The 57,671-nt window shown below is 32.0% G+C and carries 55 protein-coding genes (1 of these 55 running past the window's edge); 27 read left to right on the top strand and 28 right to left on the bottom strand.

The genetic code is table 11. The features are described from left to right. From O9267_RS13500 to O9267_RS13480, 5 genes are all read left to right on the top strand, one after another. Positions 1 to 2,747: the 3' portion of a tetratricopeptide repeat protein gene (locus tag O9267_RS13500; protein WP_298180443.1), read on the top strand. It extends 268 nt beyond the left edge of the window; the window shows 2,747 of its 3,015 coding nt (coding positions 269-3,015); its start codon lies off the left edge, out of view; its stop codon occupies positions 2,745 to 2,747. A gap of 21 nt (positions 2,748 to 2,768) precedes the next feature. Next, positions 2,769 to 4,517, top strand: a complete 1,749-nt coding sequence (locus O9267_RS13495) for a TonB-dependent receptor (protein ID WP_298180441.1) — start codon at positions 2,769 to 2,771, stop codon at positions 4,515 to 4,517. A 253-nt stretch (positions 4,518 to 4,770) separates the two neighbouring features. Next, positions 4,771 to 6,075: an NAD(P)/FAD-dependent oxidoreductase gene (locus O9267_RS13490; RefSeq protein WP_298180439.1), complete on the top strand. Its 1,305-nt coding sequence runs from the start codon at positions 4,771 to 4,773 to the stop codon at positions 6,073 to 6,075. A 115-nt stretch (positions 6,076 to 6,190) separates the two neighbouring features. Continuing rightward, a complete protein-coding gene (locus O9267_RS13485) occupies positions 6,191 to 6,541 on the top strand; it encodes a type II toxin-antitoxin system RelE/ParE family toxin (protein ID WP_298180437.1) in 351 nt (116 codons plus the stop codon). Further along, positions 6,522 to 6,827 (top strand): helix-turn-helix transcriptional regulator, encoded by a 306-nt coding sequence (locus O9267_RS13480; RefSeq protein ID WP_298180435.1) that lies wholly within the window; start codon positions 6,522 to 6,524, stop codon positions 6,825 to 6,827. The genes O9267_RS13485 and O9267_RS13480 overlap by 20 nt, the downstream gene beginning before the upstream one ends. 21 nt (positions 6,828 to 6,848) lie before the next feature. Here O9267_RS13480 and O9267_RS13475 read toward each other — a convergent pair whose 3' ends face one another. Then, positions 6,849 to 7,910, bottom strand: a complete 1,062-nt coding sequence (locus O9267_RS13475) for a DUF3810 domain-containing protein (protein WP_298180434.1) — start codon at positions 7,908 to 7,910, stop codon at positions 6,849 to 6,851. Between the two features lie 83 nt (positions 7,911 to 7,993). On the opposite strand from O9267_RS13475, the gene O9267_RS13470 reads away from it, so the two are divergent. The 3 genes from O9267_RS13470 (at position 7,994) to O9267_RS13460 (ending at position 10,123) form a co-directional block, all read left to right on the top strand. Continuing rightward, on the top strand, positions 7,994 to 8,227 hold the full coding sequence (locus tag O9267_RS13470) for a DUF433 domain-containing protein (protein WP_298180432.1): 234 nt from the start codon (positions 7,994 to 7,996) through the stop codon (positions 8,225 to 8,227). Further along, the gene (locus O9267_RS13465; protein ID WP_298180430.1) at positions 8,228 to 8,569 is read left to right on the top strand and encodes a DUF5615 family PIN-like protein; all 342 of its coding nucleotides are present in this window, start codon (positions 8,228 to 8,230) and stop codon (positions 8,567 to 8,569) included. A gap of 90 nt (positions 8,570 to 8,659) precedes the next feature. Continuing rightward, positions 8,660 to 10,123: an aminoacyl-histidine dipeptidase gene (locus O9267_RS13460; RefSeq protein WP_298180428.1), complete on the top strand. Its 1,464-nt coding sequence runs from the start codon at positions 8,660 to 8,662 to the stop codon at positions 10,121 to 10,123. Positions 10,124 to 10,168: 45 nt separating this feature from the next. Here O9267_RS13460 and O9267_RS13455 read toward each other — a convergent pair whose 3' ends face one another. After that, entirely contained in the window at positions 10,169 to 11,032 is an 864-nt protein-coding gene (locus O9267_RS13455) for an AraC family transcriptional regulator (RefSeq protein WP_298180425.1), read from the bottom strand. 546 nt (positions 11,033 to 11,578) lie between these two features. Here O9267_RS13455 and O9267_RS13450 point away from each other — a divergent pair. Both O9267_RS13450 and O9267_RS13445 read left to right on the top strand, forming a co-directional pair. After that, the gene (locus O9267_RS13450; RefSeq protein WP_298180423.1) at positions 11,579 to 12,604 is read left to right on the top strand and encodes a hypothetical protein; all 1,026 of its coding nucleotides are present in this window, start codon (positions 11,579 to 11,581) and stop codon (positions 12,602 to 12,604) included. Next, positions 12,564 to 14,888 (top strand): hypothetical protein, encoded by a 2,325-nt coding sequence (locus tag O9267_RS13445; RefSeq protein WP_298180422.1) that lies wholly within the window; start codon positions 12,564 to 12,566, stop codon positions 14,886 to 14,888. The genes O9267_RS13450 and O9267_RS13445 overlap by 41 nt, the downstream gene beginning before the upstream one ends. A 35-nt stretch (positions 14,889 to 14,923) precedes the next feature. On the opposite strand, the gene O9267_RS13440 is transcribed toward O9267_RS13445, so the two are convergent. The 7 genes from O9267_RS13440 to O9267_RS13410 all read right to left on the bottom strand — a co-directional run bounded on the left by O9267_RS13440 (position 14,924) and on the right by O9267_RS13410 (position 22,769). Then, positions 14,924 to 15,472, bottom strand: coding sequence for a PepSY-associated TM helix domain-containing protein (locus tag O9267_RS13440; protein ID WP_298180420.1), 549 nt, complete (start codon positions 15,470 to 15,472; stop codon positions 14,924 to 14,926). A 4-nt stretch (positions 15,473 to 15,476) separates the two neighbouring features. After that, entirely contained in the window at positions 15,477 to 17,672 is a 2,196-nt protein-coding gene (locus tag O9267_RS13435; protein WP_298180418.1) for a TonB-dependent siderophore receptor, read from the bottom strand. Between the two features lie 196 nt (positions 17,673 to 17,868). Continuing rightward, the gene (locus O9267_RS13430) at positions 17,869 to 18,216 is read right to left on the bottom strand and encodes a DUF6686 family protein (protein WP_298180416.1); all 348 of its coding nucleotides are present in this window, start codon (positions 18,214 to 18,216) and stop codon (positions 17,869 to 17,871) included. An 18-nt stretch (positions 18,217 to 18,234) separates the two neighbouring features. Then, entirely contained in the window at positions 18,235 to 19,377 is a 1,143-nt protein-coding gene (locus O9267_RS13425) for a PepSY-associated TM helix domain-containing protein (RefSeq protein ID WP_298180414.1), read from the bottom strand. 63 nt (positions 19,378 to 19,440) lie between these two features. Next, the gene (locus tag O9267_RS13420; RefSeq protein ID WP_298180412.1) at positions 19,441 to 21,579 is read right to left on the bottom strand and encodes a TonB-dependent siderophore receptor; all 2,139 of its coding nucleotides are present in this window, start codon (positions 21,577 to 21,579) and stop codon (positions 19,441 to 19,443) included. A gap of 172 nt (positions 21,580 to 21,751) precedes the next feature. After that, positions 21,752 to 22,255, bottom strand: a complete 504-nt coding sequence (locus tag O9267_RS13415) for a DUF6265 family protein (protein ID WP_298180410.1) — start codon at positions 22,253 to 22,255, stop codon at positions 21,752 to 21,754. A 10-nt stretch (positions 22,256 to 22,265) separates the two neighbouring features. Then, positions 22,266 to 22,769 (bottom strand): DUF6265 family protein, encoded by a 504-nt coding sequence (locus O9267_RS13410; protein ID WP_298180409.1) that lies wholly within the window; start codon positions 22,767 to 22,769, stop codon positions 22,266 to 22,268. Between the two features lie 164 nt (positions 22,770 to 22,933). On the opposite strand from O9267_RS13410, the gene prfA reads away from it, so the two are divergent. Next, positions 22,934 to 24,007, top strand: coding sequence for a peptide chain release factor 1 (prfA, locus tag O9267_RS13405; RefSeq protein WP_298180407.1), 1,074 nt, complete (start codon positions 22,934 to 22,936; stop codon positions 24,005 to 24,007). Between the two features lie 161 nt (positions 24,008 to 24,168). On the opposite strand, the gene O9267_RS13400 is transcribed toward prfA, so the two are convergent. Together O9267_RS13400 and O9267_RS13395 are read right to left on the bottom strand one after the other, a co-directional pair. After that, positions 24,169 to 24,555 carry a hypothetical protein gene (locus tag O9267_RS13400; protein WP_298180405.1) on the bottom strand — a complete coding sequence of 129 codons (387 nt, stop codon included), beginning with the start codon at positions 24,553 to 24,555 and terminating at the stop codon, positions 24,169 to 24,171. Between the two features lie 46 nt (positions 24,556 to 24,601). Next, positions 24,602 to 25,729, bottom strand: a complete 1,128-nt coding sequence (locus tag O9267_RS13395) for an AI-2E family transporter (RefSeq protein WP_298180402.1) — start codon at positions 25,727 to 25,729, stop codon at positions 24,602 to 24,604. Positions 25,730 to 25,818: 89 nt separating this feature from the next. Here O9267_RS13395 and pyrF point away from each other — a divergent pair, with 89 nt between their 5' ends. Next, complete coding sequence (gene pyrF, locus O9267_RS13390) at positions 25,819 to 26,640, top strand: orotidine-5'-phosphate decarboxylase (protein ID WP_298180400.1); 822 nt, start codon at positions 25,819 to 25,821, stop codon at positions 26,638 to 26,640. Beyond that, positions 26,637 to 27,419: an alpha/beta hydrolase gene (locus tag O9267_RS13385; RefSeq protein WP_298180398.1), complete on the top strand. Its 783-nt coding sequence runs from the start codon at positions 26,637 to 26,639 to the stop codon at positions 27,417 to 27,419. Before pyrF ends, O9267_RS13385 begins: the two co-directional genes overlap by 4 nt. A 202-nt stretch (positions 27,420 to 27,621) precedes the next feature. On the opposite strand, the gene O9267_RS13380 is transcribed toward O9267_RS13385, so the two are convergent. Beyond that, on the bottom strand, positions 27,622 to 28,335 hold the full coding sequence (locus O9267_RS13380; protein ID WP_298180395.1) for a DUF4197 domain-containing protein: 714 nt from the start codon (positions 28,333 to 28,335) through the stop codon (positions 27,622 to 27,624). 123 nt (positions 28,336 to 28,458) lie between these two features. Here O9267_RS13380 and O9267_RS13375 point away from each other — a divergent pair, with 123 nt between their 5' ends. The 4 genes from O9267_RS13375 to O9267_RS13360 all read left to right on the top strand — a co-directional run bounded on the left by O9267_RS13375 (position 28,459) and on the right by O9267_RS13360 (position 34,098). Beyond that, a complete protein-coding gene (locus tag O9267_RS13375) occupies positions 28,459 to 31,887 on the top strand; it encodes a methylmalonyl-CoA mutase family protein (RefSeq protein WP_298180393.1) in 3,429 nt (1,142 codons plus the stop codon). Positions 31,888 to 32,006: 119 nt separating this feature from the next. Continuing rightward, positions 32,007 to 32,582 carry a transposase gene (locus tag O9267_RS13370; RefSeq protein ID WP_298180391.1) on the top strand — a complete coding sequence of 192 codons (576 nt, stop codon included), beginning with the start codon at positions 32,007 to 32,009 and terminating at the stop codon, positions 32,580 to 32,582. A 126-nt stretch (positions 32,583 to 32,708) separates the two neighbouring features. Continuing rightward, entirely contained in the window at positions 32,709 to 33,566 is an 858-nt protein-coding gene (locus O9267_RS13365) for an alpha/beta hydrolase family protein (protein ID WP_298180389.1), read from the top strand. 52 nt (positions 33,567 to 33,618) lie between these two features. Further along, the gene (locus O9267_RS13360) at positions 33,619 to 34,098 is read left to right on the top strand and encodes a GyrI-like domain-containing protein (protein WP_298180387.1); all 480 of its coding nucleotides are present in this window, start codon (positions 33,619 to 33,621) and stop codon (positions 34,096 to 34,098) included. Here O9267_RS13360 and O9267_RS13355 read toward each other — a convergent pair. From O9267_RS13355 to O9267_RS13340, 4 genes are all read right to left on the bottom strand, one after another. Beyond that, entirely contained in the window at positions 34,084 to 34,527 is a 444-nt protein-coding gene (locus O9267_RS13355; protein ID WP_298180385.1) for a hypothetical protein, read from the bottom strand. The two genes, O9267_RS13360 and O9267_RS13355, sit on opposite strands and share 15 nt — an antisense overlap. A gap of 111 nt (positions 34,528 to 34,638) precedes the next feature. Further along, on the bottom strand, positions 34,639 to 35,013 hold the full coding sequence (locus O9267_RS13350; protein WP_298180383.1) for a YchJ family metal-binding protein: 375 nt from the start codon (positions 35,011 to 35,013) through the stop codon (positions 34,639 to 34,641). Then, complete coding sequence (locus tag O9267_RS13345) at positions 35,013 to 35,153, bottom strand: hypothetical protein (protein WP_298180381.1); 141 nt, start codon at positions 35,151 to 35,153, stop codon at positions 35,013 to 35,015. Before O9267_RS13345 ends, O9267_RS13350 begins: the two co-directional genes overlap by 1 nt. Positions 35,154 to 35,164: 11 nt before the next feature. Further along, entirely contained in the window at positions 35,165 to 35,728 is a 564-nt protein-coding gene (locus tag O9267_RS13340) for a DUF1543 domain-containing protein (RefSeq protein ID WP_298180379.1), read from the bottom strand. Between the two features lie 89 nt (positions 35,729 to 35,817). Here O9267_RS13340 and O9267_RS13335 point away from each other — a divergent pair, with 89 nt between their 5' ends. Then, complete coding sequence (locus O9267_RS13335) at positions 35,818 to 36,336, top strand: hypothetical protein (RefSeq protein WP_298180377.1); 519 nt, start codon at positions 35,818 to 35,820, stop codon at positions 36,334 to 36,336. A gap of 66 nt (positions 36,337 to 36,402) precedes the next feature. Here O9267_RS13335 and O9267_RS13330 read toward each other — a convergent pair whose 3' ends face one another. Beyond that, complete coding sequence (locus O9267_RS13330) at positions 36,403 to 37,377, bottom strand: TerC family protein (RefSeq protein ID WP_298180375.1); 975 nt, start codon at positions 37,375 to 37,377, stop codon at positions 36,403 to 36,405. 205 nt (positions 37,378 to 37,582) lie between these two features. On the opposite strand from O9267_RS13330, the gene O9267_RS13325 reads away from it, so the two are divergent. Next, on the top strand, positions 37,583 to 39,772 hold the full coding sequence (locus tag O9267_RS13325; protein WP_298180373.1) for a glutamine synthetase III: 2,190 nt from the start codon (positions 37,583 to 37,585) through the stop codon (positions 39,770 to 39,772). 114 nt (positions 39,773 to 39,886) lie between these two features. Beyond that, positions 39,887 to 40,696 carry a GEVED domain-containing protein gene (locus tag O9267_RS13320; RefSeq protein WP_298180371.1) on the top strand — a complete coding sequence of 270 codons (810 nt, stop codon included), beginning with the start codon at positions 39,887 to 39,889 and terminating at the stop codon, positions 40,694 to 40,696. 87 nt (positions 40,697 to 40,783) lie between these two features. Here O9267_RS13320 and O9267_RS13315 read toward each other — a convergent pair whose 3' ends face one another. Continuing rightward, entirely contained in the window at positions 40,784 to 41,878 is a 1,095-nt protein-coding gene (locus O9267_RS13315; protein ID WP_298180369.1) for a hypothetical protein, read from the bottom strand. A gap of 54 nt (positions 41,879 to 41,932) precedes the next feature. Then, positions 41,933 to 42,379, bottom strand: coding sequence for a T9SS type A sorting domain-containing protein (locus tag O9267_RS13310; protein ID WP_298180367.1), 447 nt, complete (start codon positions 42,377 to 42,379; stop codon positions 41,933 to 41,935). A 275-nt stretch (positions 42,380 to 42,654) separates the two neighbouring features. Here O9267_RS13310 and O9267_RS13305 point away from each other — a divergent pair, with 275 nt between their 5' ends. The 3 genes from O9267_RS13305 to O9267_RS13295 all read left to right on the top strand — a co-directional run bounded on the left by O9267_RS13305 (position 42,655) and on the right by O9267_RS13295 (position 45,490). After that, on the top strand, positions 42,655 to 43,182 hold the full coding sequence (locus O9267_RS13305; protein WP_298180364.1) for a hypothetical protein: 528 nt from the start codon (positions 42,655 to 42,657) through the stop codon (positions 43,180 to 43,182). A 128-nt stretch (positions 43,183 to 43,310) separates the two neighbouring features. Beyond that, positions 43,311 to 44,198 (top strand): OmpA family protein, encoded by an 888-nt coding sequence (locus O9267_RS13300; protein WP_298180362.1) that lies wholly within the window; start codon positions 43,311 to 43,313, stop codon positions 44,196 to 44,198. A 113-nt stretch (positions 44,199 to 44,311) separates the two neighbouring features. After that, positions 44,312 to 45,490 carry an AIR synthase related protein gene (locus tag O9267_RS13295; RefSeq protein ID WP_298180360.1) on the top strand — a complete coding sequence of 393 codons (1,179 nt, stop codon included), beginning with the start codon at positions 44,312 to 44,314 and terminating at the stop codon, positions 45,488 to 45,490. A gap of 6 nt (positions 45,491 to 45,496) precedes the next feature. Here the strand turns inward: O9267_RS13295 and O9267_RS13290 are convergent, their stop codons facing one another. From O9267_RS13290 to clpB, 8 genes are all read right to left on the bottom strand, one after another. Continuing rightward, positions 45,497 to 45,889, bottom strand: a complete 393-nt coding sequence (locus tag O9267_RS13290) for a DUF1801 domain-containing protein (RefSeq protein ID WP_298180358.1) — start codon at positions 45,887 to 45,889, stop codon at positions 45,497 to 45,499. A gap of 112 nt (positions 45,890 to 46,001) precedes the next feature. Next, positions 46,002 to 46,205, bottom strand: a complete 204-nt coding sequence (locus tag O9267_RS13285; protein WP_298180356.1) for a helix-turn-helix transcriptional regulator — start codon at positions 46,203 to 46,205, stop codon at positions 46,002 to 46,004. Between the two features lie 2 nt (positions 46,206 to 46,207). Beyond that, positions 46,208 to 46,762 carry a DUF2975 domain-containing protein gene (locus O9267_RS13280; RefSeq protein ID WP_298180355.1) on the bottom strand — a complete coding sequence of 185 codons (555 nt, stop codon included), beginning with the start codon at positions 46,760 to 46,762 and terminating at the stop codon, positions 46,208 to 46,210. Positions 46,763 to 46,893: 131 nt separating this feature from the next. Beyond that, entirely contained in the window at positions 46,894 to 47,244 is a 351-nt protein-coding gene (locus O9267_RS13275; RefSeq protein WP_298180353.1) for a VOC family protein, read from the bottom strand. Positions 47,245 to 47,254: 10 nt separating this feature from the next. Beyond that, the gene (locus O9267_RS13270) at positions 47,255 to 48,259 is read right to left on the bottom strand and encodes a virulence RhuM family protein (RefSeq protein ID WP_298180350.1); all 1,005 of its coding nucleotides are present in this window, start codon (positions 48,257 to 48,259) and stop codon (positions 47,255 to 47,257) included. A gap of 59 nt (positions 48,260 to 48,318) precedes the next feature. Beyond that, the gene (locus O9267_RS13265; RefSeq protein ID WP_298180348.1) at positions 48,319 to 48,684 is read right to left on the bottom strand and encodes a DUF2200 domain-containing protein; all 366 of its coding nucleotides are present in this window, start codon (positions 48,682 to 48,684) and stop codon (positions 48,319 to 48,321) included. Positions 48,685 to 48,907: 223 nt separating this feature from the next. Continuing rightward, positions 48,908 to 49,318 (bottom strand): hypothetical protein, encoded by a 411-nt coding sequence (locus O9267_RS13260; RefSeq protein ID WP_298180346.1) that lies wholly within the window; start codon positions 49,316 to 49,318, stop codon positions 48,908 to 48,910. Positions 49,319 to 49,328: 10 nt separating this feature from the next. Next, entirely contained in the window at positions 49,329 to 51,938 is a 2,610-nt protein-coding gene (gene clpB / locus O9267_RS13255; protein WP_298180343.1) for an ATP-dependent chaperone ClpB, read from the bottom strand. A 238-nt stretch (positions 51,939 to 52,176) separates the two neighbouring features. Between clpB and O9267_RS13250 the strand changes: the two genes are divergently transcribed. After that, positions 52,177 to 53,031, top strand: a complete 855-nt coding sequence (locus O9267_RS13250; protein WP_298180341.1) for an archaemetzincin — start codon at positions 52,177 to 52,179, stop codon at positions 53,029 to 53,031. Between the two features lie 47 nt (positions 53,032 to 53,078). On the opposite strand, the gene O9267_RS13245 is transcribed toward O9267_RS13250, so the two are convergent. Beyond that, positions 53,079 to 54,245 (bottom strand): Gfo/Idh/MocA family oxidoreductase, encoded by a 1,167-nt coding sequence (locus O9267_RS13245; protein ID WP_298180339.1) that lies wholly within the window; start codon positions 54,243 to 54,245, stop codon positions 53,079 to 53,081. 245 nt (positions 54,246 to 54,490) lie between these two features. Between O9267_RS13245 and O9267_RS13240 the strand changes: the two genes are divergently transcribed. The 3 genes from O9267_RS13240 to O9267_RS13230 all read left to right on the top strand — a co-directional run. Then, a complete protein-coding gene (locus O9267_RS13240) occupies positions 54,491 to 55,705 on the top strand; it encodes a nucleoside permease (protein WP_298180337.1) in 1,215 nt (404 codons plus the stop codon). A 2-nt stretch (positions 55,706 to 55,707) separates the two neighbouring features. Further along, positions 55,708 to 56,586 (top strand): TIM barrel protein, encoded by an 879-nt coding sequence (locus O9267_RS13235; RefSeq protein WP_298180336.1) that lies wholly within the window; start codon positions 55,708 to 55,710, stop codon positions 56,584 to 56,586. A gap of 36 nt (positions 56,587 to 56,622) precedes the next feature. Continuing rightward, a partial coding sequence (locus tag O9267_RS13230) for a GMC family oxidoreductase (protein ID WP_298180334.1) occupies positions 56,623 to 57,671 on the top strand: 1,049 nt, incomplete at its 3' end.

Genomic DNA, 57,671 nt, shown 5'->3' with positions numbered 1-57,671 from the left:
AACGCTTCATTGCTGAATATCCAACAAGTCCAAAACAAAATCAAGCGTATACCGAAGTTTCTCAGTTTTATTTTGAACAAGGAAATTATCCGCAATCGCTTGCTTGGTCAGAACGAGTAGATGTCAATTCTTTAAGCTACGAAGAACTTGAAAAATACAACTTTCAAAGAGGTTATTGCTATTTTTCTGCTAATAAAAAGAAAGAAGCAACGCCTTATTTCAATAAAGTTATAAAATCTAAAGAATATGGTTCACAAGCTAAATATTATCTAGGTTTTATGGCGTATGAAGGCGACGATTATAAAAAAGCCAACGAGTTTTTTAATGAAGTAGCGGGCGAAGAAAAATACAAAGAAAAATTATCCTATTTTCAGGCTGATATGAGTTTCAAATCGGGTAATTTTCAAAAAGCTATCGAGTTGGGGCAAACCGCCATGGCAAAATCAACTGCGGCAGAAAAATCGGAATTGAACAAAATTATAGGTGAAAGTTATTTCAATTTGAAACAATACGACAAAGCCATTCCGTTTCTAAGAGAATACCGTGGAACCAAAGGGAAATGGAGTAATACAGATTACTACCAAATTGGTTACGCTTATTACAAACAAGAAGATTACAACAGTGCCATTGCGCAATTCAATAAAATCATTGGCGGAAAAGATGCCGTTGCTCAAAATGCTTACTATCACTTGGGTGAAAGCTACATGAAAATCAATAAAAAACAAGAAGCCTTAAACGCTTTCAAAAATGCTTCTGAAATGGAATTTGATTTGAAAATCCAAGAAGATGCTTATTTGAATTATGCCAAATTGAGTTACGAAATTGGAAATTCTTACCAAAGTGTACCCGATGTTTTGAATTCGTTTATGACTAAATATCCAAATTCGCCTAACAAAACGGAACTTCAAACCTTGCTTATCAATTCGTACATAACTTCTAAAAATTACAAAGAAGCTTTGAGCTTATTAGAAAAAAATAAATCATTCGGAAACAAATTAGCCTACCAAAAAGTAACTTTCTATCGCGGAATCGAATTATATACGGATGGCGATTACCAACAAGCATTAACGATGTTCAAAAAATCTATTGCGGAACAAAGCGATGCCAAGTTCACAGCGAGAGCAACTTTTTGGAAAGCTGAAACAGAATATGGTTTGGATAATTTCAACGATGCTTTATTGAGTTTCAAACAATTTGCAGGATTTCCTGAAGCCAAAACAACGCCAGAATATAAAAATATCAACTATAATATTGGATATGCATATTTCAAATTAAAAGAATATGAGCAAGCTGGAAATTCATTTCAAGCCTATGTTGAAGCTGTTAAAGACGATAAAGTTCGTTTGAATGATGCGTATTTAAGATTAGGCGACAGCCGATTTGTAACAGCAAAATATTGGCCTGCCATGGAAGCTTACAACAAATCGATGGAAATGAAAGGAATTGACGCCGATTATGCTGCTTTCCAAAAAGCTATCAGTTACGGATTTGTGACAAAAAATGATAGAAAAATTCAAGATTTCAATTCGTTTTTACAAGTTTATCCGAAATCGCAATATCGTGATGATGCGTTGTTTGAATTAGGAAATACGTATGTAACTGAAAATAAAACCGATTTGGCAATCAAAACCTACGATCAGTTAATCGCTGAATTCAAAAAAGGTTCGTTTACATCAAAAGCAATGTTACGTCAAGGTTTAATTTATTACAATGCTGAAAAGGATGATTTAGCAATCGCAAAATTCAAAAAAATCGCTGCCGAATATCCAAATTCTCCTGAAGCATTAGAAGCTGTTGCCACCGCAAGATTAATTTATGTTGACAACGGAAAAGTTTCTGAATACGGTGATTGGGTAAAAACGTTAGGATATATTCAAGTTTCTGATGCTGAATTGGATAATGACACCTATGAAGGTGCCGAAAAACAATATTTGCAAAATAATGTAAAACAAGCTATTTCTTCGTTGAGTAATTATTTAGCAAAATTTCCAAACGGAAATCACGCTTTGAAAGCTAATTTCTATTTGGCTCAATCCTATTATGCGGATGATTTGGCCAACAATTCAATTCCGAATTATGAATACGTAATTTCTAAATCGCGAAATGAGTTTACCGAACAAGCATTGGCAAGACTATGTGAAATTTACTTGAAAAAAGAAGATGCAACAAAAGCAATTATAGTTTTAAAACGTTTAGAAACCGAAGCCGATTTTCCTCAAAACGTAACTTTTGCACAATCTAATTTGATGAAGACATATTATGAAAGCAAAGATTATCCAAATGCTGTAATTTATGCCGAAAAAGTTTTAGCCAATCCAAAAGTAGATGATAAAGTGAAGTCTGATGCACAAATTATCGTGGCTCGTTCTGCTATAAAATCAAATGATGAAGCTAAAGCCAGAATTGCTTATGCCAAATTACAAACTATTGCAAAAGGTGAATTAGCTGCTGAAGCGTTGTATTATGATGCTTATTTCAAAAATAAAGATTCAAAATTTGAAGAATCTAATAAAGTGGTTCAAAAAATAGCCAAAGAATATTCAGGTTACAAATATTTTGGTGCCAAAGGTTTGGTGGTAATGGCCAAAAACTTCTACGGATTAAAAGATAGTTTTCAAGCGACTTATATTCTAGAAAGTGTAATCAAAAATTTCGCTAATTACACCGATGTTGTAGAAGAAGCCCAAAAAGAATTGAACACAATTAAAGCGTTAGAATCTAAGACAAATTCCTCAATTGGTAATTAATTCATAGTAAAAAGTAAAAAAATGAAATTCAAAATTCAATATATAGCATTTAGTTTAGTATTTCTTGCAACACAATTCGCTTTCTCTCAAAAGAAAGACGAAAACATTGGAACAGAAGTTGTAAATGTTGTAAAGCCATACACACCAACGATTTCTGATGCTTTCAAAGTAAAAGAAACGCCAAGTCTAAACGATGAGGAAACCAGCAAAAAAGAGGAAATTAAATATTCTATTTTCTCCTTTCCAGTAGCATCAACTTTTGCACCAGCCAAAGGAAAAGCAGCTGGGGTTGACAAAGAAGCACAAGAAGAATTATTCAACAGTTACGCAACACTTGGACTCGGAAATTACATCAACGCTTTGGGCGAATTGTATGTAACCAAAAACATTGGCGATACTGATTATTTTGGCGGAATGTTCAAACATTTTTCGTCTCAAGGCGGCATCAAAGATTTAGTTTTAGATGATAAATTCAGTACAACTTCTTTCGATTTGACTTATGGAAGCAAAAAGCAAGCTTATTCTTGGACAGCCGATTTGGGTTATGAACTAAAAAACAATTTCTGGTATGGTTTGCCATCTGATTTTGGTAACTTGTTTACCGAAGACGAAAAAGCTAAAGTGATAAATACCATCAACGAAGCCAATTCTTTCAGTAATATTTCAGCTGGTGGAAACATCAATTTTACTAATAGCATGTTCAATGATGTGAGCGTAAAATTCAATCATTTTTCAGATAAATTCAAATCGTCAGAAAATAGATTTTTGGTAAAACCAACTTTCGAGTTTGATGCCGCAGGAACTACTATCAAAACCAAATTAATAGTCGATTATCTTGGTGGAAGTTTCAAAAAAGACTACTCCGATTTAACTTCAATAAATTACGGTTACACCAATCTCGGAATCCATCCAAGTATTGCCATGAGCCGAAATGACTGGTCGTTCAACCTTGGTGCAGCTGCTTTTTATAGTATTGACAATGAAAACAAGAAAAATAAATTTTTCGTTTATCCACAAATCAACGCTTCTATCGCTTTGGTCGAAAATATCATGATTTTTTACGCTGGAGCAGAAGGAACTTTGCAACAAAACACTTATCGTGATTTTGTAAATGAAAACCAATTTGTTTCACCAACATTATTGGTTGCGCCAACCGACAAACAATTTGACGTTTTTGGAGGTTTAAAAGGAAAAGTCTCTAACAATTTAAGTTACAACGTTCGCGGTTCTGTAGTGAGCGAAAAAAGTAAAGCATTTTTTGTAAGCAATTATTATGATGATACTATTGTTGAACAACAAAATTACCAATACGGAAACTCGTTTGATGTGACTTATGATGATATGAAAACCATCAGTTTTTTTGGTGAGTTAAAAGCCGATTTTACCAAAAATTTCTCAATTGGTGTAAACGGAACTTTCAACAACTACAATATGAAAAATGAAGAAGAAGCATGGAATTTACCAAGTATAAAATTAGGTGCTAATCTCGATGTAAATATCACTCCAAAATGGTATGCAGGTGCCAACGTATTTTTTGTAGGCGATAGAAAAGATGCAATTGATAAAATAAATAATCCATTAGTACCTAATATCGTTACACTAAAAAGCTATTTCGATGCCAATGCACACTTGGGTTTCAAATACACCAATCGTTTGACAGCTTTCTTGAAACTCAACAATATTGCCAATCAAGGTTATCAAAAATGGTTAAATTATCCTGTTCAATCCTTCCAGTTCATGTTAGGTGCTAGTTATAAGTTCAATTTATAGAAGCTATTTCCAGCTATACGTTACAATCTTTTTATTTTTAAAGAAAAAATAAAAAGGATTTTCACTTCTATCTGGGCTAGGCATATCAGTAAACATTTGGTATAATCTTAATCTTAAGGATTTCTTTTGTGCCTTTTGTGTTAAAAAATAATCTTTGCGACTTTGCGAGAAATTGATATTAGGAAACATTGTGCCTTTATTGTGTCTTCGTGGTTAAAAATCTTCGTAAATTTGTCACAAACAAAATAGAAACATGAATATTCCACAATCGTCAAATCCCAGAATTGTCATCATAGGTGGCGGATTTGCAGGTATAGCGCTGGCCAAAAAATTAAGAAATCAAAACGTACAAGTTGTACTTTTAGACAAACATAATTACCATAATTTCCAACCGCTTTTGTACCAAGTTGCTACTGGCGGACTCGAAGCTGGTTCGATTGCGTATCCTATTCGTAAAATATTTCAAAACACACCCGATTTCTATTTCAGACTAACATCGGTAAAAGAAATTGATACCGTGAACCAAAAAGTGATGGCCGAAATTGGCGATTTGCATTACGATTATCTGGTTATTGCTACGGGTTCCAAAACCAATTATTTCGGTAATAAAGAAATCGAGCGCAATGTAATGTCAATGAAAACCATTCCGCAATCATTGAATATTCGTAGTTTGATTCTCGAAAACTTTGAGCAAGCCGTTCTAACCAAAGATGAAGCCGATAAAAATGCTTTAATCAACTTTGTGCTAGTAGGAGCAGGACCAACAGGAGTAGAGTTGGCTGGTGCATTAGCCGAAATGAAAAGAGCCATTCTTCAAAAAGATTATCCCGATTTAGATATCGATAAAATGGGAATTAACTTGATACAAAGTGGCGATAGAGTGCTGAACACAATGTCTGAGAAATCATCAGCTGCAGCCGAAAAATTTCTTTTAAATCTAGGTGTCAAAATCTGGAAAAATGTGCGTGTAACTAATTACGACGGAAGAACCATCACTACTAATTCCGATTTGACTTTTGAAACGGCAACTGTAATCTGGACAGCAGGTGTACAAGGTGCCGCGATACACGGATTAGATGCCAAATCATTGGTAGAAAGAGTCGAGAGAATTCGCGTCAATCAATACAACCAAGTTGTTGGTTACGACAATATTTTTGCAATAGTAGACATCGCTTCTATTGAAAGCGAAACTTTTCCTCAAGGTCATCCTATGATGGCGCAACCTGCTATGCAACAAGGCGCATTGTTAGGTGAAAATTTAATCAAATTACTAAACAAAAAAACATTAAAACCTTTTGAATACAATGACAAAGGTTCAATGGCAACGATTGGTAGAAACCTAGCCGTTGTTGATTTACCACATTATCACTTCAACGGAGTTTTTGCTTGGTTTGTTTGGATGTTTGTGCATTTGTTTTCACTAATTGGTTTCAAAAACAGAGCCGTTGTTTTCCTAAATTGGGTCTACAATTACATCCGTTTTGACCGCGAAGGACGATTAATAGTTAGACCGTTTAAGAAAAGAAGTTTTACAACTTTTACTAGTGATGAGTTTTAGATTACAGTTGATATATTTATTGGTAAATAGTAGATTATAATTTTTAAAAATCTTTTTTATTAATAAAATTCAAAAAAAATATTGTCCTTTAGTACAACTTTAGTATTTTTGTATTGTGGAAGGAGAAAAGAAAATAAGAACGGTAACATTTTACAAAGATTATTTTGTAGCTTTTTTTGTAAAGCAACGGGAAAAGGTTCAAGATAAAATAACTTGGACTTTGGAATTGATAGAACATTTAGAAAAAATTCCAGAAACGTATTTGAAACATATTGAAAATACAGATGGTCTATATGAAATCAGAGTAAAACAAGGAAGTGATATTTTTAGAATATTTTGCTTTTTTGATAAAGGAAAGTTAATTGTTCTAGCAAATGGATTCCAAAAGAAAGAGCAGAAAACACCCAAAAAAGAAATTGAAAAAGCATTAAAAATTAAAAAGGAATATGAAAACGAAAACAAATAATTTAAAAACACTCGCCGAATTCAAAGATGAATTTTATGGTAAAACTGGAACCGAAAAGCGTGATAAATTAGAAAAAGGTTATGAGCAATTTAAACTTGGTGCTTTAATTCATGATGCTAGAATAGAAAAAGGATTAACTCAAGAAGAACTTGCATTCAAAAGTGGAACGACAAAATCATATATCTCAAGAATAGAAAATAACGTAAAAGAAGTTAGATTTTCTACACTTCAAAAAATTGTGGAGTTAGGCTTAGGCGGAAAATTAGAGCTTGCAATAAAGTTGTAAAAACAACAACAAGAGAAGTTTTTAAAAAGATTTGTCTTTGTAGAAACCAACCAACAAATTCACATATTTGCTATAACTTTCCATACCATCTTTTTGTTGATTTAGTTTTAAAAACTGATCATAAAAAGCATGAAAACCTTTGTCAATTATAGTGTCGTATTGTTTCCAAAAAGCTTCACTTTCTTTAAAGTTTTCTAGAATTCCAGGATTTAGTTTCTTTAAAAATACTTCTGTTTTGGTTTCGTTCAATGCATTTATATTTCGCAAACAATAGCGTAAAGCTGCTGTATAGGCTGAATATTGAAAATATAAATCATCATTTTTTGTACAAGCCAAAAAGCCAATAAAATTGCATTCACTTTCGCTTCCAAAGCCTATTTGATGCGCCATTTCGTGACAAATCACATTAGGAAAACCATACATCGGGATTTTAGCATTGACTTGTGCTTCATTCGTAAACGGATTTAAATAACCTCCAAATCCCATGTAGGTTAATGGCAAACTAAACAAAGATTTTTTTCGACTCGGAATTTCATATTCAAAAAAAGGATATTGTTTTGCCAAATTGGAATAACCATTTTCAGTCATTTTATAAATCACTTCTTGCGAATAAGGATTAGTAACTTTTAGGTTTTTATCTTTCGTAATTTGAAATTGAATTTCATTCGTTTTTGCAATCAATTTATTGGTAAATGCGTGTAAATCTTCTTGAGTATAATCGCGTTCAATTTTCATTTTTTCAAATAATGGAACACGATAATAATTCAATGCCCAAAGCAAATGAAACAGAAAATAAACAACCGAAAGAACGCTTGTAATTTTCAACAAATTGGTTTTCCAATCCAATCGCCAAGATTTTCTAGTTTTCCAAATTTTGAATAGCAGAAAAACAATCAAAATTCCATAAATAACATCACCAACCGAAAACGGAATTTGACCCAAAGTAGTTCTCAAAATTTTAGAAATAAAAACATATAAACCATTGCTATAAAAGCGTTCAACAACTTCTGGGAAAAAAGCAATTATCTTCAGAAAAATAATCTGAACAATTAGAAATAGTGGAAGAATGTATTTTCGTTTCACGTCTTAAATTTGCTATAAAAATACTTATAAATCAGTAACTCGTAATTCTTTTTTTGTAAATTTGTAATGTAAATTATTATATTATGGAATATATTGCTGATAGAATAACAATTGATGCTGATCTTTGTAACGGTAAACCAACGATAAGAGGTAAAAGAATTACTGTAAATACAATTCTGGGTTTTTTGAGTGCTGGCGAAACTAGAGAGGAAATCTTGTTACAATATCCTAGTATTGAAAATGAAGATATAGATGCTTGTTTGAAGTTTGCATCAGATTTAATGAATAGAAACTTTACAATTAGAACAGTTGCATAGATGTTGAAATTTTTAATAGATGCTAATTTGCCAGTTTATTTGTCAACTTGGAATACTAATGAGTTTATTCATCAAAAGACTATAAATGATGAATGGAAGGATTCTCAAATATGGCAGTATGCGATGGAAAATAATTTGACTATTATTACTAAAGATATTGACTTTTCCAATAGAATATTGTTTCATAATCCTCCTCCAAAAGTAATTCACATTCGATATGGCAATATGAAAATGAAACCTTTTTATGAAAATATTTCATTAGTTTGGGATAAAATTATCGAAATGAATTCTAATCATAAATTAGTAAATGTTTTTACAGATAGAATTGAAGGAATTGAATAAATATATAAATTAATAAAATCACAATTTAGTGAAATTTCACAATACAATTAATTTGTGAAAATTCGTGAAATTGGTGTCTAAAAAACAACAATGAGTCAAGAAATCAGAAACCTCGAGCCAAAAGTGCTTTGGAATAAATTTGCCGATTTAAACGCTGTTCCGCGTCCGTCCAAAAAAGAAGAACGTGTAATTGAGTTTATGAAAAACTTCGGAAACAGTCTAGGATTAGAAACGTTTGAAGACGAAATCCGAAACGTAATCATTCGCAAACCTGCAACTGCCGGAATGGAAAACCGCAAACCAATTGTCTTACAAGGGCATTTGGATATGGTGCACCAAAAAAATAACGATACCAATTTCGATTTCTTAACACAAGGAATCGATATGTTTGTTGATGGTGACTGGGTAAAAGCTCGCGGAACAACACTTGGTGCTGACAACGGACTTGGAGTTGCTGCTATTATGGCCATTTTGGAAAGTAAAGACATTCCACATCCTGCTATTGACGCACTTTTTACCATTGATGAAGAAACCGGAATGACAGGTGCTTTAAACCTAAAAGGTGGCGTTTTGAAAGGTGAAATTCTTTTAAATTTAGATACCGAAGAAGACGATGAAATCGACATTGGTTGCGCTGGTGGAGTAGATGTTACTGCTACAAGAACCTACCACGAAGAAGAAACACCGGAAGCTTCTGTTGGTTACACGATTACCGTAAAAGGATTGAATGGTGGTCATTCAGGAATGGATATTCACAAAGGTTTGGGAAATGCTAACAAAATCATGAACCGTTTATTGTTTGACGGATTTGAGAATTTTGGACTTCAAATTGCCGAAATATCAGGTGGAAGTTTGCGTAATGCAATTCCGCGTGAAAGTGTTGCCAAAGTGATTATTGCGTCTATGTATGACGAAGCTTTTGTATTCGATATGCAAGAAGTGATTACTGATATCAAAGCCGAATTTAAAACAACAGAACCAAATCTTACAATTGAAATTGTAAAAGCTGATTTACCTTCCAAAGTAATGGAATTGGGCGTTCAAGAAGGTTTGCTTCGTGGAATTTATGCTGCTCATAACGGTGTTTACAGAATGAGTGCCGATATGGAAGATTTAGTAGAAACATCAAATAATATCGCTAGAGTAGTGGTAAAAGATGGTGAAATTTCGATTCAAAATTTAACGCGTTCATCTGTTGAAAGTTCTAAATTTGATTTGGCAAATGCCTTGCGTTCGGCTTATGAATTGTTTGGTTGCGAAGTTGAATTTGGCGGAAGCTATCCAGGTTGGACACCAAATCCTAAATCGGAAATATTGGATGTTTTGGTATCGATTTACGAAAAACAAAACGGAACAAAACCAAACGTTGTAGCCTGTCACGCAGGATTAGAATGTGGAATTCTAGGAACCAATTACCCAGGAATGGACATGATTTCATTTGGACCAACCATTCACGGAGCACACAGTCCAGATGAAAGAGCGAATATTGCTTCTTCTCAAAAATTCTGGAAGTTCTTGTTGGAGATTTTAGCTTCGATTCCTGAAAAAAAATAGAGAAAAGAAAATAGAAACCTCGTTTAGAAATAGACGAGGTTTTTTTTAATTCAAATTTTTTCTAAAAACATTTGGTGTAATTCCGGTTTTCTTTTTAAACAATCGAGTAAAATAGGAGTAATCATCAAAACCTAATTCATCAGCAATTTGATTGACGGATTGTGTTGGGTTTGTTAAAAGGCGTTTGCTTTCAAGAACAATCCGATTAGTAATAATTTCAGTAACGGTTTGATTTAAAGTCTCTTTGCAAATCCGATTTAAATGTTTTAAAGTGATATTCATAGCATCAGCATAAAAAGAGGGTGATTTTTCTAGTTTATAATACTGTTCCAAAAGCTGTTCTAATTGATGGATTTTATAATTATACGAATGCGAAATATGTTTGGAAACTAAAAGATATTTTCTTGATATTTCTATGTGAATACAATCCAAAAGATTTAATAGTTTGTCTGTTTTCTTTGGAAGATTAATTTGACTTTCAACAATCATTAAATCAAAAAGAGGTTTAATTTTATTTACTTCATTTTCATCCAAAACAATTTCGGGTTGGTTCATCACCGATTGATAAAATGGATAATCTTCCACTTTTTTATTGCCAAAATATAAATTATAAATTTCTTGTGAATAGAAGAAAATATACCCGTCAATATCTTCTGATAATTGCCAATTGTGGATTTGTCCTGGTTGCAACACAAATAAACTTCCAGGTTTAATGTTGTATCGGGTAAAATCAATTTCGTGTTTTCCAGTTCCTCGGGTAAACAAGACTAATAAATAAAAGTTGTGACGATGAGGTTTTTCGATAAAGCTATGTGCTTTTAGATGATTGGTAAATGTGTTGATATACAGTTCGTTTTTACCTAAATCAGTTTTAAAGTTATCAATGCTGTAAACTGGGTGCTGTTTCAAAATGTCTTTTTTGTGCTATTATTTGCGAATATACAAAACAAAACAATTCAATATCTATATTAACTTTGTCAAAAAAAATGTTGAATAGTTTATATCATATTTTTCGAAACGAATGTCCCAATTGCCTTAAAGGAAAAGTTTTTGCCGATAAAAGTTTTTTTTTCAGTATCGGTTTCCCAAAAATGCACATCCATTGCAAAGAATGTAATTTTAAATTTGAAAAAGAACCAGGTTATTTTTTCGGTTCAATGTTTGTGAGTTATGGCGTATCTGTTCTAGAAGGGTTGGTAACTTACTTATGTATTCGTCCTTTTTTTGACAGTAATTTTGATTTTTGGATGTTCATAATTATTGCTGTTGTTTTGCTGAGTCTAACCTTTTTTAACATTCGATTTTCACGAATGATTTGGATTTATATGTTTAAGAATTATTCTATTTGATGTTTGGAAATTATAAACAAAAAAAGCGTTCTAATTTGAACGCTTTTTTTGTTTAATTTTTATATTTTTAATACGATTTTACGTTATATCAAAAATGACAATTTCGATGAAAAAAATAGTGCTTTTTGCAATGCTTTTTGGGTTTCTTTTTTCGTGTTCTAACAAAATAAAAAATGTCGAAAAAGCTTTCTATTACTGGAAAACTAATGAATATAGTTTGTATGGTGCCAACGATTCTATTCTCAAAAAAGTGGGAGCAACTAAACTTTATGTAAAGTTTTTTGAAGTCGAAAAAAATGAAGTTATGGGTTATATTCCGGTTGCCAAAACGCAGTTGAGTACTTATAATCAAGATTCTCTTACTATTATTCCAACTGTTTATATAAGAAATGAAGTTTTTCTAAAAAGTTCTAAAGGCAGTTTAGATACTTTAGCAGACAATGTCAACTTTTTGATAGACAAATACAGCAAAAATCGCCTTGATAGAGAAAATGGTTTTGCCGAATACCAAATGGACTGCGATTGGACTATCAATTCAAAAGAAAATTATTTCTACTTTTTGAAAAAACTAAAAGAAATTTCTAAAAAAGAGATCAGTTGCACTTTGCGATTGTATCCTTATAAATATCCTGATAAAATGGGAATTCCGCCAGTTGATAAGGTTACATTAATGTGTTATAATTTGATAAATCCTATTGAAAATCCGAAGAAAAATTCGATTTTAGATGTGGAAGAATTGGCAAGTTATTTGAATGTAAAAACCAAATATCCTATTCATTTAGATATTGCTTTGCCCATTTATTCGTGGATGCAAGTTTACCAGAATGATCGTTTTGTAAAAGTGATTTACAATAATCATGGTTATATCAAAAAGCATTTGAAAGCCACCAAACCACTTTGGTATGAACTAACTGAAGATGTAGAACTTGATGATATTTACTTGCGTGTTGGTGACAAAATAAAGTATGAAGAAATCACAGCTGACGAAATCGAAAAAGCAATAGAAATTATTAAGAAAAAAGTTGTTTTTGACGATACAACTACCGTAACTTTATTCCATCTTGACAATGAACAAATTAAACAATTCAGTAATGAAGAAATTGCTCGTTTTTACGCTGATTTTAGTAAGTAATCACTTTTTTGCTTGCGGTTTTTATCCGTATGGTGAAGATGTTAGGATGCGTTTTCTAAATCCAGATTTATTTAAGTATAAAACCTATTCTGAATTCAATTATTCAGCGTCGCTTTTTTATCCTGTTTATAATGATTTATATGGTGAAAATGGTATTCAACCCAACGACAAATTATGGTTTGATTACTGCAATAGAAAAGTGGATTATGCTTCGATAAGTACCGCTTTGTTTGAACTTTCAAGCGAATCAATTACGGCTGATTCTGATAATAAAATGATTCAGTATTTGTATAAAATGAAAGATTTGGAAGCTATAAATTATTTGATTTTTGCTAAAAATTGTGAATCGTTCAATGCTTTTTTTGAAGATCCATGGGAAAGAACTGAAGTTGTTCCTGTAAAAGAAAGAACGCAACTTATTGACAAAGCAACACAATTATCTAAATCGGTAAAAAGCGAAATTTTGAAAAAAAGATATGCTTTTTTGGCAATTAGATTGGCGTTTTATAATGATGATAAAGATAGAATAGTTGATTTGTACAAAACCAATTTTTCGACAGATAAAGAAAAAACAATTCTGAATTATTGGAGTATGTATTTCCGAATTTTTGCTGAAAAGGATAATGAACTTAAAAGTTTTTATGCTGCACAAGTTTATGCAAATGCACCCGACAAACGATTTGTAGTATTTGGTAGTTTTGACAGAAAAGCAAAAATCGAATCTATTTTGAAATTTGCCAAAACCAATGAAGAAAAAGCCAATGTTTATCTACTTGCAGGAATTTTGAAAGTTGATAAAGCATTCGATTATATCAAGAAAGTGTATGAATTAAATCCTAAAAGTGATGGTTTGAGCTTCATGCTTTTGCGCGAAATAAATAAAATCGAAGATTGGGTTTTTACACCGTATTATACAATGTTTAGTCCATCAATTCAAACTAATTATTGGTATGATGCAGAAAGTGTTTTTTCGCTAAAAAATATTCAAAAAAGAGTTGCTAAAGATAGAAAGTATGCATCGAAATTAGAAAAATTTATTGCTTCAAACGATTTTTCCAAAACTGAAAATCCAGCATTATGGTCGATTGCTCAAGCGCATTTGCTTTTTACATCTGAAAAATATGAATCAAGTTTGAATTTAATTGCTCAATTTGAGAAAAAACTTGACAAAACAGATGCAGTTTACAAACAATTACAATTGATAAAAGCACTTAATTTAACAGCAAATCAAAGTGTTAACAATGCTATTATTAAAGACAAAGTGAAAGAAATTTTACTTGAAAATGGAACTAGCAAACAATTCATTTTTGCCATTGGAAGAGAATTAGAATACAAAAAGAATTATGTTGATGCTGCCGTTTTATATTCAAAATTATTGGATATTGAAAACATGTATTTTGTTTGGAAATCAGACAGAAACAAGCAAGCTTCCTATCGTGATTATTTTTACAATTATTACCAATATATTGATGTTTACTATAGTGCAAATGAAGTTGAAAAACTCATTACTAATGTAAAAGAAAATGCTTCAAAAACTGATAAATTTTCTGTTTGGGCATATAATTATATTAAAAATGAGAATTCAAAACTTTATGATTTATTGGGTACAATGTATATTAGGAAAGATGATTTGAAAACAGCTTTGAGCAATTTCAATAAAGTTGAGGTTGGCTATTGGAATGATTATTATTCGCTTTGGCAACGCAAAGATATTGAAGGCAATGTTTTTGACGAAAATCCATTTTTTACATTAAAATATACTTCTGATTTTATGCCTGAAAAAGAGAATTTTGTTGCCAATAAAATTTCAGTAACCAAACGATTGATTCAGTATTTAGAAAAAGCTACTAATCCAAATGAAAAAGACAGAGATTACTATTATTTTTTAGCAGCCAATTGCTATTATAATATGACAATAAACGGTAATGCTTGGATGATGCGACGCTTTGGAATTTCGGCTAATGATGTAGAACCTTTTCCAGAAGATCAAGAGGAATTTATTGGTGGAAATCTTGCAAAAAAATATTATTTATTAGCTTATTCAAATGCTAAAATAGATAAATTCAAAGCTTTGTGTTTGCGATTGGCCGGAAGATGCGAAAAGAATAAACTTGACTATAATTATGCTACAAAATACAAAGGCAATTTCGATTTTTATCAAGAGTATTTGTTAGGGAAAAATAGATATTATGGCGACTTGAAAACTAAATTTCCTGATTATTACGATGATTTAATGACAACAGGTTGCACTGTATTTGAAAATTATTATTCTGCCAGAAGATAAAAAAAAGCTCCGACAACAATCGGAGCTTTTCAACTTTAAACAAATAACAAAATTAATAACGGAACTATCAAACCAGCTAGTGCTAGTTTCCAGCCACGTTTTTTGAATGTGAACTTTCCTGCTGGTATCATAATCGCACCTGTTAGCGCAATTGTAATTAAGGATAATCCGAAAATATCGCTGTAATATATCCACCAATTGGATGTGTTTTTATGCAATTTCATCGTTTGGCTGATAATTGGCGTTTTCATGAATGTTACGATTTCACCTTTTCCGGTTTTCAAATCGATTTCGACATCATTGTTTTCAAAAGAAATTTTCAATTCGTCTTTTTTTACTTTGTGACGACGAATTTTATCCTCAATACCTAATTGTTTTCCGAGTTCTTCGGCATATTTTTCGGTAATTTCTTTGTCTTTCGGAATGCTAACTTCTATGGCTTTAGTTTGAACCGTATATTTTTCGGGATGCCAATCTTCGCGATGGTTCATCAATATACCTGAAAAGGCAAACGAAATAATTAAGCCTATGTAAAAATAACCTAAATCACGGTGAATGTTTCTTGCTTTTAATGGTGAAATCATGGTTTTAGAATTTGTATTTTAATGAAGTTAGAATTTGTCTTGGCGCAATCGGATTAACACTATAATTTTCGTGAACGGTGTAATTCAATTCGTTTGTAATATTAGACAATTTGCACAACAATGTGATTTTTTTCCAATTATATCCAACAGAAAAATCAACAGTTGCATAGTCAGAAACCGAAACTTCTCTGTCATTAATACTCGATGCAAATGTTGTTGGATTAATAACTACTTGATTGTTCCAACCACCAACGCGCTTTCCAATATAGTTTCCAATGGCACCAAATGAAATTCCTTTTAATTTCCCGTTTGGTAAAGTGTAAAAGAAACTCATGTTTGCTGTATTTGCTGGTGTTCTAGTTAAACGGTCGCCTACAAAAAAACTTCCGTTTGTTCCCGATGTTTTGGTAAATCGCATGTCATTATAACTATAACCTGCATTAATGCTTAAACCTGTTATTGGTCTCGCAGTTAAGTCAATTTCAATCCCTTTGCTTTTGGTCTCGCCACTTAAAATTTTTACAGTTGTATCAGTATTTATAGAGCCATTTGCTTTAAATTCTGCAGTTTGTGCTAAATTATCATTAGTAATTTGATATAAAGTTACATTAGCACTAAATAAACCTTTCCAAAAATCATTTTTTACACCAACTTCATATTGTTTTATGATAGATGGATCTAATACATTTCCATCAACAGTTGTTCCAGTATTTGGTGTAAAAGAATCGGAGTAACTTGCAAAAACAGATGTTTGTTTGGTAGGTTGAAATATCAAACCGATTTTAGGAGAAAAAGCAACATCTTTTTGTTTTACGCCATCAGTAATTGTAATTATGTTGTTTTTTATGTCAGTAGTCATGGGTTGCGATTCTTGCCATGACCAACGAATACCTGCTAAAACTTTTATTTTTTCGGTAAGCGAAATTAAATCTTGTGCATACACACCAAATCGATTGGTTGTGGTTTTCACAATTTTTGATAATTCTGCATCAGGTATTCCTATTCCTTCTTTAAAGTTTTGAAAGTCAAAGATGTTTCCTGTACCATAAGTTGCTGGTGAGAAAGTAAAAGTATAAGCTTCTGCAAAAGAATTTTCAAAATCAACACCAGTAAATAGTTGATGTTTTATTTTACCAGTTTCAAAATTTCCTTGTAAACTTAGTTGTTGCGAAGCGATTTTTTCTTCATTTCTGTTTTGAGAAAGTCGTCGAGTCCAGTCGCCATCAATTTTTTCAAATCGTTCTGTTCCTTTCCAAGTTCTGATATAATCTTGGAAAGCAACATTGAAGTTTAATTTCCAATTGCTATTAAATTCATGTTTTACCAAACTCGAAATAGTGGCTTGCTTTGTTTGTCCGTTAGACCATGCTGCTCCTGTATATAAATTTCGTGGTAATTGAACAATTTCTTTTCCTGAAAAAGAGGTTCCAAAATCGGGTGTCCAATCATCATGTAAATAATCACCTTGAAGAGTTATTTCTGTTTTTTTGCTCAAAGCAAATAAGAATGATGGATTAAAATAATAACGCTCTTTCTTCACAACATCTCTAAAGCTTTCTGAGTTTTCGTACGAACCATTAAAACGATAGGCAATGGTTTTATTTATCGGTCCATAAAAATCTATTGATGGTTTATAAAAACTATAGCTTCCAGCTTGCATAGCAATTTCGCCACCTTTGGTAAATGAGGGTGTTTTGGTTACCATATTCAAAATTCCACCTGGTGCAACATTTCCATATAAAAGAGCTGAACTTCCTTTTAAAATCTCAATTTTTTCAAGCGAAATAACTTCTGGAATTGAACCACTGTTAAAACGGAAACCATTTTTGAATATATTATTGGCAGACATGTCATAACCTCTTGACCAAAATGATTCTTGCGCGCCACCACGTGCTGAACCAACGTAAACGCCATTAGCATTTTTTATAACATCACTAAGTCGGATAGATTGTTGTTGTTCGATAACAGTATTTCCAATAATTTGAAAACTTTGAGGCAAATCCATTGGCTTAATTCCAGAACGAATTATCGAAGGATTTTTTTGGTGATATGTTGTAATGCTGACTTCTTGTAAAGTACCACCTCTTTTTTTGACAGTATCATTTGAGGCATAAAGCTCCTCATAGTTTGTAGTTTCTTGTGAGAAACTTATAGTACTAATTAATAGTGCTAAGGTCGAAAGGGATTTGTATAGTTGCATTTATTTAGAATAATTAAAAATAAAATTGTTTTATGGTGCAAAGATAAATACGAAAAAAAGAAATAACAAGTTTATTTAGATTAAATATAAATAATATTTTTAAGAAATTGATTCTCTGTAAATTAGTAACAAAAAAAAACTCCAATGAAAATTGGAGCTTTGCAAAACAAAAAAACAGAAACAAATTAACTAAAGGCTAATTCCAAATAATACAATAGTTTATCTCATCATGTTTTAAAAATGGTTTTTTGGTTTGGTAGTCGATTAAGTCAATTAGTTCGTGTAACTCTTTTCTATTGACCAAAAGCATCAAATTACTTTGAAGTGTTGGAATCGGAATTTTCCTTTCATAAATAGAATTTTGATATTCTTTTTCCCAATACCCAATGTCAATTTGTTTTAAGAACTTTTGAAAACTAGCATATTCCGTTTGGGTTAGATTAAAGTTCAAGTTTTTATAGGTTAGTTGATAGTTTCCACAACCTTTCAACAAAACTAACATTCCGTTTTCTGTTTGTTTCAAAATGGTGAAATTGCAACACATAACTTTTTTTGTTAAAGATTAATTTTGGGTTTTATTTCGTCTTCCATACCAAATTAAGAATCCAGTTATGGGTAAACTTGCAATCAATAAACTAATTAAGAAAGCAAATGTTTTTCCGGCTAAACCAAAAACGGCTCCAGTATGAATGTCATAATTCATTCGTATTATTTTATCTGAATTGGAAGCATTTTCAAGTTTTCCATAAATATGATTTACTTCTTGTTCTTCTAAAGTATATTGATTGAAATAGCGATAGTCTGTTTTCCAATAAGTTCCATCGTCTAGATTTGCATTAGCCGCAATAGGTGATGTTGTAGTTTCAGGCGGATGAACTTCGATAGAAACAGCATTTGGGTATTCTTTTTGCATTAGCATATATATTTTGTCCAAATTGTTTTCGACAACACTAGAAACTGTGATTTCTTTTGAAGTTGGTTCTTCATATACCAATGATTTTTCGCCACCTAGTAAAGAATAATAACCATAAGCAAACCAAGGAAAACCCCAAACTAATCCTGTAATTGCAAAAATAAATGCAATTGACATAACATAAAAACCAGTAATGTTGTGCAAATCATAGTTTTTACGTTTCCATTTTATTCCTTCTTTCCATCGAAACCAAAAACGTTGTTTAGCAGCTTTTTTATTTTTAGGAAACCATAAAATAAATCCACTAATAATCATTATGATAAAAATTAATGTTGCAGAAGCAATTATTGTTTGACCAATTTCATGAGGCAACCAAAGGTAAAAATGGCCATCTAATATCCAACGAAAAAAACCAGAATACATATCATTTACCTCTAAAACTTCTCCAGAATACGGATTGATATGTACTATCTTATAATAATTATTTTTTTCTTTATTTTCATCATAATGAAAGAAAATAGCTTCTGCCGATTTTTTTCTTCCTTTATATTGAATGGCATGCAAAGTTTTATTAGGAAGTTCTTTTCGAGCAATAACTTCTAATTTTGAAGGAAGTAGGAAAGGTGCATTTTGCTTTTCAACAAAACGATAGTCTTCGGTTATGTTTTGTATTTCTTCCTGAAAAGCATAAAAACAACCCGTAATAGCAATTATGAAAACAATGATACCCGAAGTTAAACCAAGCCAAAGATGGATATTTCGTATTATTTTTTTAAAGGTGTTTTTTTTCATTTTAAAATGGTAAAACTCCCCACCAAGATGAGGAGCTTAATTATAAACTAAACAAAATAATTCTTAAAATTTATATGTTAAAGCAGCTGTTAAACTTCTTAAACGCTGTGGTGTAACTGTTGACCAACCTGAATAATATTTCTCGTTTAAAAGGTTGTTTACTTTTAATGTTATATTAAATTTTTCTTCATTATACGATAATGAACTATTAAGTACAGTATAGCTTGGTAGTGCAAAAGTTCCTATGTTTCTTCTATTAAGTGTTTTATATTCACTTGCATAGTTTCCGCCAAAACCTATTCCAAAACCTTTAAGTTTTCCAGAAGTTAAAGCATAGTTTGCCCATAGGTTTGCTAACGTTTCAGAACCCGCAGATTCTGTTCGCAATCCTAAGTATGAATCATCAAGAATATCTCTAGTAACTTCATTTTTATTGTTACTGTAACCAGCAATAATATTTAATCCTTTAGTTGGATTTACAATTACACTTGCTTCAACACCTTTGCTGTTTACTTCGCCACCTTGTAATGCAGTTGTGAATGCAGCATCGTTCATAATCTTATTTTTTACATCTATATTGTAGTAACTAATAGTTGCCGAAATGATGTTTTTGTATAGGTTGGTTTTAAATCCAAATTCATATTGATTTGCTTGTTCAGGATCGTATGTTACAATGCTCTCATTTCCTGAAATTGGGTCAACAATAGTTGATGGTAAAACGTTTACAAAACCATTCATATAGTTAGCAAATGCCGAAACTTTGTTTTTTATTAATTGGTAAACAGCACCAAACTTTGGAGAAAAGGTGAGTTGGCTTTTATCGCCTTTTTCTTCAAAAGATTTAAAATGATCTGCTCTTAAACTTGCCATCACAGAAAAATTATCAGTAATATTCAAAACATCTGAAAAATACGCACTTTTAACTTGATTTTCTGCTGTTGAATTTCCTTCAAATGAACCAACTAATAATTTATCAACTCCAGCTTGGGTTAAATCTCCAGTGTCTTTTTTATTTACAAGAGAAACAATACCATTTCCAACCCAACCTGAACTTCCATTTTGTATTTTGTAATTCAATAAATCAAATCCAATTACTACTCTGTTTCGTAATTTTCCAATTTTGAAGTCTCCAATAAAATTTTGTTGAATATCTGTTGCATTTGTTTCTCCATTTCTTTTTGAAATATATCGAGTAAATTCATCACCATTGGCAGAATCCCATAGATACGAATAATATCCATCTGTTTTGCTAGCACTTCTAGAAAGTACCGTTTGTGATGTCCATGAGCTAGATAGTTTATAAAACATTTGCGTTTGCATATTAAACGTTGGGTTGCTAATCGTTAGATCATTTGATGTATATGATTTTTCATAATTTTGTTCAAATAAGTCCATTGTGTTAAATGAAAGTGCAGAATATCTACTCAAAAAAATCATTGGAGCATTTGCAGAGTTTCTATTAGAAAATTCTGTGTTTATTAAGAATGAAAGTTTATCATTTACTTTGTAACTTAATGAAGGAGCAAAGAACAATGATTTGCTATAACCTGCATCTTGAAACGAATTTTCTTTTTGGTAAGCCGAATTTACACGTAATGAAATACCTTCTTTAAGTGGCATATTTACATCTGCAGTAATTCTGTCTAAACCATAACTTCCAGAGTTATAACCGATTTCTCCTCCAAAAGTTTCGTGTGGTTTTTTAGTAACAATGTTTATTAATCCACCATATGATATTAAGCTACTGCCAAACAAAGTTCCAGATGGTCCTTTTATAACTTCAATATTATCAACGTTTGCAGGATCAATACTTCCATTATTTATACCTGGTAATCCATTTATCATAGTTGGTTGAACTGCAAATCCTCTCATTGAAAAGTATTCTGCTCCATCGCCACCACGACCAGTTGATTCCCATAATCTGCTAACACCAGTTGCATTTTTTAACGCATCATTAAAATTAGTAACTGCTTGTTCTTTTAACAATTCACTCGTTACTGTGTTGTAAACTTGTGGGTTTTCAATATTATTTAGTGGCATTTTAGAGACAGTTGTACTTTTTTCTCTCTTGTACTTTTGTTGATTTTTTACAACAATTTCTTTTAAGTTTTGAATACTATCTTTGCTCTTTTGTTTTGTTTCCTGTGAGTAAGTTGAATAAGCAAGTAGTAATAAGGGTAAGTAAAATTTTAAGTTCTTCATTTTTATTTAGATTAATTAAAAATAGTGTTGCAAATATAAATACCAAATTTGAATTTGCAAAGTTTATTTAGATTAAATATAAATAATGTTTTTAACGATTTGATTTACTGAAAAATACAAACAAAAAAAACTTGCCTAAAGAGCAAGTTTAAAATAATAAATTGGATTTTAGTTACTTTTTCTTAGCCAAAAGATAGGTGTCTGAACTAGCTTTTCCGTTTTGTTTTCCAGAAATGGTTGCCTGAATGCTATTATTCTTTTTCAAGTTATACTGAATTTTGGCAGGAAATGGATATTTAGGATTTTCAAAAACAACCAAACTATCTTCATCAGTTGTCATTTGATAGGGAATTGGTTCGTCGTTATTTTCTCCTTTAATGGTAGCAGAATAAATCAAATGTTCGCCAGTTTGCATCAACTCAATTTTTTCATTGTGAAGCGTGTCTTTTTTGTTTATGATATAGTAAGATTCGCCCACATAAGTGCTATCATCGTATTCGGTCCAAATTTCTTTTAGCGTGCCCAAACTATCTGTTTTTTCCCATTCGCCAAGTAACCAATTAGCTTTTTCTAACTCGTCATAATCTTTTATAAGGTTGCCTTGCGCATCATATTTTTTGCACGAAATAATGGAAAGTAGCAGTAGTGCAACAATTGAAAAATGTATTTTTTTCATTCTTAAAATATTAATTAGTTTTTTTCATTGGAAAAAGTTCACTCATTTTTTTACCATCTTTTTTTCCATAAATTACAGCTACTAAACTGTCATTTGTAATTTTAGTATAAACAATTTTAGTCGGAAAATCATGTTTTGGATTCTCAAAAACCAACTCTTTTTCACTCGATTTGGTCATATAAAACGAAACAGGTTTTTCTTTATTTTGATCTTTCACAGAAACTATATAAATCAAAGAATTATTCGTTTCAACTAAATCAATTTTTTCATAAAAAACAGTATCTTTTTCAACAATTACAAAGCTTTCGGCAAAATAAGAACTGTCATTTTTCTGACTCCAAATTTCTTTAAAAATCGCCCCTTTTGAGTTGTTTTCCCAATTTCCCAAAAACCAGCTAGCTTTTTTTAGTTGATTGTATTCTTTTATCGAATTTTCTTTTTCATCTTGTTTTTTACAAGAAATAATAATGGTTACTGAAAATAAAAAAAGTAAGAATGACTGAGTTGACTTCATAAATAGATGTTTTTTGAAAAAGTAAAAATAGTAAAAATACCAGCTTAAACAGTATATTTTGTTCATGAAATTTCACACAATACTAATTTGTGCAAATTTGTGAAATTCGTGTTTACATTTCTGCAATCTTTTCACTATTTTTGCACTCCAAAAATAAGAGTACAATGTTAGAAAGACTTCAATATGTAAAACAGCGTTTCGACGAAATTTCGGATTTGATTATTCAACCCGACGTTATTGCCGACCAAAAACGTTATGTGCAATTAAATCAAGAGTATAAAGGACTTAAAGATTTGATGGAAAAGCGCGAAGAATTGATTAATGTTACTGGAAATATGCAAGAAGCCAACGAAATCATTAATGATGGTAGCGATGCCGAAATGGTAGAAATGGCCAAAATGCAATTGGATGAAGCCAAAGAACGTCTTCCAATTTTAGAAGATGAAATCAAGTTTATGCTAATTCCAAAAGATGCTGAAGATGCTAAAAACGTAATGGTTGAAATTCGTGCCGGAACTGGTGGTGACGAAGCTTCAATTTTTGCTGGAGATTTATTCAGAATGTACACTAAATATTGTGAATCTCGCGGTTGGAGAACTTCGGTTGTAGATATGAATGAAGGAACTTCTGGTGGTTTCAAAGAGGTAATTTTTGAAGTAACAGGAGAAGATGTTTATGGAACGTTGAAGTTTGAAGCAGGTGTTCACCGTGTGCAACGTGTGCCACAAACAGAAACGCAAGGTCGTGTGCATACTTCGGCAGCAACAGTAATGGTTTTACCAGAAGCGGAAGAATTTGACGTACAAATTGATATGAATGATGTTCGTGTGGACTTTTTCTGTTCGTCTGGACCAGGTGGACAATCGGTAAATACAACAAAATCGGCTGTTCGTTTGACGCACATTCCAACTGGATTGGTGGCGCAATGTCAAGATCAAAAATCGCAACATAAGAATAAAGATAAAGCTTTAGACGTTTTGCGTTCACGTTTATACGAGCAAGAATTAGCCAAAAAACAAGCTGAAGACGCCGTAAAACGTACTTCGCAAGTTAGTTCAGGTGACCGTTCGGCTAAAATTAGAACCTACAATTATTCACAAGGTCGTGTAACAGATCACCGAATAGGTTTAGATGTTTTCGATATGGACGGCGTTATGAACGGAAAAATTCAAAAGTTTGTTGACGAACTTCAATTAGTCAACAATATGGAAAAACTAAAAGAATCGGAAGTTTTTTAAAACGAAATAGAATAGAACAAAGTGCCAGACTAATTAAGTTTGGCATTTTTTTTTTGAAGCGAATGGTTTGGGATTTTCAGGAATTAAAAACATTTTTGAATTAGTATTAATTTTGAAAGTTTAATAATCATTTATTATTGAAATAAAAAGAGATGAAAAAATTATCTTTTGGGTAAAAAATATTCTTTAATATCTTCATCAAGTTCAATTTTGTTTTTAACTAAATTAAAAAGTTTTTTCCCGCGTATTGAATTCGGAAAGCTAATTATTGAATTCCATTTTGTTGAATTTGCAAGTTGAGTTTGACCAACTTCTATATTATACTTATCTGATAAAGCATTTAGCAACAAATCTATATTTTCTGCAAACATTGAAATTTTTTCCCACGAACCATCTCTAGAAACAAAAACGATAAACCAATCATCAAATATTGAGTCGATTGTATATTCTCCAATAATGAAAATTTCATCAAAATATATTTCAACTATATTTTCATTTTCATATACCCAAATTATTTTTTCTAATTCTAATTTAATTTCTCCAGACATAAGTTTTCATCTTTGAGATTTTTTGTTTTCCACTAACTTCCATCTTCTAACTCCCAACTTCCAACTTCTTTCTCCTAATTTCTTTCCACTTTTTCAATCTTATTCTTGCTTCAATTGTAACATGTTCTTCATCAGGTTCGCCTAATATAAATCCGTAAGGCTCTAAACCAGCAATATTGTCAAATAGAATTTTTAAACTGGCTACAATTGGTAATGCCAAAATCATTCCTGATGTTCCCCAAAGCATCGAAAAAGCAATGATAGAGACAATTGCTGCCAATGCATTTATACTCACTTTTGAGCCAGTAATTTTTGGCGTAATAAAGTTTCCTTCCAAAAATTGAATAAATCCAAATAAAGCAATAACGCCAACAGCATACCAAGCCGAATCTTTTGTAACCAAAGCAATAACAGCTGGAATTAGCGAACCAATTATTATTCCGATGTAAGGAATCAATAATAATAGAGACGCTAAAAATCCGTAGAAAAAAGCATTTTCAATTCCTAGAATTAATAGTCCAATACTATTTAAAATACCAACAATTCCCATGACGGTAAAAAGTCCAGATAAATAGCTTTTTTGAACTTTGTATAGTTTTTGAATAATCATTTTAACACTCGAATTTTTATTGTCGTTTGAAAAAACTTTCATTAAAAAAGTTTGAAAAAAGCTTCTGTAAAATAAAAAGAAAAACATATAAATAGGAATCAAAATCAAATCTCCAAGAATACTTCCAGATGCACCAATAAATTGCATAATATTTGAAAAATTATCTTTCAATGTTTTTCCAATATTTGCTGAGTTCTTTGTTAAATCATTAATTTTAAAATTAAAAGTTGATTCAATTTCACTAGCATAATTGTTATAAAGCTGTTCTAATTTATCCGCGTAAACACCGCTTTTCGAAACTACATCAGAAAGTTGAAATCCAATATATGAAAACAAAATAAAAACACCAATAATCATTATTATAATAGCAGTCAATGCCGATAGCGCTTTATTGAATCGTAATTTATGCTCCAAAAACTTAACAACTGGAAAAACTAGAATACATAACATGATTGAAAACAGCAAAGGAACAACCAATGGTTTCAATACATACATACTAAAAACCAACAAAATCAAAAACAGAAAATTAGATGTGTTGAAAGTAATTTTGTTTTTTGAAGCCATACTTAATTTTTTAGGCTAATTTAATTAAATTTTTCTGATTTTAGTTTTAATACTTCAAGTTTAGTAACTTTGTTGTCAAACAACTAGTAATGACAACACAACAACTAATCGAACAAATTCTACACAAAAAATCCTTTCTCTGTATAGGTTTAGATGTTGATTTGACCAAAATTCCACAACATTTACTAGAACTCGAAGATCCAATTTTTGAATTCAACAAAGCCATAATTGATGCAACACACGATTTGTGCGTATCCTATAAACCAAATACCGCTTTTTACGAAGCTTACGGCATAAAAGGCTGGCAATCATTGCAAAAAACTATCAATTATATAAACGAAAACCATCCCGAAATTTTTACAATTGCAGATGCAAAACGTGGCGATATCGGAAACACTTCTTCTATGTATGCAAAAGCGTTTTTTGAAGATTTGAATTTCGATTCGGTTACAGTTGCACCTTATATGGGAAAAGATTCTGTAGAACCATTTTTAGCTTTTGAAAACAAACATACTATTATGTTAGCATTAACTTCCAATGAAGGAGCATTTGATTTTCAAACAAAAATGGTAGAAGGAACAGAACTTTATAAAACGGTAATTGAAACTTCAAAATCGTGGAAAAACTCCGAAAATCTAATGTACGTAGTAGGAGCAACCAAAGCAGAATATTTCACTGAAATTAGAAAAATAATTCCAACTAGTTTTTTACTAGTTCCAGGCGTTGGTGCGCAAGGCGGAAGTTTACAAGAAGTTTGCAGATACGGAATGAGTGAAAATATTGGATTATTAATCAACTCATCAAGAGCCATAATTTATGCTTCCAATGGAAACGATTTTGCACAAAAAGCAAGAGAAGAAGCCAAGAAAATGCAAAGTGAAATGGAAGAAATTCTAAAAGACAACATTTGATTTCCTACACACTATATAAAAATGAAAACTCCAATGAATGGGTAACTTTTGTGCACGGCGCAGGAGGAAGTTCTTCTATTTGGTTCAAGCAAATAAGAGAGTTTCAAAAGCATTTTAATGTTTTGTTGTTAGATTTACGTGGTCACGGTAATTCAAATGAACAATTTAAAAAAGCTTTCAAACAAAAATACACATTCAAGTCAATTGCCAATGATGTTTTAGAAGTTTTAGATTTTTTACAAATAAAAACCACTCATTTTGTTGGTATTTCGTTAGGAACAATCGTAATCCGACAATTAGCAGAAATGCATCCAAACCGAGTAAAAAGCATGATAATGGGCGGCGCAATTTTGAAAATGAATTTCCGCTCTCAAATATTAATGCGATTGGGAAATATCTTTAAATATGTATTGCCGTATTTGGTTTTATACAAGTTTTTTGCTTTTGTAATTATGCCCAACAAAAACCATAAGCAATCTAGATTACTATTTATAAACGAGGCCAAAAAGTTATACCAAAAAGAATTTATTCGCTGGTTCAAACTAACTGCCGAAATCAATCCTGTCTTAAAGTGGTTTCGCCAGCAAGAACTTAACATTCCAACCTTTTATGTTATGGGCGAAGAAGATTATATGTTTTTGCCATCCGTTAGAAAAGTAGTCGAACGGCATTATAAATCTTCCAAATTATTTGTAATAGAAAAATGTGGGCACGTTGTAAATGTAGAACAACCATCTATTTTTAATAAAGAAGTGATTTTGTTTATTCAAAATAATTAATAAAAAATGCCAATGCTTTTTTCAAAACACTGGCAATTTTTTAAACTAAACTAACCAAACAAAATAATAAATCTTATTTATTACACTGCAAATATCAAACTATTTTTTCAATGGTTATGTTAATAGAATGTTATACTTATGTTATTGATAACTAAAATTTTAACATTTTAAAATATTGAATACTGCCAACTGCGACTGCCAACTATTTATTATCTTGCATGGCAAAAACTTTCTTCAATAAATCAGAAGTTCTCGAACTCAAATTGGTTCTAATATTTTTTTCTTCAACAGCAACCATTTTGAAAACGCCATTCATCGCTTGATTGGTAACATAATCAGTCAAATCTGGATTTACTTTTTTTACTAAAGGAATTGCGTTGTATTTGGTAATAATATTTGCCCAAACTTTATCAGCACCAACTTTAGCAAACGAAGTTTTAATCACAGGATTAAATTTTCCATATAATGCAGTTGAAGTAGAACTTTGTAAATAGGTCGTGGCCGCACTTTCATTTCCCATCAAAATGTTTTTGGCATCTGTAAAAGTCATTCCTTTTATGGCATCAACAAATATTGGAGTAGCTTCTTTTACAGCATCTTCAGCGGTTCTATTGATGGCTTTTAAACCTTCATCGGCTAAATTTCCTAATCCTATTTTTCGCAAACCTGAATCAACTTTTTTCAATTCTTCTGGCAACAAAATTTTTACCATTTCGTTTTTGTAAAAGCCATCAACTGCTGTAAGTTTGGTAACTTGTTTACTAATTCCGTTGTTTAAAGCTTCTTTCAAACCACCTGCAATGTCAACTGTTCCTGATTGTTCTAAAACGCCAGGTAATTGATTGGCAATTTGTTGCATCTCTGCACATCCCGAAAATAGTGTTGTTGCTACTAAAATTAATGCTACTCTTTTCATATTGTATCTATTTTTAATTCCAAATAATAAGCAAATATAGTGCCTCAAATTTTAAAGTAATAAAATCGTATAAAAATTATTAAATTCGTAAATTGCGCACTTAAATTTGAATAAAAATTACCAATGGAAGCACAAACTCCTTATATTCCTAAAAATAAAGTAAGAATTGTAACAGCTGCGTCACTTTTTGACGGACACGATGCTGCTATCAACATTATGCGAAGAATTATCCAAGCGACAGGTGTTGAGGTTATTCATCTTGGTCACGATAGAAGTGTTGAAGAAGTTGTAAATACTGCCATTCAAGAAGATGCTAATGCTATTGCTATGACTTCTTATCAAGGTGGTCACAATGAATATTTCAAGTATATGCATGATTTGCTTAAGGAAAAAGGAGCAGGTCACATCAAAATATTTGGTGGTGGTGGCGGAGTAATTCTTCCTTCTGAAATATCGGAATTACATGAATACGGTATCGAAAGAATTTATTCTCCAGATGATGGTCGTGCAATGGGTTTACAAGGAATGATTAACGATTTAGTGCAACGTTCTGATTATCCAATTGGTGATAAATTGAATGGTGAAATCAATCATTTGGAAGAAAAAAATCCAACAGCAATTGCTCGCGTGATTTCTTCTGCCGAAAATTTTCCAGAAATTGCTAAAGAAACTTTAGATAAAATTCACGCTAAAAATCAAACTTCCAAAATTCCAGTTTTAGGAATTACTGGAACTGGTGGAGCGGGAAAATCGTCATTAGTTGATGAATTGGTTAGAAGATTTTTAATAGATTTTCCAGAAAAAACTATCGGATTAATCTCGGTTGATCCATCAAAACGTAAAACCGGTGGCGCACTTTTAGGCGATAGAATTCGTATGAATGCAATTAATAATCCTAGAGTTTATATGCGTTCGTTGGCAACTCGTCAATCGAATTTGGCTTTGTCTAAATATGTGAACGAGGCAATCGAAGTTTTAAAAGCAGCTAAATACGATATCATCATTCTTGAAACTTCTGGAATTGGACAAAGTGATACTGAAATTATGGATCACTCCGATGTTTCTCTTTATGTGATGACGCCTGAGTTTGGTGCTGCAACACAGTTAGAAAAAATTGATATGTTGGATTTTGCCGATTTAGTGGCTTTAAATAAATTTGACAAACGTGGAGCATTAGATGCCATTCGTGATGTTAAAAAACAATACCAACGTAATCATAATTTGTGGGATGCTGATGTAGAAACGATGCCGATTTTCGGAACAATTGCTTCACAATTCAATGATCCAGGAATGAACACACTCTACAAATCTATCATGGATAAAATTGTAGAAAAAACCGGAGCTGATTTAAAATCGACGTTCCAAATCACTCGTGAAATGAGCGAGAAAATTTTCGTAATTCCTCCACATAGAACTAGATATTTATCGGAGATTGCTGAAAATAATAGAAAATACGATGAAACTGCTTTAACTCAAGTTGAAGTAGCTCAAAAATTATATGGAATTTATAAAACCATTGAAACCGTTTTTGGAAGCAAACCAAACTTAACAAAAGCAGGAATCGAAGAAACTATTTTGCATTCAAAAGATGAAAGTAGAAATGAGTTTTTAAATCTTTTAGTAAAAGAATTCGACCGAGTAAAAATGAATCTTGACCCATACAATTGGGAAATCATTTTAACTTGGGAGGATAAAGTAAACAAATACAAAAATCCAATTTATAGTTTCAAAGTTCGTGACAAAGTCATTGAAATTAAAACACATAGTGAGAGTTTATCACATTCTCAAATTCCAAAAATTTCATTACCAAAGTACCAAGCTTGGGGTGATATTTTAAAATGGAATTTGCAAGAAAATGTTCCTGGAGAATTCCCATTTGCTTCTGGATTATATCCTTTCAAACGTGAAGGTGAAGATCCAAGTAGAATGTTTGCCGGTGAAGGTGGACCAGAAAGAACCAACAAACGTTTCCATTATGTTTCTGCTGGATTGCCTGCAAAACGTCTTTCAACAGCTTTCGATTCGGTAACTTTATACGGAAATGACCCACACGTTCGTCCAGATATTTATGGAAAAATCGGAAATGCCGGAGTTTCTATTTGTTGTTTGGATGATGCTAAAAAATTATATTCTGGTTTCGATTTAAGTCATCCATTAACTTCGGTTTCGATGACTATCAATGGTCCAGCTCCAATGTTATTGGGATTCTTTATGAATGCTGCCATTGACCAAAACTGTGAAAAATTCATCATCGAAAACAATCTTCAAACAGAAGTTGAAGAACGAATCAACGAAATTTACAAGAAAAAAGGAACTACAAGACCAAAATACCAAGGCGCTTTGCCAGAAGGAAATAACGGTCTGGGATTAATGCTTTTAGGTGTAACTGGAGATCAAGTATTGCCTTTGGATGTTTATAATGACATCAAAATTAAAACATTAGCTCAAGTTCGCGGAACAGTTCAGGCTGATATTTTGAAAGAAGATCAAGCGCAAAACACTTGTATTTTTTCAACTGAATTTGCATTACGATTGATGGGTGACGTTCAAGAATATTTCATCAAACAAAATGTTCGTAATTTTTACTCGGTTTCAATTTCAGGTTATCATATTGCTGAAGCTGGTGCGAATCCGATTTCACAATTGGCATTTACTTTAGCAAATGGTTTCACTTATGTGGAATACTATTTAAGTCGTGGCATGAACATCAACGATTTCGGACCAAACTTATCGTTCTTTTTCTCAAACGGAATTGATCCAGAATATGCTGTAATCGGTCGAGTAGCTCGTAAAATTTGGGCGAAAGCCATGAAGAATAAATACGGAGCCAACGAAAGAGCTCAAATGTTGAAATACCATATTCAAACTTCTGGACGTTCATTACACGCACAAGAAATTGATTTTAATGATATTCGTACGACTTTACAAGCATTGTATGCGATTTATGATAACTGTAATTCTTTACATACAAATGCATATGATGAAGCGATTACAACACCAACAGAAGAATCAGTTCGAAGAGCAATGGCAATTCAGTTGATTATCAATAAAGAATTAGGTTTGGCGAAAAATGAAAATCCAATTCAAGGTTCGTTCATCATTGAAGAATTAACTGATTTAGTGGAAGAAGCCGTTTTGCAAGAGTTTGACAGAATTACTGAACGTGGTGGTGTACTTGGAGCAATGGAAACCATGTACCAACGTTCAAAAATTCAAGAAGAAAGTTTGTATTACGAAACCTTGAAACACACAGGAGAATTTCCAATTATTGGTGTAAATACCTTCTTAAGTTCCAAAGGTTCACCAACTGTAATTCCAGCCGAAGTAATTCGTGCCACCGAAGAAGAAAAACAATATCAAATCGATATGTTAACCAATTTGCAAAAAACAAGCGGTGAAAAAGTTGCCGAACAAATCAATATTATTCAAGAAGCAGCCATCAACAACCAAAATATTTTTGAAAAATTAATGGATGCCACAAAAGTATGTTCATTAGGACAAATCACAAGTGCGTTGTTTGAAGTTGGCGGACAATACCGAAGAAATATGTAATATTATTATAATTTTCATATTTGTAGAGACAAGGCATTGCCTTGTCTCTTTTTTATAAATAAATTTTCATTTATAAAAATTTATTCATTATTTCGCATAACGATATAATATTCAACGCCATGCAAAATAAATTTAAAAACAAATACCGCATTTCTTCGACGCGTCTTCAAACCTGGGATTATTCTAATAACGGTGCCTATTTCATTACTATTTGCACCCAAAATCGTGAACATTTTTTTGGTAATATTCAAAACGGAATTATGCAATTATCAGAAATAGGGAAATTGGCAGAACAATATTGGATGGAAATACCCAATCATTTTTCGTTTATTGAATTGGGAAATTTTGTTGTAATGCCTAATCATGTTCATGGGATATTAATTATTAATAAAATTGACAACCCAATATTATCGTCAACCGAATCTGTAGAGACAAGGCAATGCCTTGTCTCTACAATCAAATCCAATACAACAATTGGTTCGTCACGTTTTCAAAATCAGGGTAAAAACACAATTTCATCAATTGTTGGTTCTTATAAATCGATTGTAACCAAAATGTCACGCCAAATCCATTCCGATTTCGGCTGGCAATCCAGATTCCACGATCATATAATTCGCAATTCAAAATCATTTAATAATATTCAAAATTATATTTTTGATAATCCATTGAATTGGAAAAGCGATAAATTTTACTAATGATTAAGATTCCAACAATTATAAACATTTAAAATTAAACTAATAATATAAAAACCTTTCAGAAATGGAAGGTTTTTCTTTTGTCAAAAAACTAGTATCTTTACGAGGAACAAATATCCCATTTTTATGAAAAAATATTTCTTAACGGTTGTTTTCTTTTTACTACTTACCAACTTTATGTTTGCTGCCAAAGTTGATACTCTACAAATTGCAAGTAAGGCAATGAATAAAAACTATTATGCAGCGGTTGTCACACCTAATTCTTATGCAAAAAGCAAATCAAATTTTCCAGTACTTTATTTGTTACACGGAGCTTACGGACATTTTAATGATTGGCTAAAAAAAACACCCAATAAAAATGTGGTGAAAGATTTAGCCGACCAATACAATATTATTATCGTAATGCCAGAAGGCGAAACCTTTAGTTTTTATATTGATAGTCCAGTGAATAAAGAAAGTCAATTTGAAACCTATATAACACAAGAAGTTATTCAAAAAATTGATGGAACTTATCGAACTATTGCAAACAAAAATGGTCGTGTAATAACAGGACTTTCTATGGGCGGACATGGTGCTTTGTATTTGTCAAGTAAGCATCCGGAACTTTTTTGTGCTGCTGGAAGCATGAGTGGTGCTGTTGATTTAAATTACATGCTAACACCAGAGGGTATTGAGCGTACTAAAACGCTTTTCGGACCAATTTTAGGAGACGAAGTTTTGTCGCCTGCTGCTTATAAAAGATATGCTGTTATGGATAAAATTGACACAATAAAAGAAAATAAATTGCCTTTATACATTGATTGTGGTGTAGATGATTTTTTAATAGAAAACAACCGTGAATTACATCGTAGATTGGTTTATAACAAAATTCAGCATGAATACACCGAAAGACCTGGTGCACATACTTGGGAATATTGGGACAATGCACTGCCTTACCACATTTTGTTTTTTAGCAAAGTTTTAAAGAGTAATGGCTCGATGTAAATAAAATTTTAAAAAACCTTTCAGAAATGGAAGGTTTTTTTATTTTTGAAAAATGAATCCAGCCCTAAAAACCTTTCCAACGACTAAGTTCATAGGCAAAAACCTTTCGTTTACTTACGCTGATTATCGTGCATTTAAATTGTGGAGCAGTTTTATGCCACAACGAAAAGATATTCAAAATATAATCGGTTCTGAGTTATATAATATCCAAATCAATCCTGAGAATTTCGATTTTCAACCCAATACAACTTTTACAAAATGGGCAGCTGTTGATGTTTCATCATTTGATTTTATTCCAGATGGAATGGAAACTTTTGAAATCAATGAAGGTTTGTATGCCGTTTTCAATTATAAAGGCGACCAAAGCAATGCTGCATCATTTTTCAATTTCATATATACTGAATGGTTGCCCAGTTCCGAATATAAATTAGACAACCGTCCGCAATTTGAAATTTTGGAAGAAAAATATAAAAATAACGACCCAAATTCTGAAGAAGAGATTTGGATTCCAGTTAAATTAAGAAATCGATAAAACCGTATTTTCAATTTTTCCAATTGTAAGTTTATCACCAACTGCTTTATCTTTTAGTAAAGTATAGATTGGAGCTTGTTCAGAAATGGTAATTACATTTTTACCGTTTAATGTGAATTGTGGAATTGAAATTCCGAGAAAAAGATATAAATCTTCGGTTTCAACTAATGCACCAGCTTCTATTGTTGTGCAATTTTTATTTTTGTACGATTCTAAAATATCCAAATTGGTTTTTGCTTGAATTGCCATTTGCTCATAGCGCAATTGCATATCTTTAGCTTCTTCTTGGTGCGAAAAATCTTCAGGATCAATACTATCATGTTCATCAATATCGGATGCAGTTCTATATCTTGAAACCGAATTTTCTAAATTGGCTATTACTGTTTTTTGTTCTTCTATAATTTTGCTAACAACTTCATTTTTGCTCATAATCGTCTTTTTAAACTTTTTATTATTAGGTAAAATTAGAATTAAAAACAGGAAGAATTTGCTACAAAAATCATTGGATTAATAGAAAAAAAGTGGTATATAATAGTGGTGTTAATTATGATTACCGTCAACATAAAACCAACTTCCATTTTCAAAAATGAAGTTTGAATGTTCATGATGAGTTTGCGCTTTCAATTGATAGTCTAAAAAATAAGCTTTAAAAGTTACTGTAGTTTCAGTTGTTGATAGCACTTCTAATTTTATCCATTGGTTGCTTTTACTCCAATCTAAAATATCAGACTTTTTATGGAATTTTCTTGTAGAAATGTGAGTTGTTGCAACCAGATAGTCTGCATTTTGAGTTGCATAAGCCGAATATCTTGAACGCATTAATGCTTCGGCTGTTGGTGCTTTTGCGTAACCTTTTATATAAGGTTTACAACAGTTTTCAAATGACGAATTACTTCCACAATAACAAGTAGTCATTATTCTTTTGTTTCATTAAATTTTCTAACCATTGCTTTTAGTTTTTCTTCGCGAGCAACTTTCTTAGCTTTAGCTTTGTCTTGTTCTTTGTGAAGTTTATCGTTGTGCGTTTTTATATTTCGTTCGTTGTTTCTTCCCATTTTATACAATTTTATACAATTTTATACAATTTGAGATAGCCAATATGAAGTTGGTCCTCTTCAGAATCTACAGTTGGTGTGATTTTTAATTCAAATTGTTTTGTAAAGGTAGGCGAAAGAATTTCTTTTACATTAAAAATATCATCTACATCAATTCCGTATTTATCATCAATATGCGAAGTGGCACCTTTGAAAGTAAAATGCTTGAAAAATGCATTAGATTTTGCTTTTTTAGAAGCTTCAGCCATTGAATTACCAATTGCTAAAACCTTATAATGATATTCTTCAAACTCGTTTTCTTTATAACCACCAAGATTGATAAAAAATAACTGCGAATCAGTCACAATTGAATTATTACTAGCAACAACTTCTATTTTGAAATTATCAACCATAGTGACTTCTCGCCAAGCATCAATATGAATTTTTCCTTTTGCCTCTGGCCAAAAAGCTTTCATACTCGGAATTAATTCTTTCAACGATTTTCCGATGCCAAAAAATATGTCGTGTTGCTCAGTATATCTACCTTCAGGGCGACAACCAAGCATTATCATGTAGAGTTTGTGTTGATTTTCCATTTTTCAAAAGTACAAAATTTTGTTAAAACGAAACTTTGGCACAACAATTGAAATGTACATTATATCATTAATCACAAAAAACAAAAACCATGAGAAAAATTACATTGTTGTTAGCCTTTATCGGGATGATAGGACTACAAAGTTGCACAGTCAATGAAGATAGAGTAGTAGAAGATAATATTGATTATGACACTATAAGCGAGGTTTTTGAAACAACAAGATCTTTCTCTGCTAGTAATGACTATAGTACATTAGTTACTTTTCCTCATTCAATCTATTCTTCTGATATGGTTTTGGTCTATCGTTTGGATAATGTAATAAATGGAAATACAGATGTATGGAAATTGCTTCCACAAACCTATTATTTCAATGACGGGACATTAGATTTTAGATATGATTTTAATTTTACAATGTATGATGCCGAAATATATATGGATGGTTTTGACTTGGCAGGAATTTCGAGTGCATACAGAAGCAATCAAGTTTTTAGAATTGTAATCATTCCAGCTTATTTTGGAAAAGGAGCATCTACAATAAAATATGACAACTATGATGAAGTCATCAAAAAATATAATATCGATGAATCTAAAATAGTGAAAATAAAATAGATTTGGTTAGTCTATAGTTTGTTTGTTTGGTTAGTTAAGAGGTTGTGAAAGCAACCTCTTTCTTTTTTATTCGTCGTCTCTTGAAGGTTTGGTCTCGTGTTCTTTTTTATCTTGATTTATAGAAAACAAAACACCTGCAATTAATGCCAATGCAATAAAACCAAGTGAAGCCCATTCTGGAATTTCGATATAATCATGTGCCAACATTTTTATTCCAACAAAACTCAAAATAGCAATAAGACTATATTCTAGGTGGCTGAATTTCTCCAACATATTTGCCAAAAAGAAATACATTGAACGTAATCCAAGAATGGCAAAAATATTGGAACTAAAAACTATAAACGGATCAGAAGTAATGGCTAATATCGCAGGCACACTATCAACCGCAAACAAAACATCCATTACTTCTATAACAATTAATGCTACAAATAAAGGTGTCGCTGCTTTTTTTCCTTTGTGATTTAGTATAAAAAACTTTTCTTTATCATGTTCTGATGTAATAGGCATTATTTTACCAATCATTTTATAAACAAATGAATCTTTAGGTTCAAAATCATCATCTTCTTTTGAAAATAACATTTTTACTGCTGTAAATAATAGGAAAGCACCAAAAAGATAAGTAGTCCAAGCAAATTTATTGATGATAATAACACCAAATGAAATCATCAAACCTCTAAAGACAATAGCTCCAAGAATTCCCCAAAACAAAACTCGATGTTGGTATTTCTGTGGAATTTTGAACGAAGCAAAAATTATAGCGATTACAAATATATTGTCAATACTCAACGAAAGCTCAATTAAATAGCCTGTAATAAATTTTAAAGCTGCATTTGTTTGTGATAGAGAAGTTGGGTTATTTATATAGTCTGTTCCATAGAGCCAATAAATTACTCCGGAGAAAAGAAAAGAAATAGAAACCCAAATTGCAGTCCATTTGCTAGCTTCTTTGGAACTAATTATATGTGGCGTTTTATTAAAAACACCCAAATCTAATGCAAGAATTACAAATACTAATGCGAAGAATAAAATCCAGACAATCATAATCAATTATGAATTAAAAATTAAATAGTTTCAATTTCTACAAAGATAAACTATTTAATTAGTTATGAAAAAATCATAATTCATAATTTTAAATTCATAATTTTTAATTTTACCCCAAAAAAAATAGGGTACAATTATTTTTGAATCAAAATATTATTATATTTGCATCAAATTATTAGGGTATAACTTTTAAAAATTTAATTTTATGTCAACTTTACGTTTTCAAGCATTAAAAGATGCATCAGGCAGAAAGCCAGTAAAATTTGAAGAAGCAGGAAGAAAATCAGATCTTTTTGGTTCAAATGTGTTCAATGATAAAGCTATGAAGCAGTATTTAACTTCAGATGCTTACAAAGGTGTTAAAGATGCAGTGCAGCATGGAACTAAAATTGATAGAAAATTAGCGGATTATATTGCTATGGGTATGAAAGAGTGGGCACTTTCTAAAGGTGTAACTCATTATACACACTGGTTTCAACCCTTAACAGGAACAACTGCCGAAAAACACGATGCTTTTTTTGAAACTTCTTATGATGGTTCAGATCCAGTTGAAAAATTTGGTGGCGGACAATTAGTTCAACAAGAGCCAGATGCTTCTTCATTCCCAAATGGTGGAATTAGAAACACTTTCGAAGCTCGTGGATATACTGCTTGGGATCCAACTTCTCCAGCATTTATTTTCGGTACAACTTTATGTATTCCAACGGTTTTCATTTCTTATACTGGTGAAGCTTTAGATTATAAGACACCACTTTTACGTGCTTTAAATGCTGTTGATGAGGCAGCAACAGATGTATGTAAATATTTTGATAAAAACGTTAAAAAAGTAACAGCAACTTTAGGTTGGGAACAAGAATATTTCTTGGTAGATGCTTCTTTAGCAAATTCTCGTCCAGATTTAATTATGACTGGTAGAACGTTACTTGGACATACTTCTGCAAAAGGACAACAATTAGACGACCATTATTTTGGTTCTATTCCTTCTCGTGCTCTAAATTACATGAGAGAATTGGAGGAAGAATGCATGTTATTAGGAATTCCAGTAAAAACGCGTCATAATGAGGTGGCTCCAAATCAATTTGAGTTGGCTCCAATTTTTGAAGAAACAAATTTAGCTGTAGACCACAATTCATTATTGATGGATGTAATGTCTAAAGTAGGTGAGCGTCATGATTTTATGGTCCTTTTCCATGAAAAACCTTTTAAAGGTGTAAATGGTTCTGGAAAACATAATAACTGGTCATTGGCTACTGATACTGGTGTAAACTTGCTTTCTCCAAGTAAAACACCAATGAGTAATTTACAATTCTTATCGTTTTTTATTAATACAATCAAAGCGGTAAATGAATATGAAGAATTACTTCGTGCCGCTATTGCAACTGCAAGTAATGACCATAGATTAGGTGCAAATGAAGCGCCGCCAGCAATCATTTCTGTGTTCATTGGAGAACAATTAACTAAAGTTTTAGCTGAATTAGAAGGTGTTTCAAAAGGAAAATTATCTCCTGAAGAAAAAACAGATTTAAAATTAAACGTAGTTGGTAAAATTCCAGACGTAATGTTGGATAATACCGATAGAAATAGAACTTCGCCATTTGCATTTACAGGAAATAAATTTGAATTTAGAGCAGTAGGTTCTTCTGCAAACTGTGCAAATGCTATGACTACTTTGAACTCTATAGTTGCAAAACAATTGAAAGATTTCAAAAAAGAAGTAGATGCTTTAATTGAAACTAAAGATTTAAAGAAAGACGAAGCTATTTTTAATGTATTGAGAGAGTACATAAAAGAAACCAAAAACATTCTTTTCGAAGGTGATGGTTATAGTGATGCTTGGGAAAAAGAAGCAAAAAAACGTGGATTAAGTAATCACAAAACTACTCCAGCGGCTTTGAAAGCTAAAGTTTCTAAAAAAGCGTTGGATTTATTCAAAGATTTAAACGTAATGAATCACGTTGAGGTAGAAGCTCGTTATGAAATTGAATTGGAAGAGTACACTAAAAAAATTCAAATTGAAGGAAGAGTTTTAGGAGATATTGCTCGTAATCACGTGATTCCAACAGCTATTCGTTACCAAAATACGTTGATTGAAAATGTTCGTGGATTGAAAGAAATCTTCGGAAAAGAATTCGAGAAAATTGCCAAAGAACAAATCTCTTTAATCAAAGACATTTCTGCTCACATTGAAGGAATTAACTCAAATGTTGAAGCAATGACAGAAGCTCGTAAAAAAGCAAATGCTCTAACAGATGCTCAAAAAATGGCTGAAATGTATTGCGACAAAGTAAAACCTTATTTTGAAGTTATCCGTGAACATTGCGATAAATTAGAATTGTTAGTTGATGACGAAATTTGGACATTGACTAAATATAGAGAGTTATTGTTTACGAGATAGTTTTTAAAAAAATAGAATATAGAAAAAAACCTGCATGAAAATTTTGAGCAGGTTTTTTATTTTTTTATTGAGTTTAATTAATTTATCTATATTGCAGTCAAATAATAAATTTTTATGAATAAAAAAGCAATAGTAACATTTAGTTTCTTGTTATACTCAATTATTTTATGTTGTCAAGAAAATGTAAATGTTTTTGACAATAATAGTTATTGTATTCCAACATATACTTATGGTTCTCAAGATGGTGATGTAATAACAAATGTTCAAATTCCTGGAACAAGTTTAAATAATAATACTGGATTATTTTCGCCTATTTCCTATACCTATTTTACAGGTCAACCTAATTATACTGCTGATTTACAAAGAGGAAATACTTTTAATTTAATTGTTAGTGGTGGTCAGTTTGGAGGTAATTCAATTGCTACTTGGATTGATTATAATGATGATTATTTTTTTGATTTGTCTGAAAGAATTGGAGTAACGGTAACTCCAGTTGCAGGAAATGGGAATATTAATTTTCCTTTTACAATACCTATTGGTACAACAATTGGTAACCATAAGTTAAGAATTAGATTGGTATGGAATATAGTGGGAGCTACTATTGATCCATGTAATAATTATATTTATGGAGAAACTGAAGATTATCAAATTAATGTTTGTGATGTTTGTTCCTTGTCTAATAATTCATTTGAGCAATCAACAACGGTTGTTTTTCCAAATCCAGTCAAAGAAAGTTTAGATATTTCTTTTTGTGATAACAATTCTGAAATTACTATTTATGATTTATCAGGAAAGCAAGTTTTAAATTTTGCTGTAAAACCATATTTAAAAGAAATTGAGATGTCAAATTTTTCAAATGGTATTTATTTTATAAAGGCTAAAGTTAATGGAGTTTTAAAAGTTTTAAAATTTATTAAAGAATAAGAAAGATTTTTATTTTCAACAAACTTAGTTTTCAAAAAAAAACCTGCTTTGAGATTTCAAGCAGGTTTTTTATTAGTTAAAATTTTTTTAATTTTGAAAAACTGTACCACTAATAGTAGTTGTAAACCATTGATTGGTTGTGCTTCCAGTTCCACCAACCGAATAAGGTGCTAGACAATAAGCATTTGTACTTGTTACAGCTAAAATTCCATTTCCTCCATCAAACCCTACAATTTTAATTGGATTTCCAGAAATTGAAGTAGAAAACCATTGATTTGTTGTGCTACCTGTTCCGCCTATAGAATAAGGTGCATGAACGTATACATTTGTAGTTGTTAAAATTCCGATATAATAATCTGTACAAACAATATCTATAACAGTTCCCGAAATAGAAGTTGAGAACCATTGATTGGTTGTGCTTCCTGTGCCACCAACAGAATACGGAGCTAAGACATAAGCATTTGTGGAAGTCACGATTCCAGTTCTGTACTGACCATCTGTAACCATTTTAATTGGAGTTCCCGAAATAGAAGTTGAAAACCACTGATTAGTTGAACTTCCTGTTCCACCAACAGAATATGGTGCGAGTACATAGGCATTTGTAGAAGTTAAAAAACTATTCCACGATTTTGCAAAAGGTGTTCCAGAAATTGAAGTAGAAAACCATTGGTTAGTTGTACTACCAGTACCGCCAACTGAGTAGGGCGCTAATACATAGGCATTACTACTTGTCATGAACGAAAGTGTGCTTACTTCATTTGGGTTGTTTTTAATATTATTGTAATCAACTTTTCCTGCAACCAATGCATAAGGAACACTCAACAATTGGGTAGTTCCAACCAAAACATAATTTGTTCCGCCAGTAGCATCCATTTCTACTTTTAGAAATTTAGAATTTGTTCCCCAATTTATAGTTGAAAATGTGCCAGTAGAAGGTGTTCCTTGTCCAATAACCAAATTGAATAATCCTTGCGCATTAGTGGTTTTAGTATGTGTTTCGGTATATAAAACGGTTCCATTAGCTGAATTATCAAGAACAGAAAGACGAATGCCAACATTAGAACTAACAACTGGATTTCCTGAAGAATTCAATGCAATTGCTTGATAAGAAATTCCTTGTGGAACTTGAGCAAATGTTAGAATCGAAATAAATAAAGCTAAAAGTGTAATTGTTTTTTTCATAATTATTTTTTTTATTGAAATTGTATTTTGCGATTGTCATTGCAATTGAACTCGTTATTTCTTAATAATTTTAAATGATTTTAATTGCTTGTTACTAAATTGAATCAAATAAATTCCACTTGATAATTCATATAAATCGATAGAATTTGATGTATCAATTATCTTTTCTGAGATAAGTTGTCCAGTTTCATTATAAATGACAATTTTTTCATTTGAAAGATTTTTTTGTGACTTAAAAAACAACTTTGCAACAGTTGGATTTGGATAAACCGTAACATTTTCGGCTATATCAAATTGTGAAACTTCTAATGTTTGCTGGTTAATTTGTGCCAAAACACCAATAATTCCCGAACTTGATTGAGATGTGTTTTCGGGATTTACAACAATTTCGCCAATAGTAATCATACTATTAGAAGTAATCATACTTCCTGAATTAAGAGTAGATTGTCCATTAATATGGTTAATAAATAAAACAAATAAGAATAAAATAGTTTTCTTCATAACAGTGATATTTTTCTTGTAAAGAAAGTGATTTTTTGCTATTTCTTTTGAGCTCATAAAAAAAAATAAAAATAGTAAAGTTTTTTATTTGATTTTAGAATATAATAACTATATTTGAAAACCCTCAATTTACTCACTTTTATGTTGATTATTTACAAATAATTAACGACATAATTAGATTTACTTTACTTTTTGACTGTTATTAATACTAATAGTCGAACATTTTTATGACGATTTGCTAAAAAACAAACCATCAAAAAAACTAAATCTAACTTATGAAAAAACTGACCTTCACTCTTGCATTTTCTCTTGCATTAGGCTTTACTGCATCTGCACAAACTAACGAAAAAGTTGTAGTAGATTTTCCACAAGAATATAAACTTAAATTAGAATTTAACGAAGAAGATCAACTTATAGATAGAATTGTTTACAACGCTTACGAAGAGAAACATGGTGACAATAACATCAATGTTGAAGAGTTGAGAATTAAGTATTCTAAAAATGTTACAAATGAAGAAGTGGTAAAAGAATATGTTTCTAACCTAAGAGATCCAAAACCAAAGTTGACAATTCTAGAACAAGACAAAGACGCAGCGCTTCCTTGGACAATTTACAGAATTGAATTAACAGATGAAAAATTCAATATAGAAGAAACGGGTTTGGTTTATGTTGTAAAAGGAAATTCAGATACACATCTAAAATTTGTTACAATGAAAAAACCAAAAATGCCATCTGATTTTGCAATGAAATGGGTTTCAACATTTAAAAGCAGTAGATACACTTCGGCAGTTGCTGCTGAATAAAATATATTTTTTTAATTTTATTTGAATCAAAAAATGTAATTCACGTAATTATATTTTTTGATTCTTTTTTTTGGTGTAACTTTTGCTATCTATTTTAAGTATGCCTAAATTTGAATAAATTATACAAAATGAAAACAAAACTTCTTTTTATCTATATCTTACTTCAATCTGTTTTTTCTTTTTCTCAAGAGCAATTTGTGGTCTATTTTGAAAGCAATAAGCATGAAATGGCAAAAAAAGAAAATAAAAAATTACAAGATTGGATGCTTGCCAACAAAGAGGTGAAAATTGTAGCTATAAATGGCTATACCGATGAAGACGGAACTTCAGGGTTTAATGATACATTAGCTAAGAAACGAGTGAATTTTATTTTCAATCAGATTAAAGATAAAATCAAAATTCGTGAAGATTTTAAAACTAGAAGTTTTGGAGAAAATTTCAAACAATCTACCAACAAAGCAGAAAATAGAAAAGTTACAATTTATTATTTACTAGAAAAAGATTTAGCAAAAGAGGACGAAATACTCGGAATTAAAAAAGAAGAAATTGCTGTTGAGCCCAAAAAAGAAATCAATTATCCAAAAGAATTAATAATCGAAAATCCAGATGGAAGTAGAGTAGAGTATAAGCTAAATGTTGAGTTTATGAAGCTGATAGGTAATTCAGCAGTTGGAGACAAGCTCAAAATTGATAATTTGAATTTTGTAATTAATACGTTTGCTGTTGTCAATGAATCGAGAAGTAAACTCTACGAATTGCTATTGGTTATGCAAAATAATCCTAAATTAAAAATAGAATTACAAGGACATTTATGTTGTATGACAAAAGATAGAGTTGATTTATCGACACAAAGATCCAAAGCCATTTCTAATTTTTTGCGTCAAAACGGAATTGAAAGCTCAAGAGTTGCCTACAAAGGTTTTGGAGTTTCGCAACCACTTTTTCCAATCCCAGAAAAAAATGAAGCTGAAAGAGCTGCCAATCGTAGAGTAGAAATCTTGATTTTAGAAAATTGAATTCAAAGTATGTAGCAAATTTTTATGAAAATTTTATTTTCTGAATTCTAAATTCTGCATTCTGAAATCTGCATTCTTTTATTATCTTTGCCAGACACAACAATAACTACACAATGAGTTCTGACAACAGCCAACGCTATAATTTGCGCGGAGTTTCTGCTTCCAAAGAAGACGTTCATAACGCTATCAAAAACATTGATAAAGGTTTATTTCCTAAAGCTTTTTGCAAAATTGTTCCCGATTATTTGACCAATGATGATGATTATTGCCTAATCATGCATGCTGATGGTGCTGGAACAAAATCGTCCTTAGCCTACATGTATTGGAAAGAAACGGGCGATTTGTCAGTTTGGAAAGGCATTGCTCAAGACGCACTAATAATGAATATTGACGATTTATTATGTGTTGGCGCAACTGACAATATTTTACTTTCTTCAACAATTGGGCGTAATAAAAATCTAATACCAGCCGAAGTTATTTCTGCTATTATCAATGGAACTGAAGAGTTAATTGCCGAATTGAAATCGTTTGGTGTAACAATTCATTCAACTGGTGGTGAAACTGCCGATGTTGGTGATTTGGTTAGAACAATCATAGTAGATTCTACAGTTACGGCCCGAATGAAACGTTCTAAAGTTGTTGATAATGCCAATATCAAACCAGGTGATGTAATAGTTGGATTGGCTTCTTTTGGGCAAGCTAACTATGAAAAAAGTTATAATGGTGGCATGGGGAGCAATGGTTTAACATCGGCAAGACATGATGTTTTTGCCAACTATTTAGCCGAAAAATTTCCCGAGAGTTTTGATGCGCAAGTGCCAAAAGAATTGGTTTATTCTGGAAAAGTAAAATTGACCGATACTGTAGAGAATTCTCCAATTGATGCTGGAAAATTAGTGCTTTCACCTACAAGAACGTATGCGCCAATTATAAAAAACATTCTAGATAAGTTCACACCAAATGAAATTCACGGAATGGTGCATTGCAGCGGTGGTGCGCAAACTAAAATTTTACATTTTGTGGACAATGTTCATGTAATAAAAGATAACTTATTTCCAGTTCCGCCACTTTTTAAATTGATTCAAGAACAATCGCAAACCGATTGGAAAGAAATGTACCAAGTTTTCAATTGTGGTCACCGAATGGAATTATACGTACCAGCCGAAATTGCGAATGATATAATTTCTATCTCAAAATCTTTTAGAGTTGATGCGCAAATTGTTGGTAGAGTAGAAGCAAGCGAAACAAAAAAACTCACTATAAAAAGCGAATTTGGAACCTTTGAATATTGATTAAATTTATTTCAAGCGTTCTAAAACGCCTTTTCGTTTTACAATATTTTTATAATCCCACTGAATTTCTCTCGATTTTTGAAGCCAACGCTCAATATCTTCTATGTTTATTTCATCTATTGATGTATAAGTTTTTGAGGCATCTTTAAATTTTCCATTTCCGATTTTTAGTTGACTTTCGTCAAAACTGGCACCGCTCCAAAACATCAATCTCAAACCATTTTTTAATTTGTCATAACCCACAATCGGATTTCCATCCAAAAACCAAACGGGATGTGAATGCCAAATTTTTTTTTCGGCTTCAGGTAGATTTTTCATGATAATTTCCGTCAATTTATTACAAATTTCCACGTATTCTGTAGAGTGAGAATTGTTATAGTTTTGAATTTCTGGAAGCATTTTTTTTGTTTAAAAAGTAAATATACAAAAAATCCCCAACGATGAATTGAGGATTGTTTTAGTTTAAAAGTCTGATTGCTGGCGGGAGCATCTTACTCGTGATTATTTAGTATTACTCTACATATTCCAATATATCACCTGGTTGGCAATCTAATGCTTTGCAGATGGCTTCAAGTGTGTTAAAGCGAATGGCTTTGGCTTTTCCTGTTTTTAGGATTGATAAGTTTGATAATGTCAAATCGACTTTTTCGGAAAGTTCGTTTAGTGACATTTTTCTCTTTGCCATCATTACGTCAAGGTTTACTACTATTGGCATATTTATATTGTTAATTCGTTTTCAGCTTGAATTTCGACTCCTTTTTTGATAATAAAAGAAATTATAAATAAAATAATTCCCATAAACAGCCATACATCTCCACCATCAAAACGCAAATCTTCTATTTTTGGTAACAAAATATTTTGGCTTTCTAACCAAGCAGCATAATTTTTTCCGTAGTTGCAAAAAAGACCTATTCCAAATGCTAAATAAGAACTAATTGATATAAATTTTTGTAAAGCATCATTAAAGGGTTTTGCTAAATCTAATTTTTTATCGTGCAACAATTTTATGATAAGGTAAAATAGTATTGCTTTTAGAACCGACACAATAATCATTAAAAATGTTAAAACCACAAAATTTCCCGAGTCGCGCATGAATAAGTTAGATAAGTCTAAACCGTTCCAATAGTTGCTAGCGTTGTTTGTTTTGGTTACAAATGGCAAAATGGTATTTACAATAAAGCCACCAGCTTCAATGCAAATGCCAATGAATATAATCCAAGCGATAAACAGCAATACATAAAGTAATTGTTTGGTGCTAATTTTGATTTCCATACATTTCATTATTTTAAGTTGATGAAGCAAAAATAATAAAAATTTATTGATAAACAATAAAAATATGTTAAATGATAAAATATTTTAGTTGATAATCATTTTAGGAAAATTAAATTATAGATTTATTTTGACTAAATACTTTCACCAAAAGTCAGCAAATTTTTGTCAGGATCTAACAAAGAAAATTCTTTTTGTCCCCAAGGTTTTGTTTCCAATAATCCGTTGGGATGAATCCTTACTTTGGCATCTAAAAGTGTTTGGTATAACGAATCAATTTTATCGGTTCTAATATAAACTTGACCGTAATTTTCGTCTGGATTGAGATCTTTGAATTCAAAAAAATGGAGTTCAATTGCGTCTTTTTCTACCATCAAATAACCATCATAATCTCCAATTTCGGAAAAGCCAAGTTGATTAACATAATAGTCTTTAGTAGCTTTTTTACTTCGCATTGGAAGTTTTGGGTTGATGTTGGTTAGCATGGATATATACTTATTTTTTTAACTTTTTAGTTGTGCTTTCAATTTGATTAATGAAGTCTTTTTCTACTTTAGAAAGTTCATTTTTGGTCAATTCTTTGAATTTTTCAAATTCTAATTTAGCTTTTTCAATGGCTTTATCATGACTAATTGTACCTAAATGATTTAAAATTTCTTGACCTGACATTTTTAGAAAATCATCCAAACGTTCTATCCAATCCTTCATGTACATTGGTTTTTGGTTTAATGCTTGTAATTCAGCAAATTCCAAATAAGCAGTTACAATTCGGTTTAATAGATTTAATTCTTTTTCGTTTAAATAGTTTTTGGCAATCTCAGTTTCTTGCTGAGTAGGCTTTTCTCCTTTAAAATTGGTTAAACCAAGATTTGGTTTTGTTGCATCTATACGCTTATAAATAATCTCGGCCGCTGTATTTCCATGAGCTGCCCAATGCATTTTGTTTTGTATGGTTTTGAAGAAATTTTGAGATGTTTCAACGGTTGGGTCATAATCTATGCTTGTTGAATAAATATCTAAAACCTTTCTCCAAAAAACTTTTTCAGAAGAACGAATGTCACGAATACGAGCTAATAATTCGTCAAAATAGTTTCCGCCTCCAACTTGCTTTAGCAAATCGTCATTCATGGTAAAACCTTTGATTAAATATTCTTTTAATCGTTGTGTTGCCCATATTCTAAACTGTGTACCACGATGCGATTTTACTCGATAACCAACCGAAATTATTACATCTAGGTTGTAGACTTCTATATCTCTTTCCACATTTCGTGTTCCTTCAGTTTGAACTGTTCGGAATTTCCGAACAGTTGAATTTTCATTTAATTCACCTTCAAGAAAAATATTTTTTAAATGTTCACTAATGGTAGATTTTGATTTTTGAAACAAGTCACCTAGTTGAGCCTGAGTAAGCCAAACGGTTTCATCCAAAAGACGTGTTTCTATTTTAGTAACGCCATCTTCGGTTTGATAAATTAAGATAGTAGATTGATTTTCGTGCATATAATAATAAATAGAATTGTAAATATACAAAAAATCCCCAATTCAGTTTTGAGGATATTTTACCTGTCACGCAGAATTTTCTCCATTTTGCGACCTTTGGCTAGTTCATCTACAAGTTTGTCTAAATAGCGGATTTGTTGCGTTAACTCGTTGGTGATTTCTTCTACGCGATAACCGCAGATTACACCTGTTATCAAATGCGCGTTTGGGTTTAGTTGGGCTTCTTTGAAAAACTGCTCGAAGGTAAGTTTGTTTTCTATGGTTTTTTGTAATGCTTTTTCATCGTAACTCGTTAGCCATTCTATCACTTGGTGGAGTTCTTCTTTAGTTCTGTTTTTCTTTTCTACTTTGGTTACATAGTGCGGATAAACCGATGCAAATGTCATTTTGGCCATGCGCTCATCGTGGTGGGCTGTGCTGCTCATGTTTAGAAAGTTAAATTTTCAACTATACAAAGTAAAAGAAATAGTTAGTCAGTACCAATTTTGCACAAAAAAAGTGCCAAAATTTCTTTTGGCAACTTTCTTAGTATTAACTCTTAAATTATGAATTACTCTGTAGTAACATTTATATAACGTGAAATTGGTTTTGGTATTGTGTTGTTAAAATTTCCATTTTTTGTAAGAATATTAAATTCAATATTATTGACTAACATAATTTTTTGTTTAGTTTGATATTTTCATGAGTTAGCCTAAAATACCACGCTTGTAATTCATGAACAAACTTAAGCCCAATTACTGGATTGTCTCCATATGGTGGTTCAACATATATTGATGTGTAGTATAAATTCCCTGTTGATTTTATTATCCAGTCTAAATCTGTAGTTTTATTTCTGATTTTTGACCCAACTTTTAAATTGAATCTATTGAGCCAGTCTTCATTTAATTCTATTGGACTCCAATCTTTATCAGAAATATTTTTTTTTCCTGAAATTTTATTTATTATAGTAATTTGATTTATATCCATATCAATTACTTCAAAAATTTCATTGTCATGGTATATAAATGCTCCTTCAACAATCTCAGGATTAACTAAACTCTCAATGTCAAAATTTTTCATTTTCATTTTTTTAATTCGTAATTAACTCTTCGCTTTGATTTCTAAACACCAATTGTCCGTCGAAGCTGTCTAGCAAAATGATGCTGTCGGTGGTGACTTTGCCAGCTAAAATCTCTTTGCTCAATTGGTTCAAAACTTCTCTTTGTATCACTCTTTTTACAGGGCGAGCACCATATTGTGGGTCGTAGCCTTTTTGTGCCAAATAATCGATGGCTTCGGGTGTTGCATCCATAGTGATGTTTTGATGTGCCAGCATTTTGACCACGCCTTTGAGTTGCAATCCGACGATTTCTCTAATGTTGGCGTTGGTTAATGGCGTGAACATTACAATTTCGTCAATACGGTTTATAAACTCTGGGCGAACGGTTTGTTTGAGCAATCCCAAAACTTCCACTTTCGCAGCTTCGGTTACGGCTTCGATGTTGCCTTTTAGATTATCAAATTTCTCTTGTATAATAGCGCTTCCCATGTTGGAAGTCATGATGATAATCGTGTTTTTGAAATCGGCCACACGACCCTTGTTGTCGGTCAATCGTCCTTCGTCTAAAACTTGCAACAAGATATTAAACGTGTCGGGATGCGCTTTTTCAATTTCGTCTAACAAAATCACAGAATACGGTTTTCTACGCACGGCTTCGGTCAATTGTCCGCCTTCGTCATAACCTACATATCCTGGAGGCGCACCAACCAAACGGCTAACACTGTGGCGTTCTTGGTATTCGCTCATGTCAATTCTGGTCATGGCGTTTTCATCATCGAACAAATATTCGGCTAACGCTTTTGCTAATTCGGTTTTACCAACTCCAGTGGTTCCTAAGAATAAGAACGAACCAATAGGTTTTTTCATGTCTTGCAATCCGGCACGACTTCTACGAACGGCATCACTCACAGCTTCAATAGCTTCTTCTTGACCAACTACTCTGTGGTGCAATTCGTCTTCTAGTTTCAAGAGTTTTTCTCTTTCGCCTTGCAGCATTTTCATTACTGGAATTCCGGTCCATTTGGCTACGACTTCGGCAATATCTTCGCGTGTTACTTCTTCTTTTATCAAGGAAGTGCCCGATTGATTTTCGGCTAATTGTGTTTGCAAAACATCCAAACGTTCTTGCGCTTCTTTGATTTTTCCGTAACGAATTTCGGCTACTTTTCCGTAATCACCATTACGTTCGGCTTGCTCGGCTTCGGTTTTGAAATCTTCAATTTCTTGTTTAACGTTTTGAATATTGTCAACGACATCTTTCTCTGATTTCCATTTGGCGAAAATCTCATTTCGATCTTCTTTTAGATTTGCCAAATCCATTCCCAAACCTTTCAATTTGGTTTCGTCATTCTCACGTTTGATAGCTTCCATTTCGATTTCCAACTGCATGATTTTTCTATCCAAAACATCCAATTCTTCGGGTTTTGAATTAATTTCCATACGCAATTTAGAAGCCGCTTCGTCCATCAAGTCAATAGCTTTATCTGGCAAAAAACGATTGGTAATATAACGTTGTGAAAGCTCAACAGCCGCAATAATAGCATCATCTTTGATACGCACTTTGTGGTGGGTTTCATATTTTTCTTTGATACCACGCAAAATCGAAATCGCACTTTCGGTATCAGGTTCATCGACCATTACTTTTTGGAAACGGCGTTCTAATGCTTTGTCTTTCTCGAAATATTTTTGGTATTCGTCTAAAGTTGTCGCACCAATCGCACGCAATTCTCCACGAGCCAAAGCAGGTTTTAAAATGTTAGCGGCATCCATTGCACCTTCGCCACCGCCAGCACCTACAAGCGTGTGAATTTCGTCAATGAAAAGCACGATATCGCCTTCGGCAGAAGTTACTTCTTTTACAACCGCTTTTAGACGTTCTTCAAATTCACCTTTGTATTTCGCACCTGCAATCAGCGCACCCATATCTAAAGAAAAAACGATTTTGTCTTTTAGATTTTCGGGAACATCGCCATCAACGATTCTATGTGCTAAACCTTCGGCAATGGCTGTTTTACCAACACCAGGTTCACCCACCAACATAGGATTGTTTTTGGTACGACGCGTTAAGATTTGCAATACACGACGAATTTCTTCATCACGACCAATTACAGGATCGAGTTTGCCACTTTTGGCTAATTCGTTGAGGTTTTTGGCGTATTTATTCAAAGCATTATACGTTTCTTCGGCAGAAGCAGAAGTAACGCGTTCGCCTTTTCTGATTTCGTTGATAGCGGCTTCAAGTCCTTTTTCGGTAACGCCTTGATCTTTCAGAATTTGAGCAACTTTGCTTCTAGATTTGAAAATAGCCAATATCAAATGTTCGATAGAAACGAATTCGTCGTTCATTTTTTTGGCAATGATTTCGGCTTCGTTCATAGCCGTTCCAGCATCACGTGAGAATTGTAATTCGCCACCCGAAACCTTTGGAAAACTTTGAATAGTGCTATCCAATACTTTTTTGAAAAGCTCCACATTGACGTTGAGTTTTTTCAAAATAAAAGGCGTCACGTTTTCATCGACTTCTAAAATACCTTTGAAAATGTGTTCGTTTTCAACTTGTTGTTGACCGAAACTTTGTGCAATTTGCTGTGCTTGTTGCAAAGCTTCTTGCGATTTGATTGTGAATTTAGTGATGTTCATAATTTATACTGTTGAGACAAGGCATTGCCTTGTCTGTATTTTTTTTAATTAATTCTATTTATTATTCTTTTAAAGAATTTCGTCAATATGTGTTCCAATCGTTATTTTCGGTCAAAATGGCTGATTTTGAGTGATAATTCTTTTAAAGTTACGACAAAATGGCTTTGTAGATGTCAATTTTTCTTCTTTTTTACATACTAAAATGAATTCTATTTAGTTAATAATAAAAAATAGAGTTATGAAAGTAGTAATTGTTTCTTTGGTTTTGTTGTTTTTTTGTTCTTGTCAAAATTCTTCTCAAAATAATCCTTTGGATAAACTTGCTGTTCTAGATGTAAAACTCGGAACGCCAGATTATGGTGAATGGCGATTTGAACATCCAGAATCGAAACAAAGTTTTGAAAAATATTGTGCTATAAAACCTGTTACAATTTCGAGTAAGCAAAAAGTGATTTACCTTCAACCTATTGGGAACTTTACTCCAGAAGAACATGAAATTGTTGTAAAAACTGTTGAATATGTTGGTTTGTTTTTTCAATTGGAAACAAAATTATTGCCAATTGTTACAGAAGATGCTATTCCGAGTAATAAAAAAAGAATGAATAGTGGAATTGAACAATTGGACGCGAGTTTTATAATAAATGAAATTTTGCCAAAGAAAATTCCTGATGATGGAATTGTAATTATGGCAATTACTGCTAAAGATTTATATCCAAATGAAAATTGGAATTATGTTTTTGGTTTGGCTAGTTATAAAAAAAGAACAGGTATTTCTTCTTTCAACAGATTTCTAACCGATAATGATTATACACTTTGTTTGAATAGAATTTCGAAAACGGCTGTTCATGAAATTGGACATATGTTTTCTATTAGTCATTGTCAAAATGCGGTTTGTTTGATGAATGGTGTCAATCATTTACCTGAATCAGACACCAAACCTAATGCTATGTGTTCAGAATGTTTAAAGAAATTATCATGGAATTTGAAATATGATGATGTTAAACGATTAAAAGAATTGGCAAATTTTTTAAAAGTGAATCATTTAGATAAAGATGCTTTAATTTTGCAAAAACAAGTAAAAGCTATAAATTAAAAATCCCAAGCTTTCACTCAGGATTTAGAAGATTCTATTTTGAGAAATTACATTTTAAAAGGATACCATTTGATATCTGAATTGGATGAATTCACAACATTTTCTATAAATGCCATTCCGCGAACACCGTCATTTTCATTTGGAAAATCTAGCATGATTTCGGTTGGTTTTTCACCTTTTAATTCAAATAATAAAGTTAGCGCGAAGTTTTTATAAATGTTAGCAAAAGCTTCTAAATAACCTTCAGGATGTCCGCCAGGTGTTCTGCAATTAGAAGTCATAAACGGACTAAGATTTTCGTAATTTCCACCAGCTCTTAGAATTTGTGTCGGAGCATCAAGCCATTTTAATAACAATGTATTTGGTTCCATTTGATGCCATTCTAGACCGCCTTTTTCTCCATAAACTCTAATTTTTAAAGCATTTTCTTCGCCAGCAGCTACTTGCGAAGCCATTAAAACTCCGTTGGCACCATTGTTAAAACGAAGCAATACATTTCCATCGTCGTCTAACATTCTACCCGCAACTTTTATTTGTAAATCAGCACACAATTCGGTGATTTGCAAACCAGTAATATATTCAGCCAAATGAGCCGCGTGTGTTCCAATATCGCCCATCGAGCCACTTTTTCCACTTTTAGAAGGATCTGTTCGCCAAGCAGCTTGCACATTTCCTTCGCGTTCAGATAATTTGGATAACCAACCTTGCGGATATTCCACCCAAACTTTTCTAATGGTGCCTAAATCACCATTTTTGAGCATTGCTTTGGCTTGTTTCACCATCGGATAACCCGAATAGGTATGCGTTAAACATAATCTTTTACCCGTTTCTTTAACTTTAGCTTGAAGCTGAATTGCTTGCTCGTAAGTTAACGTCATTGGTTTTTCTAAAACAACATGAAAACCTTTGTCTAATGCCATCATGGCTGGTTCAAAATGGGCAAAGTTCGGTGTTACTATGGTTACAAAATCTATTCGTTCATTTTCAGGAAGAGCTGCTTCTTTAGTTAGCATTTCTTCATAAGTAAGATAGATTCGGTTTTTATCCAAGAATAAATCTTCACCAGAGGCATTTGCAAGTTCGGGATCGACACTTAGCGCGCCACATTTTATTTCTATCAAACCATCCATCCATAATGCGTGTCTGTGAATTGCTCCGATGAAGGCGCCACGACCACCGCCAATCATTCCCATTCGTAATTTTCTTGCGTTCATAAAATTGTGTTTTAGGTAATTACAAATGCAAACTTGCGGAAAAAAAAGTAGGTTTCCAACAAAATAAAATTAAAAATTCTTTTATTGCTTGAAAATGAAGCATTTATTTTTTTTGTTAACTTTTTTAACTAATTTTATTTATGTTAAATGAAATTAATTTGTAAGTTTGATGAATTAAGTAAAAAAATAATCACTTTTTTTTACATATTGAATAAAAAATTATCAATTAAAAAGCAATTTATACAATGAAATTTACTACTAAAATTCAACTTTCGGTTATGATGTTTTTCAATTTCTTCATTTGGGGAATTTGGTTTGTAACTATGGGAACTTTTTTAACCAAAGGTGATATTGGGGCAACAGGAGCACAAACAGGAATGGCTTATGGAACACAATGTTTAGGCGCCATTGTAGCACCTTTTATAGTTGGAATGATTGCAGATAAATTTTTTGCGGCTCAAAAGATTTTGGGAATTTTACACTTAATTGGCGGTGTATTGCTTTATGTGATTTCAAGTAGCACCAATTTCGACTCGTTTTATTCGTTGTTGTTGATTTATATGATACTTTTTATGCCAACATTAGCGTTGGTAAATTCAATTTCATTAAACCAAATTAAAGATGCCGAGAAAGAATTCTCTAAAATTAGAGTTTGGGGAACAATTGGTTGGATTGCTTCAGGATTAATAATTGGTTGGATGGCTTGGGAAGCTTCTCCAAAAACATTAAATATTACTTTTTTGGTAGCTTCAATAGTATCGGTTGGTTTTGGAATTTATAGTTTCTTTTTACCAAATACGCCACCTCCAAAAGCAGGAAAATCAGTTAGTTTTTCTGAAACAATTGGTTTAGACGCCTTGAAAGTTTTAGCAGATAAAAATTATTTAGTTTTCTTTATTGCTTCTATTTTGATTTGTATTCCTTTAGCATTTTATTATGGACAAGCTAACCAATTTTTGAATGAAGTTGGAGTAGAAAGTGCCGCTGCAAAAATGACTATGGGTCAAATGTCGGAAACTTTATTTTTGTTCCTAATGCCACTTTTCTTTGTTCGTTTCGGAATCAAACAAATGTTGTTAATTGGAATGCTTGCATGGGTTTTACGTTATTTATTATTCGCTTACGGAAATGTAGATGATAGCCTTTGGATGCTTTATGCAGGTATTATTTTACACGGAATTTGTTACGATTTCTTCTTTGTAACAGGGCAAATTTATACCGACCAAAAAGCTGGCGAAAATGTTCGTTCATCAGCACAAGGTTTGATAACACTTGCAACTTATGGCGTTGGAATGTACATTGGTTTTTATGTAGCTGGAATGATTGTAGATCAAAACGCAATAGATGCTGGACATAACTGGAATAAAATCTGGATTTTCCCATGCATATTCGCCGCTGGAATTTCATTAATGTTCTTTGTTTTCTTTAGAGAAAAAGCTAAAGCTAAAATTGAGGCTTAATTATGAATAGGAGAAAACTCATCAAGAATTTGGCATTAGGAAGTTTAGTTTTTCCTAGTGTAGTTAATGCAGTTGCCAATATTGATGAGAAAGCTACTATTGAAACTAATAAAAAATTAAAAGGAAACATAAATCATTCCGTTTGCCGTTGGACTTTTGACCAACTTTCAATAGAAGAATTGTGTGTTTTGGTCAAAAAGATTGGTTTTTCAGCAATCGATTTGGTTGAGCCAAAAGATTTTCCAATTCTGAAAAAATACGGGATCGATTCTTCCATGTGTACTGGTGCTCACATAAGTTTGACCGAAGGATGGAACGAACCAAAATACCATGAAGTTTTAATCAATAACTATTTAAAATATATTGACTTAGTTGCCGATGCAGGTTATAAAAACCTAATTTGTTTTAGCGGAAATCGCAACGGAATGACCAACGAAAAAGGTTTGAAAAACTGTGTGGTGGGATTAAAACAAATTATGGCTAAAGCTGAAAAAAGAGGCGTTATAATTCAAATGGAATTGTTCAATAGCAAAGTCAATCATCCTGATTATATGGCAGATTCGTCAAGTTGGGGAATTGAATTGTGTAAACAGCTTGGAAGTGAAAATTTCAAATTGCTTTATGATATTTACCATATGCAAATTATGGAAGGCGATATCATAAGCACAATAAAGAAAAACCATCAGTATTTTGGACATTATCACACGGCTGGTGTTCCTGGTCGAAATGAAATTGATGATTCTCAAGAATTATACTATCCAGCTATTATGAAAGCTATTGCCGCTACTGGATACAAAGGCTATGTGGCACAAGAGTTTATGCCATTGGCTAAAGACAAAGAAGCGGCTTTGCAAAAAGCAGTTCAAACATGCGATATTTAAAAATAAGGTACTAATCATAACTAATTACTAAAAAAAATGGCAGAAAATCAATACGATGCGATTGTTGTAGGTTCCGGAATTTCGGGAGGCTGGGCAGCAAAAGAATTGACTGAAAAAGGATTGAAGGTACTACTTCTTGAAAGAGGTCATAACATTGAGCATATAAAAGATTATGTTGAGCAAAATAAGCCAGTTTGGGAATATCCACATCGTCATTACAGACCAACAAAACAGATGATTGAGGATTATCCTGTGCTAAAAAGAGATTATCCACTTAATGAGAGAAATCTTTCTTATTGGGCAAGTGATAAAGAAAATCCATATACCGAAACCAAACGTTTCGATTGGTTTAGAGGCTATCATGTTGGAGGGCGTTCACTTATGTGGGGAAGGCAAAGTTACCGTTGGAGCGATTTAGATTTTGAAGCTAATTTAAAAGATGGAGTTGCGGTAGATTGGCCAATTCGTTATAAAGATATTGCGCCTTGGTATTCTTATGTTGAAAAATTTATTGGTGTGAGTGGTTCAAAAGAAAACTTACCACAATTACCTGATAGTGAATTTCTACCGCCAATGGAATTGAATGTTATTGAGAAAACAGTAGCATCAAAAATTAAGGAGCATTATAAAAATACACGAACTTTAATTATTGGTCGTGTTGCTCACGTAACCAAAGCCATCAAAGACAGAACTCCATGTCAATTCCGAAATATGTGTTGGAATGGATGTCAGTTTGGAGGTTATTTTTCTACACAGTCTTCAACATTGCCAGCTGCTGTAAAAACAGGCAATTTGACTTTGAGACCTTTTTCGATTGTGAAAGAAGTTAATTATGATAAAACTACTAAAAAAGCAACAGGAGTAACTGTTATTGATGCCGAATCAAATGAAGAAATGGTTTTCAATAGCAAAATTGTTTTCTTGTGTGCGTCGGCTTTTAATTCTACTTGGATTTTAATGAATTCAGCTAAAGACGTATGGAAAGATGGATTAGGAAGCAGTAGTGGTGAGTTAGGTCATAATGCGATGGATCACCATTTTAGAGTAGGTGCTTCGGGCGATTTTGATGGACATGAAGATTCGTA

It is taken from the genome of Flavobacterium sp. (assembly GCF_027531705.1).
Lineage (GTDB): Bacteria > Bacteroidota > Bacteroidia > Flavobacteriales > Flavobacteriaceae > Flavobacterium.
Note: the sequence above shows the minus strand (reverse complement) of the source record. Positions and strands in the feature narration are given on the sequence as shown.

Coding starts and splice junctions, on each gene's coding strand:
- O9267_RS13495 (WP_298180441.1), top strand. CDS start 2,769: ATGAAATTCAAAATTCAATATATAGCATTTAGTTTAGTATTTCTTGCA.
- O9267_RS13490 (WP_298180439.1), top strand. CDS start 4,771: ATGAATATTCCACAATCGTCAAATCCCAGAATTGTCATCATAGGTGGC.
- O9267_RS13480 (WP_298180435.1), top strand. CDS start 6,522: ATGAAAACGAAAACAAATAATTTAAAAACACTCGCCGAATTCAAAGAT.
- O9267_RS13470 (WP_298180432.1), top strand. CDS start 7,994: ATGGAATATATTGCTGATAGAATAACAATTGATGCTGATCTTTGTAAC.
- O9267_RS13465 (WP_298180430.1), top strand. CDS start 8,228: ATGTTGAAATTTTTAATAGATGCTAATTTGCCAGTTTATTTGTCAACT.
- O9267_RS13460 (WP_298180428.1), top strand. CDS start 8,660: ATGAGTCAAGAAATCAGAAACCTCGAGCCAAAAGTGCTTTGGAATAAA.
- O9267_RS13450 (WP_298180423.1), top strand. CDS start 11,579: ATGAAAAAAATAGTGCTTTTTGCAATGCTTTTTGGGTTTCTTTTTTCG.
- O9267_RS13445 (WP_298180422.1), top strand. CDS start 12,564: ATGAAGAAATTGCTCGTTTTTACGCTGATTTTAGTAAGTAATCACTTT.
- O9267_RS13440 (WP_298180420.1), bottom strand. CDS start 15,472: ATGATTTCACCATTAAAAGCAAGAAACATTCACCGTGATTTAGGTTAT.
- O9267_RS13435 (WP_298180418.1), bottom strand. CDS start 17,672: ATGCAACTATACAAATCCCTTTCGACCTTAGCACTATTAATTAGTACT.
- O9267_RS13430 (WP_298180416.1), bottom strand. CDS start 18,216: ATGTGTTGCAATTTCACCATTTTGAAACAAACAGAAAACGGAATGTTA.
- O9267_RS13425 (WP_298180414.1), bottom strand. CDS start 19,377: ATGAAAAAAAACACCTTTAAAAAAATAATACGAAATATCCATCTTTGG.
- O9267_RS13420 (WP_298180412.1), bottom strand. CDS start 21,579: ATGAAGAACTTAAAATTTTACTTACCCTTATTACTACTTGCTTATTCA.
- O9267_RS13415 (WP_298180410.1), bottom strand. CDS start 22,255: ATGAAAAAAATACATTTTTCAATTGTTGCACTACTGCTACTTTCCATT.
- O9267_RS13410 (WP_298180409.1), bottom strand. CDS start 22,769: ATGAAGTCAACTCAGTCATTCTTACTTTTTTTATTTTCAGTAACCATT.
- prfA (WP_298180407.1), top strand. CDS start 22,934: ATGTTAGAAAGACTTCAATATGTAAAACAGCGTTTCGACGAAATTTCG.
- O9267_RS13400 (WP_298180405.1), bottom strand. CDS start 24,555: ATGTCTGGAGAAATTAAATTAGAATTAGAAAAAATAATTTGGGTATAT.
- O9267_RS13395 (WP_298180402.1), bottom strand. CDS start 25,729: ATGGCTTCAAAAAACAAAATTACTTTCAACACATCTAATTTTCTGTTT.
- pyrF (WP_298180400.1), top strand. CDS start 25,819: ATGACAACACAACAACTAATCGAACAAATTCTACACAAAAAATCCTTT.
- O9267_RS13380 (WP_298180395.1), bottom strand. CDS start 28,335: ATGAAAAGAGTAGCATTAATTTTAGTAGCAACAACACTATTTTCGGGA.
- O9267_RS13375 (WP_298180393.1), top strand. CDS start 28,459: ATGGAAGCACAAACTCCTTATATTCCTAAAAATAAAGTAAGAATTGTA.
- O9267_RS13370 (WP_298180391.1), top strand. CDS start 32,007: ATGCAAAATAAATTTAAAAACAAATACCGCATTTCTTCGACGCGTCTT.
- O9267_RS13365 (WP_298180389.1), top strand. CDS start 32,709: ATGAAAAAATATTTCTTAACGGTTGTTTTCTTTTTACTACTTACCAAC.
- O9267_RS13360 (WP_298180387.1), top strand. CDS start 33,619: ATGAATCCAGCCCTAAAAACCTTTCCAACGACTAAGTTCATAGGCAAA.
- O9267_RS13355 (WP_298180385.1), bottom strand. CDS start 34,527: ATGAGCAAAAATGAAGTTGTTAGCAAAATTATAGAAGAACAAAAAACA.
- O9267_RS13350 (WP_298180383.1), bottom strand. CDS start 35,013: ATGACTACTTGTTATTGTGGAAGTAATTCGTCATTTGAAAACTGTTGT.
- O9267_RS13345 (WP_298180381.1), bottom strand. CDS start 35,153: ATGGGAAGAAACAACGAACGAAATATAAAAACGCACAACGATAAACTT.
- O9267_RS13340 (WP_298180379.1), bottom strand. CDS start 35,728: ATGGAAAATCAACACAAACTCTACATGATAATGCTTGGTTGTCGCCCT.
- O9267_RS13335 (WP_298180377.1), top strand. CDS start 35,818: ATGAGAAAAATTACATTGTTGTTAGCCTTTATCGGGATGATAGGACTA.
- O9267_RS13330 (WP_298180375.1), bottom strand. CDS start 37,377: ATGATTGTCTGGATTTTATTCTTCGCATTAGTATTTGTAATTCTTGCA.
- O9267_RS13325 (WP_298180373.1), top strand. CDS start 37,583: ATGTCAACTTTACGTTTTCAAGCATTAAAAGATGCATCAGGCAGAAAG.
- O9267_RS13320 (WP_298180371.1), top strand. CDS start 39,887: ATGAATAAAAAAGCAATAGTAACATTTAGTTTCTTGTTATACTCAATT.
- O9267_RS13315 (WP_298180369.1), bottom strand. CDS start 41,878: ATGAAAAAAACAATTACACTTTTAGCTTTATTTATTTCGATTCTAACA.
- O9267_RS13310 (WP_298180367.1), bottom strand. CDS start 42,379: ATGAAGAAAACTATTTTATTCTTATTTGTTTTATTTATTAACCATATT.
- O9267_RS13305 (WP_298180364.1), top strand. CDS start 42,655: ATGAAAAAACTGACCTTCACTCTTGCATTTTCTCTTGCATTAGGCTTT.
- O9267_RS13300 (WP_298180362.1), top strand. CDS start 43,311: ATGAAAACAAAACTTCTTTTTATCTATATCTTACTTCAATCTGTTTTT.
- O9267_RS13295 (WP_298180360.1), top strand. CDS start 44,312: ATGAGTTCTGACAACAGCCAACGCTATAATTTGCGCGGAGTTTCTGCT.
- O9267_RS13290 (WP_298180358.1), bottom strand. CDS start 45,889: ATGCTTCCAGAAATTCAAAACTATAACAATTCTCACTCTACAGAATAC.
- O9267_RS13285 (WP_298180356.1), bottom strand. CDS start 46,205: ATGCCAATAGTAGTAAACCTTGACGTAATGATGGCAAAGAGAAAAATG.
- O9267_RS13280 (WP_298180355.1), bottom strand. CDS start 46,762: ATGGAAATCAAAATTAGCACCAAACAATTACTTTATGTATTGCTGTTT.
- O9267_RS13275 (WP_298180353.1), bottom strand. CDS start 47,244: ATGCTAACCAACATCAACCCAAAACTTCCAATGCGAAGTAAAAAAGCT.
- O9267_RS13270 (WP_298180350.1), bottom strand. CDS start 48,259: ATGCACGAAAATCAATCTACTATCTTAATTTATCAAACCGAAGATGGC.
- O9267_RS13265 (WP_298180348.1), bottom strand. CDS start 48,684: ATGAGCAGCACAGCCCACCACGATGAGCGCATGGCCAAAATGACATTT.
- O9267_RS13260 (WP_298180346.1), bottom strand. CDS start 49,318: ATGAAAAATTTTGACATTGAGAGTTTAGTTAATCCTGAGATTGTTGAA.
- clpB (WP_298180343.1), bottom strand. CDS start 51,938: ATGAACATCACTAAATTCACAATCAAATCGCAAGAAGCTTTGCAACAA.
- O9267_RS13250 (WP_298180341.1), top strand. CDS start 52,177: ATGAAAGTAGTAATTGTTTCTTTGGTTTTGTTGTTTTTTTGTTCTTGT.
- O9267_RS13245 (WP_298180339.1), bottom strand. CDS start 54,245: ATGAACGCAAGAAAATTACGAATGGGAATGATTGGCGGTGGTCGTGGC.
- O9267_RS13240 (WP_298180337.1), top strand. CDS start 54,491: ATGAAATTTACTACTAAAATTCAACTTTCGGTTATGATGTTTTTCAAT.
- O9267_RS13235 (WP_298180336.1), top strand. CDS start 55,708: ATGAATAGGAGAAAACTCATCAAGAATTTGGCATTAGGAAGTTTAGTT.